At 56.3% G+C, this 57,671-nt stretch carries 43 protein-coding genes and 2 pseudogenes (2 of these 45 cut by a window edge); 26 read left to right on the top strand and 19 right to left on the bottom strand.

Annotated features, from left to right (window positions below; translation table 11 throughout):
• From INF86_RS14010 to INF86_RS14025, 4 genes are all read right to left on the bottom strand, one after another.
• A protein-coding gene (locus INF86_RS14010) for a MurR/RpiR family transcriptional regulator (RefSeq protein WP_023306706.1) crosses the window boundary here: on the bottom strand, positions 1–666 show its 5' portion. The gene continues 105 nt to the left of window position 1, outside the view; the window shows 666 of its 771 coding nt (coding positions 1–666); it begins with the start codon at positions 664–666; its stop codon lies off the left edge, out of view.
• Complete coding sequence (sseA, locus tag INF86_RS14015) at positions 666–1,511, bottom strand: 3-mercaptopyruvate sulfurtransferase (RefSeq protein ID WP_023300716.1); 846 nt, start codon at positions 1,509–1,511, stop codon at positions 666–668. The genes INF86_RS14010 and sseA overlap by 1 nt, the downstream gene beginning before the upstream one ends.
• A gap of 89 nt (positions 1,512–1,600) precedes the next feature.
• The gene (locus INF86_RS14020; RefSeq protein WP_022649011.1) at positions 1,601–2,968 is read right to left on the bottom strand and encodes a 6-phospho-alpha-glucosidase; all 1,368 of its coding nucleotides are present in this window, start codon (positions 2,966–2,968) and stop codon (positions 1,601–1,603) included.
• A gap of 12 nt (positions 2,969–2,980) precedes the next feature.
• The gene (locus INF86_RS14025; protein WP_193543625.1) at positions 2,981–4,525 is read right to left on the bottom strand and encodes a PTS transporter subunit EIIC; all 1,545 of its coding nucleotides are present in this window, start codon (positions 4,523–4,525) and stop codon (positions 2,981–2,983) included.
• Positions 4,526–4,811: 286 nt separating this feature from the next.
• Between INF86_RS14025 and INF86_RS14030 the strand changes: the two genes are divergently transcribed.
• The 16 genes and pseudogenes from INF86_RS14030 to INF86_RS14105 all read left to right on the top strand — a co-directional run bounded on the left by INF86_RS14030 (position 4,812) and on the right by INF86_RS14105 (position 28,034).
• On the top strand, positions 4,812–9,764 hold the full coding sequence (locus INF86_RS14030) for an alpha-2-macroglobulin (RefSeq protein ID WP_193543626.1): 4,953 nt from the start codon (positions 4,812–4,814) through the stop codon (positions 9,762–9,764).
• 1 nt (position 9,765) lies between these two features.
• On the top strand, positions 9,766–12,093 hold the full coding sequence (gene pbpC / locus INF86_RS14035) for a peptidoglycan glycosyltransferase PbpC (RefSeq protein WP_193543627.1): 2,328 nt from the start codon (positions 9,766–9,768) through the stop codon (positions 12,091–12,093).
• An 88-nt stretch (positions 12,094–12,181) separates the two neighbouring features.
• Positions 12,182–14,560, top strand: a pseudogene (locus tag INF86_RS14040) (DMSO/selenate family reductase complex A subunit).
• Positions 14,557–15,186, top strand: a complete 630-nt coding sequence (locus INF86_RS14045) for a DMSO/selenate family reductase complex B subunit (protein ID WP_022649006.1) — start codon at positions 14,557–14,559, stop codon at positions 15,184–15,186. The pseudogene INF86_RS14040 and the gene INF86_RS14045 overlap by 4 nt, the downstream one beginning before the upstream one ends.
• Complete coding sequence (locus INF86_RS14050; RefSeq protein ID WP_193543628.1) at positions 15,179–15,958, top strand: DmsC/YnfH family molybdoenzyme membrane anchor subunit; 780 nt, start codon at positions 15,179–15,181, stop codon at positions 15,956–15,958. The genes INF86_RS14045 and INF86_RS14050 overlap by 8 nt, the downstream gene beginning before the upstream one ends.
• Positions 15,958–16,833, top strand: coding sequence for a 4Fe-4S binding protein (locus INF86_RS14055; protein WP_193543629.1), 876 nt, complete (start codon positions 15,958–15,960; stop codon positions 16,831–16,833). Before INF86_RS14050 ends, INF86_RS14055 begins: the two co-directional genes overlap by 1 nt.
• A gap of 124 nt (positions 16,834–16,957) precedes the next feature.
• Positions 16,958–17,389: a nucleoside-diphosphate kinase gene (gene ndk, locus INF86_RS14060; RefSeq protein ID WP_003860625.1), complete on the top strand. Its 432-nt coding sequence runs from the start codon at positions 16,958–16,960 to the stop codon at positions 17,387–17,389.
• Positions 17,390–17,536: 147 nt separating this feature from the next.
• Positions 17,537–18,703, top strand: a complete 1,167-nt coding sequence (locus INF86_RS14065; RefSeq protein ID WP_003860623.1) for a bifunctional tRNA (adenosine(37)-C2)-methyltransferase TrmG/ribosomal RNA large subunit methyltransferase RlmN — start codon at positions 17,537–17,539, stop codon at positions 18,701–18,703.
• A 291-nt stretch (positions 18,704–18,994) separates the two neighbouring features.
• Entirely contained in the window at positions 18,995–20,005 is a 1,011-nt protein-coding gene (rodZ, locus tag INF86_RS14070; RefSeq protein WP_023306698.1) for a cytoskeleton protein RodZ, read from the top strand.
• A gap of 26 nt (positions 20,006–20,031) precedes the next feature.
• Complete coding sequence (ispG, locus tag INF86_RS14075; protein WP_193543630.1) at positions 20,032–21,150, top strand: flavodoxin-dependent (E)-4-hydroxy-3-methylbut-2-enyl-diphosphate synthase; 1,119 nt, start codon at positions 20,032–20,034, stop codon at positions 21,148–21,150.
• An 81-nt stretch (positions 21,151–21,231) separates the two neighbouring features.
• Positions 21,232–22,506 (top strand): histidine--tRNA ligase, encoded by a 1,275-nt coding sequence (gene hisS, locus INF86_RS14080; protein ID WP_022649001.1) that lies wholly within the window; start codon positions 21,232–21,234, stop codon positions 22,504–22,506.
• A gap of 13 nt (positions 22,507–22,519) precedes the next feature.
• Positions 22,520–23,140, top strand: a complete 621-nt coding sequence (locus INF86_RS14085; RefSeq protein ID WP_032622338.1) for a YfgM family protein — start codon at positions 22,520–22,522, stop codon at positions 23,138–23,140.
• Between the two features lie 10 nt (positions 23,141–23,150).
• The gene (gene bamB / locus INF86_RS14090; RefSeq protein ID WP_022648999.1) at positions 23,151–24,329 is read left to right on the top strand and encodes an outer membrane protein assembly factor BamB; all 1,179 of its coding nucleotides are present in this window, start codon (positions 23,151–23,153) and stop codon (positions 24,327–24,329) included.
• A gap of 112 nt (positions 24,330–24,441) precedes the next feature.
• Complete coding sequence (der, locus tag INF86_RS14095) at positions 24,442–25,914, top strand: ribosome biogenesis GTPase Der (RefSeq protein ID WP_022648998.1); 1,473 nt, start codon at positions 24,442–24,444, stop codon at positions 25,912–25,914.
• A gap of 298 nt (positions 25,915–26,212) precedes the next feature.
• Positions 26,213–27,754: a peptide MFS transporter gene (locus INF86_RS14100; protein ID WP_193543631.1), complete on the top strand. Its 1,542-nt coding sequence runs from the start codon at positions 26,213–26,215 to the stop codon at positions 27,752–27,754.
• Between the two features lie 58 nt (positions 27,755–27,812).
• Positions 27,813–28,034, top strand: coding sequence for a zinc ribbon domain-containing protein (locus tag INF86_RS14105; protein ID WP_023300707.1), 222 nt, complete (start codon positions 27,813–27,815; stop codon positions 28,032–28,034).
• On the opposite strand, the gene INF86_RS14110 is transcribed toward INF86_RS14105, so the two are convergent.
• The 3 genes from INF86_RS14110 to xseA are packed head-to-tail and all read right to left on the bottom strand — an operon-like array spanning position 28,031 to position 30,833.
• The gene (locus tag INF86_RS14110; RefSeq protein WP_023300706.1) at positions 28,031–28,381 is read right to left on the bottom strand and encodes a protealysin inhibitor emfourin; all 351 of its coding nucleotides are present in this window, start codon (positions 28,379–28,381) and stop codon (positions 28,031–28,033) included. The two genes, INF86_RS14105 and INF86_RS14110, sit on opposite strands and share 4 nt — an antisense overlap.
• Complete coding sequence (locus INF86_RS14115) at positions 28,382–29,401, bottom strand: M4 family metallopeptidase (RefSeq protein WP_193543632.1); 1,020 nt, start codon at positions 29,399–29,401, stop codon at positions 28,382–28,384. It abuts the gene before it with no gap.
• Positions 29,402–29,459: 58 nt separating this feature from the next.
• Positions 29,460–30,833: an exodeoxyribonuclease VII large subunit gene (gene xseA, locus INF86_RS14120; protein ID WP_045621484.1), complete on the bottom strand. Its 1,374-nt coding sequence runs from the start codon at positions 30,831–30,833 to the stop codon at positions 29,460–29,462.
• A gap of 159 nt (positions 30,834–30,992) precedes the next feature.
• Here xseA and guaB point away from each other — a divergent pair, with 159 nt between their 5' ends.
• On the top strand, positions 30,993–32,459 hold the full coding sequence (gene guaB / locus INF86_RS14125) for an IMP dehydrogenase (protein WP_003860601.1): 1,467 nt from the start codon (positions 30,993–30,995) through the stop codon (positions 32,457–32,459).
• 68 nt (positions 32,460–32,527) lie between these two features.
• Complete coding sequence (guaA, locus tag INF86_RS14130; protein ID WP_126490528.1) at positions 32,528–34,105, top strand: glutamine-hydrolyzing GMP synthase; 1,578 nt, start codon at positions 32,528–32,530, stop codon at positions 34,103–34,105.
• Positions 34,106–34,207: 102 nt separating this feature from the next.
• Here the strand turns inward: guaA and INF86_RS14135 are convergent, their stop codons facing one another.
• A complete protein-coding gene (locus INF86_RS14135) occupies positions 34,208–34,561 on the bottom strand; it encodes a helix-turn-helix domain-containing protein (RefSeq protein ID WP_063146749.1) in 354 nt (117 codons plus the stop codon).
• A 334-nt stretch (positions 34,562–34,895) separates the two neighbouring features.
• On the opposite strand from INF86_RS14135, the gene INF86_RS14140 reads away from it, so the two are divergent.
• Both INF86_RS14140 and oqxB read left to right on the top strand, forming a co-directional pair.
• Positions 34,896–36,071 (top strand): efflux RND transporter periplasmic adaptor subunit, encoded by a 1,176-nt coding sequence (locus tag INF86_RS14140; protein ID WP_045308556.1) that lies wholly within the window; start codon positions 34,896–34,898, stop codon positions 36,069–36,071.
• 23 nt (positions 36,072–36,094) lie between these two features.
• Positions 36,095–39,247 (top strand): multidrug efflux RND transporter permease subunit OqxB, encoded by a 3,153-nt coding sequence (gene oqxB, locus INF86_RS14145; protein ID WP_023300700.1) that lies wholly within the window; start codon positions 36,095–36,097, stop codon positions 39,245–39,247.
• A gap of 66 nt (positions 39,248–39,313) precedes the next feature.
• On the opposite strand, the gene INF86_RS14150 is transcribed toward oqxB, so the two are convergent.
• The 3 genes from INF86_RS14150 to INF86_RS14160 all read right to left on the bottom strand — a co-directional run bounded on the left by INF86_RS14150 (position 39,314) and on the right by INF86_RS14160 (position 42,026).
• On the bottom strand, positions 39,314–39,793 hold the full coding sequence (locus INF86_RS14150) for an Rrf2 family transcriptional regulator (RefSeq protein WP_003860591.1): 480 nt from the start codon (positions 39,791–39,793) through the stop codon (positions 39,314–39,316).
• Positions 39,794–39,960: 167 nt separating this feature from the next.
• Complete coding sequence (locus INF86_RS14155) at positions 39,961–41,349, bottom strand: HAMP domain-containing sensor histidine kinase (RefSeq protein ID WP_193543633.1); 1,389 nt, start codon at positions 41,347–41,349, stop codon at positions 39,961–39,963.
• Positions 41,349–42,026, bottom strand: coding sequence for a response regulator (locus INF86_RS14160; RefSeq protein ID WP_038416495.1), 678 nt, complete (start codon positions 42,024–42,026; stop codon positions 41,349–41,351). The genes INF86_RS14155 and INF86_RS14160 overlap by 1 nt, the downstream gene beginning before the upstream one ends.
• 205 nt (positions 42,027–42,231) lie before the next feature.
• Here INF86_RS14160 and INF86_RS14165 point away from each other — a divergent pair, with 205 nt between their 5' ends.
• Positions 42,232–43,068: a MipA/OmpV family protein gene (locus INF86_RS14165; RefSeq protein ID WP_193543634.1), complete on the top strand. Its 837-nt coding sequence runs from the start codon at positions 42,232–42,234 to the stop codon at positions 43,066–43,068.
• Between the two features lie 130 nt (positions 43,069–43,198).
• On the opposite strand, the pseudogene INF86_RS14170 reads toward INF86_RS14165, so the two are convergent.
• From INF86_RS14170 to INF86_RS14180, 3 genes and pseudogenes are all read right to left on the bottom strand, one after another.
• A pseudogene (locus INF86_RS14170) lies at positions 43,199–43,944 on the bottom strand (alpha/beta fold hydrolase).
• A 10-nt stretch (positions 43,945–43,954) separates the two neighbouring features.
• Positions 43,955–44,422, bottom strand: a complete 468-nt coding sequence (locus INF86_RS14175; protein ID WP_003860582.1) for a DUF6130 family protein — start codon at positions 44,420–44,422, stop codon at positions 43,955–43,957.
• 51 nt (positions 44,423–44,473) lie between these two features.
• The gene (locus tag INF86_RS14180) at positions 44,474–45,703 is read right to left on the bottom strand and encodes an MFS transporter (protein ID WP_193543635.1); all 1,230 of its coding nucleotides are present in this window, start codon (positions 45,701–45,703) and stop codon (positions 44,474–44,476) included.
• Between the two features lie 97 nt (positions 45,704–45,800).
• Here INF86_RS14180 and INF86_RS14185 point away from each other — a divergent pair, with 97 nt between their 5' ends.
• On the top strand, positions 45,801–46,691 hold the full coding sequence (locus INF86_RS14185; RefSeq protein WP_023300684.1) for a LysR family transcriptional regulator: 891 nt from the start codon (positions 45,801–45,803) through the stop codon (positions 46,689–46,691).
• Here INF86_RS14185 and INF86_RS14190 read toward each other — a convergent pair.
• Positions 46,688–46,858: a YfgG family protein gene (locus tag INF86_RS14190; protein ID WP_017383512.1), complete on the bottom strand. Its 171-nt coding sequence runs from the start codon at positions 46,856–46,858 to the stop codon at positions 46,688–46,690. The two genes, INF86_RS14185 and INF86_RS14190, sit on opposite strands and share 4 nt — an antisense overlap.
• A 368-nt stretch (positions 46,859–47,226) precedes the next feature.
• Between INF86_RS14190 and INF86_RS14195 the strand changes: the two genes are divergently transcribed.
• Complete coding sequence (locus tag INF86_RS14195) at positions 47,227–49,524, top strand: EAL domain-containing protein (RefSeq protein WP_155024718.1); 2,298 nt, start codon at positions 47,227–47,229, stop codon at positions 49,522–49,524.
• Here INF86_RS14195 and ppx read toward each other — a convergent pair.
• The 4 genes from ppx to purM form a co-directional block, all read right to left on the bottom strand.
• The gene (ppx, locus tag INF86_RS14200; protein WP_003860570.1) at positions 49,472–51,010 is read right to left on the bottom strand and encodes an exopolyphosphatase; all 1,539 of its coding nucleotides are present in this window, start codon (positions 51,008–51,010) and stop codon (positions 49,472–49,474) included. The genes INF86_RS14195 and ppx overlap by 53 nt on opposite strands.
• A gap of 3 nt (positions 51,011–51,013) precedes the next feature.
• A complete protein-coding gene (gene ppk1 / locus INF86_RS14205) occupies positions 51,014–53,074 on the bottom strand; it encodes a polyphosphate kinase 1 (protein ID WP_006811494.1) in 2,061 nt (686 codons plus the stop codon).
• A 204-nt stretch (positions 53,075–53,278) separates the two neighbouring features.
• Positions 53,279–53,920, bottom strand: coding sequence for a phosphoribosylglycinamide formyltransferase (purN, locus tag INF86_RS14210; RefSeq protein ID WP_023300681.1), 642 nt, complete (start codon positions 53,918–53,920; stop codon positions 53,279–53,281).
• Complete coding sequence (gene purM, locus INF86_RS14215) at positions 53,917–54,954, bottom strand: phosphoribosylformylglycinamidine cyclo-ligase (RefSeq protein ID WP_023300680.1); 1,038 nt, start codon at positions 54,952–54,954, stop codon at positions 53,917–53,919. The genes purN and purM overlap by 4 nt, the downstream gene beginning before the upstream one ends.
• A gap of 266 nt (positions 54,955–55,220) precedes the next feature.
• Between purM and INF86_RS14220 the strand changes: the two genes are divergently transcribed.
• From INF86_RS14220 to uraA, 3 genes are all read left to right on the top strand, one after another.
• Positions 55,221–56,651, top strand: a complete 1,431-nt coding sequence (locus tag INF86_RS14220; RefSeq protein ID WP_063152709.1) for a 6-phospho-beta-glucosidase — start codon at positions 55,221–55,223, stop codon at positions 56,649–56,651.
• Between the two features lie 217 nt (positions 56,652–56,868).
• A complete protein-coding gene (gene upp / locus INF86_RS14225; protein ID WP_022648979.1) occupies positions 56,869–57,495 on the top strand; it encodes a uracil phosphoribosyltransferase in 627 nt (208 codons plus the stop codon).
• A gap of 82 nt (positions 57,496–57,577) precedes the next feature.
• Positions 57,578–57,671, top strand: partial view of a uracil permease gene (gene uraA, locus INF86_RS14230; protein WP_022648978.1) — the beginning only. It continues 1,196 nt past the right edge of the window; only the first 94 of its 1,290 coding nucleotides appear in the window; its start codon is at positions 57,578–57,580; its stop codon lies off the right edge, out of view.

Raw genomic sequence — 57,671 nt, forward strand, 5'->3', positions numbered from 1 at the left:
GAGGGCAAAATGCACGTCGGCCATACCTGCCAGCGTATTGGCCGACGCGCGGGTAAACGCGACGATCGTCATGCCGACGTTTTTGGCGATCCGCGCTTTATCCAGCACCTGCTCCGTTTCGCCGCTGCGCGAAACGGCAATAAATACCTGATAGCGTGCGGCGTTGCTGAGAAAAATATTCCGGCTGTCCCCCGGTCCGGAGATGAACGCGGTTTTTCCCAGCACCTGCAACTTCTTGGTCAGGTACTCGGCAAAAAGATATGAAAACCCGGCGCCGTAGAGAAAGAAGCTCTCTTTCTGGCGCAGCAGGCTGGCAAACTGCTGGCGTTTGTCCTGGGTAACCCACTGGAAGGTCTGCTGATAGTTGGCAATAAACCGGGCAAAAAGCGCGGGCATTTCTGCATGTTGCGCAGACTGTACGGTGATATGCGGCGTGTCAGAAAGCAGCTGCTTGCAGTGCCAGATAAACTCGCTAAAGCCGCTGAAGCCCAGCTTCTGGCACAGCCGCATAATCGTCGCGGTGGAGACAAATGTCGCCAGCGCCAGCTCGCGCACCGTGATATTGCCCACCAGCAGCGGATGCTCAGTGAGGTGGGCGAGGACGCGATACTCCGCGCGGGTCAGTGACGACCCGCGTGTTAACAGCGTTGCCAGGCGGTTATCCATTATTTCGCCGGTTCTACCGGCAGATCGTCCCGTGCACCCCATTCACTCCAGGCGCCGTCATACAGCGTCACGTCATTCGCGCCAAGGGTTGCCAGCGCCAGGATCACCACGCAGGCCGTCACGCCGGAGCCGCAGCTGGCAATAACCGGACGATGCAAATCCACGCCCTGACGTTCAAAAATGGCACGCAATTCATCGGTGGTTTTCAGCTCGCCTTCAAACACCAGATCGCCCCACGGCACGTTCAGCGCCCCCGGGATATGTCCTCGTTTCAGTCCCGGACGCGGCTCATCCGCTTCAGCGTTGAAGCGTGGAGCGGGACGGGCATCGACGATTTGGGCCGTGTTTTCGTGGCTCACGACCAGAACGTCGGTCAGGCGCTTGACCACGTGTGCGTCAAACGTGGCATCAAATTCCCCTTCCGGCAGCGTGACGTCGCCCTGCTGAAGCGGCAGCTCGTCGCGCTTCCAGCCTGCAAGTCCGCCCGCCAGAATCGACACTTTTTCCACGCCGAAGTTTTTCAGCATCCACCACGCCCGCGGGGCGGAGAAGAGGTTACCCTCATCGTAAACAACGAGGTGTTTGTCTTTGCTGATGCCGAGCTCGCGCATCGCCACGGAAAACGCTTCCGGACGAGGCAGCATGTGCGGCAGGGGAGAGGTGTGATCGGAGAGGGCTTCGATATCGAAAAAAACCGCGCCAGGCAGGTGCCCTGCGCGATATTCAGCGGGAACGTCACGATGCTCCTGGCCCGGAGGGGCCATGCGCGCGTCGATAATCTGAACTTCCGGGTCGTCGCCGTGCTCAATCAGCCAGTCGGCGGCGACAAAATATGAGGTGGACATGGTTGCCTCCATTCTTTTCCGTAAAAAAGGATTGTCGGTGTTTTTTCTGACACCGACAAGTTAACCACGTTCAACTCGCGAGCAAGCCCCTATTTTTTCACCGCTTCACCGTCCTGCCATGCCTTTTGCAGCGCTGGCCAGTAGTCGCGGTTGGCTTCGATCATCTCATCCAGAATCGCTTTCGCGTGCTCCATGGTCGGCACGGTGCGGTTCAGGGTAAATGCCTGCAACGCTTTCTCGTAGCTGCCTTCGATGGTTGCCTCCACCAGCAGCTGTTCAGAAGCGAGCTGCTGTTGCAGGAGCGTCTGGTGGAACAACGGCACCTGACCCACGCGGACAGGCTCCGGCCCTTCGGAGGTGATATAGGCAGGTACTTCCACCACCGCATCGTACGGCAGATTGGTAATCGCCCCGCGGTTTTCCACCATCACCAGATGACGTTGGCGCAGGTTGAATGCCAGCGAGCAGGCGACATCGACGATAAATTCGCCGTGAACACCTACGTGGAAGGCGTCCGGTAAGATCCCGCTGCGCTGGTACTCTTCGGCGGCGGCAAACAGCTTTTTCTCACGTCCGTTCATCACTTCGTTGGCACGGGTATAGTCCGGGTTCTGATGCTCCACAATCTGGTTCGGCATCAGGTAGTACTGTAGATACGGGTTCGGCAGGTACTCCGGGAAGTTATCCATAATCGGCTTGATGTTGCGCCAGGTTTTCACCCATGACGGATCCGAGTGCTGCGGGTCGGTTTTGGCCGCGTCTTCCGTCAGCAGGCCAAACTTCGCGATATGTTTACGCAGCTCCGGCAGCTTGTCCTCGCCGTCCACCAGCACGCGGGTAAACCAGCCGAAGTGGTTGAGGCCAAAATAGTCCACCTCCAGTTTATGACGGTCCACGCCCAGAATGGCGCCCATATTGCGCATCGCGGCGACAGGCATATCGCAGATGTTCAGCACGCGTGCGTTGGGGCGCAGGCGACGCACGCCCTCAGCGACGATCGCCGCCGGGTTGGAGTAGTTCACGATCCACGCCTTTTCGTGCGCGTAGCGTTCCACCCTATCGATCAGCTCTACCATCGGCAGGATCGTACGCAGGCCATATGCCAGCCCGCCGGGTCCGCAGGTTTCCTGGCCGACCACTCCGTGGCGCAGCGGAATTTTTTCATCCTGCTCGCGCATTTTGTACTGTCCGACGCGCATCTGAGCAAAAACAAAATGCGCGCCGCTGAAGGCCACCTCCGGATCGCTGGTGACCGTGAATTTGATGCTCTGGCTGTGGTCGCGAATGACCTTTTCCACCACGGGCGCAATGGTGTTCTGGCGCGCCTCGTCGATGTCATACAGGCGAATCTCTGCCAGGGGGAAATCGTGCAGGCGTACCATCAGGCTTTTCACTATACCTGGCGTGTAGGTGCTGCCGCCGCCAGCAATCGACAGAATGAATGGGGGTGTTAACATCTTTAGCTCCTTTCAGAGAAACGTCTCAACGGCTTCTCGCATTTTTTTGACATGCAGCCCGTAGACCACCTGAACGTTGTTACCTTGTTTGATAATCCCTTTCGCGCCGGTCGCTTTCAGGCGCGGTTCGTCGATGATGGCGACGTCCTTCACCGTGACGCGTAAGCGGGTGTAGCAGTTATCAACCACCTGAATGTTTTCCCGACCGCCCAGACCGACGACGATCGATTCGCCCAGCCCGTCGTTATTTCCCTTCGCCTGGTATTCCTGTTTGCTGTAGAGGCGCGTCTCCCGATCGTCATCTTCACGACCGGGCGTTTTCATGTTGAAACGCAGGATCAGGAAGCGGAACACCACGAAATAAAGGGCGAACATGATCAGCCCGACCACGATGTACATGGGCCAGTTGGACTTTTCCGTGCCGAGCGGCAGGTTGTAGAGGATAAAATCGATAATTCCGTTGGCGCCGATGGCGTGAACGCCAAACAGGGTGAACAGCATCATGCCAATGCCGGTCAGCACCGCATGCGCCACGAACAACAGCGGGGCGACAAACAGGAAAGAGAACTCGATCGGCTCGGTTACGCCGACCAGCAGCGAGGTCAGCGCCGCCGGGATCAGAATGGCTTTCGCAATCGCTTTACGCTCTGGCTTCGCGGTCATGTACATCGCCAGCGCGGCGGCGGGAAGGCCGAACATCTTGCTGATGCCGCGAGCATCCCACACCACGGTGCTGCTGAGCTGCTTCACGTCCGGGCAGGCCATCTCGGCGAAATAGATATTGCGCGCGCCCTGGTAAGCCGTACCGCACACCTCCTGCGTACCGCCCAGTTCGGTATACAGGAACGGCGTATAGACCAGATGATGCAGGCCCGTCGGCACCAGAATGCGTTCAAGGAAACCGTAGATCGCCACCCCAAACGGACCGGACCCTTTGATCGCCAGCGCCAGGGCGCTTATTCCATGCTGTGCGTACGGCCAGAGTTCGCTCATGACCACGCCGAGCAGCATAGAGACTGGCAACATAACAATCGCGACAAAGCAGTGGCCGGAGTATATCGCCATCGCGCCGTTAAACTGGACACCGGAATATTTGTTGTACAGATAACCGGAGAGCGCCCCGGTCAGGATCCCGGCGAAAACGCCCATCTCCAGCACCTGGACGCCCAGAACCATGCTTTGTCCGGCGGCTTTCATCTGCTCTGCAGGGGCCAGTTCTCCCTGAAGCTGTAACGTCACGTTCATAGCATTGATAAACACGATAAAAGTCACCAGCCCAATCAGCGCCGCGTAGCCTTTGTCTCGGGTTGCCAGGCCAATGGGGATCCCGACGGCAAACACCAGCGCCAGGTTGACCAGCACCGACACGGCAGATTTGGCGATCAGCTGGCCGACACTCTGGATCAGCGGATGGCCGAGAAACGGCAGGTACTCGGCCAGATTGCCGTTACCCAGCACATTCCCAAAGGCGATAAACAGACCGACGATGGGTAAGATAAGTACAGGTCCGTAAAGTGATTTTCCGAAATTTTGTAGGGCGTTCACGGCTCGTTTCATGGCTTTCTCTCTTATTGAACCGCGCACTCGGGGTGCGTCATGGTCATAAAACTAGCAGGCATGATGCGAGCTTATCCAGCTATCTTCTTGTTTTAAAAACAAATGACGCGAAAGGTAACATGTTACGTTACGCTGTGTGATCGCGGTTCCACCCTCGCATGCGAGCGCGATGCCATTCTGCGAGGCGCTTTCCAGATTATAAAATTGGACTTTTTGTATTAACGAAACTTGCGGATAATACTTATCCGGACGACGACCAACAGGCCCCTCAGGCCAGGGACATAGGATGAAACCGTTTCGCTTAGCTGCGATCTCTCTCGCGCTGCTCACCACCTTTACGCTTGCCGGCTGTGATAACAGCGATGACAAACCTCAGGCCGCTGCCCCCGCAGCGTCTACTACATCAGAACAGAAAACCCCGGCAAAACCGGATCCTGAAAAGCTGGCTAAGCTGGCCGCGCAGAGTCAGGGTAAGGCGTTGACGCTGCTGGATGCCTCTGAAGTGCAACTCGACGGTGCTGCGACACTGGTTCTGACCTTCTCTGTACCGCTGGATCCCAGCCAGGATTTTGCGAAAACGGTGCATGTGGTGGATAAAAAAAGTGGCAAAGTGGACGGCGCCTGGGAACTGGCCCCCAATCTGAAAGAGCTGCGCCTGCGCCATCTGGAGCCGAATCGTAATCTGGTCGTCACCGTCGAGCGTAATTTGCTGGCGCTGAACAAAGCGACATTCGGCATTGACTATGAAAAAGCGATCACCACCCGGGATGTTGAACCGACGGTCGGATTCGCCAGCCGCGGATCGCTGCTGCCGGGTAAAGTGGTGGAAGGGTTGCCGGTGATGGCGCTCAACGTCAACAATGTGGACGTGAACTTCTACCGCGTTAAGCCGGAGTCGTTGGCCTCGTTTGTCAGCCAGTGGGAGTACCGTAACTCGCTGACCAACTGGGAATCTGACAACCTGCTGAAGATGGCGGAACTGGTCTACACCGGCCGTTTCGACCTCAACCCGGCGCGCAACACGCGTGAAAAACTACTCCTGCCGCTCAAAGATATTAAGCCGCTCCAGCAGTCTGGCGTCTATATCGCCGTGATGAATCAGGCTGGTCACTATAACTACAGTAACGCCGCGACGCTCTTTACCTTAACTGATATTGGGCTGTCCGCTCACCGTTATCATAACCGCCTGGACATCTTCACCCAGAGTCTTGAAAACGGTGCGGCGCAGTCAGGCGTGACCATTACCCTTCTGAACGATAAAGGACAGACCCTGGCCGAGGCGAACAGCGACGCCGATGGTCATGCGAAACTGGAAACCGATAAAGAAGCCGCGCTCATCCTGGCCAGTAAAGATGGCCAGACCACGCTTCTTGACCTCAAACTTCCGGCGCTGGATCTGGCGGAGTTTGATATCGCCGGTAACCCGGGTTACAGCAAACAGTTCTTTATGTTTGGCCCGCGCGATCTCTATCGTCCGGGTGAAACGGTGATCCTTAACGGCCTGCTTCGCGACAGCGATGGCAAACCGCTTCCCGAGCAGCCGGTAAAACTTGACGTGCTGCGTCCGGACGGCCAGGTAGCGCGTACGGTCGTTGTGCAACCTGAGAACGGCCTTTATCGCTTCAACTATTCGCTTGATAGCGGCGCCCAGACCGGCATGTGGCATATTCGCGCGAATACGGGGGATAACCAGCAGCGCATGTGGGATTTCCACGTCAAAGATTTTATGCCTGAGCGTATGGCGCTGAATCTGACCGGGCAAAAAACGCCGGTTTCCCCGCAGGAGGATGTGGACTTTAACGTTGTGGGCTATTACCTGTATGGCGCGCCGGCTAACGGTAATTCTCTGCAAGGCCAGCTTTTCCTGCGTCCGCTACGTGACGCGGTGCCTGCACTGCCTGGCTTCCAGTTCGGTGATATTGCCGAGGAGAACCTGAGCCGCAGCCTGGATGAAGTGCAGCTTACGCTGGACGAACAGGGGCGCGGACAGGTTACCACCGAAAGCCAGTGGAAAGAGGTGCACTCGCCGCTGCAACTGATTTTGCAGGCCAGCCTGCTGGAATCAGGCGGGCGTCCGGTAACGCGACGCGCCGAGCAGGCTATCTGGCCTGCGGCTGAACTTCCGGGGATCCGCCCACAGTTCGCCAGCAAGGCCGTGTACGACTACCGCACCGATACCACCGTCAACCAGCCGATTGTCGACGAGAACGGCAACGCCAGCTTTGACATCGTCTATGCCGATGCCAGCGGGGCGAAAAAAGCGGTATCTGGTCTGCAGGTGCGTCTGGTCCGTGAGCGTCGCGACTACTTCTGGAACTGGTCCGAGAGCGAGGGCTGGCAGTCTCAGTTTGATCAAAAAGATCTCGTTGAGGGCGAGCAGGAACTTAACCTCAAGGCCGATGAAACCGGTAAAGTCACCTTCCCGGTGGAGTGGGGCTCATACCGTCTGGAAGTGAAAGCCCCTGATAACATGGTCAGCAGCGTGCGCTTCTGGGCGGGGTACAGCTGGCAGGATAACAGCGATGGCACGGGTGCTGCTCGCCCGGATCGTGTGACGCTGAAACTGGACAAGCCATCCTATCAGCCAGGCGATACCATCAACCTGCATATTGCAGCGCCGGCCGCAGGCAAGGGCTATGCAATGATCGAATCCAGCGAAGGGCCACTGTGGTGGAAAGAGATCGACGTACCGGTTAACGGTCTGGATCTCGCCATTCCGGTGGATAAGGCCTGGAAACGTCACGATCTCTACCTCAGCACGCTGGTGGTTCGTCCTGGCGATAAATCTAAGTCCGCCACGCCAAAACGCGCGGTTGGTCTGCTGCATCTGCCAATGGGGGACGAAAATCGTCGCCTGAGCATCGCACTTGATAACCCACAAAAAATGCGTCCGAACCAGACGCTTTCTGTGAAAGTGAAAGCCAGCGTAAAAGAGGGGGCTGTGCCACAGAAGGTGAACGTGCTGGTCTCGGCTGTTGATAGCGGCGTGCTGAACATTACCGACTACGTCACGCCGGATCCGTGGGAAGCTTTCTTCGGTCAGAAGCGCTATGGCGCGGACATCTATGATGTTTACGGCCAGGTGATTGAAGGTCAGGGACGTCTTGCCGCACTGCGCTTTGGCGGAGACGGCGATGAACTGAAACGCGGCGGTAAGCCACCGGTGAACCATGTCACCATTATTGCTCAGCAGGCGCAGCCGGTTAGGCTTGATGCCAACGGTGAAGGCACCATCACGCTGCCGATTGGCGATTTTAACGGCGAACTGCGTCTGATGGCGCAGGCCTGGACGGAAGACGATTTCGGCAGCAGCGAAAGCAAAATCATTGTGGCGGCTCCGATTATCACCGAGCTTAACACGCCGCGATTCCTCGCAAGTGGCGATACCTCTCGCCTGACGCTGGACCTGACCAACCTTACTGACCAGCCGCAAACCCTGAACATTGCGTTAACCGCAACCGGTAAGGTGTCGCTCGAAGGTGCTCAGCCAGAGCCGGTTAAGCTGCCGCCTGGCGCACGTAGCACTCTGTTTATTCCGGTGCGCGCGCTGGAAGGCTATGGCGATGGTGAAGTAACTGCTCAGGTGACGGGGCTTCAGCTCCCTGGTGAGACGTTTGCGCCGCAGCAGAAGAGCTGGAAAATTGGTGTACGCCCCGCATTCCCGGCGCAAACGGTGAATACGGGCACGATGCTGAACCCTGGCGAATCCTGGAGCGCGCCAGCACAGCATATCGACGGTTTCTCGCCTGCCACGCTACAGGGACAGCTGTTGCTCAGCGGTAAACCACCTTTGAACCTGGCGCGCTACATTCGTGAACTTCAGGCCTATCCATACGGATGTCTTGAGCAGACCACCAGCGGCCTGTTCCCGTCCCTCTACACCAACGCGGCACAGCTTACGGCGTTGGGCATTAAAGGCGACACCGACGATAAACGCCGTGCGGCCATTGATATCGGCATCTCCCGTCTGCTGCAAATGCAGCGTGACGATGGCGGTTTTGCCTTGTGGGATAAAAACGGCCCGGAAGAGTACTGGCTGACCGCCTATGTTACGGACTTCCTGGTGCGGGCAGGGGAGCAGGGTTACAGCGTGCCTGCCGAGGCGGTGAATAACGCCAACAGCCGACTGCTGCGCTATTTACAGGATCCGGGGATGATGTCCATCCGCTACAGCGACGACACCCAGGCCAGCAAATTTGCTGTCCAGGCGTATGCTTCGCTGGTGCTGGCTCGTCAGCAAAAAGCGCCGCTCGGTGCATTGCGTGAAATCTGGGATCGCCACGCTCAGGCTGCTTCCGGGCTTCCGTTGATGCAGCTGGGCATGGCACTCAAACTGATGGGGGATACACCGCGCAGCCAGCAGGCGCTGGATCTGGCTCTCAAAACACCCCGTAACGACAGCCGAAACTGGATGGCGGATTACGGCAGCCAGCTGCGTGATAATGCCCTGATGCTCTCCCTGCTGGAAGAGTACAAGCTGCTGCCGGATGCGCAAAACAGGCTGTTGAACGCGTTATCTGAAGACGCGTTCAGCCAGCGCTGGCTGTCAACCCAGGAGAGCAATGCGCTGTTCCTGGCCGGACGTTCACTGCAAACCTTGTCAGGCGCGTGGCAGGCAACGACCACCCTCTCTGAACAGACCCAGAGCAGTGATAAAGCGCAGGTAGAAAACCTGAACGGCGACCAGCCTGGTGCCTTGCAGGTGACGAATACCGGCACGACGCCGCTGTGGGTACGACTGGACACTACTGGCTATCCGGAGTATGCGCCCCAGCCATCTTCTCACGTCTTGCAGATTGAACGTCATATCCTGGCGACAGACGGCAGCAGCAAGTCGCTCTCTTCACTTAAGAGCGGTGAGCTGGTTCTGGTGTGGCTGGAAGTGAAGGCAAGCCAGAACGTACCGGATGCGCTGGTGGTGGATCTGCTCCCGGCAGGTCTGGAGCTGGAAAACCAGAATCTGGCGAGCAGCAGCGCCAGCTTGCAGGACAGCGGCAGTGAAGTGCAAAATCTGCTGAATCAGATGCAACAGTCTGATATTCAGCACATGGAATTCCGCGACGATCGCTTTGTGGCCGCCGTGCCGGTCAATGAAGGTCAGCCGGTCACGCTGGTTTACCTGGCCCGTGCCGTTACGCCAGGAACCTATCAGGTGCCTGTTCCGATGGTCGAGTCCATGTACGTTCCGCAGTGGCGAGCAACGGGGTCGGCCAGTGGCCCGCTGATCGTTGTTCCGTAAGATGCAGATAGCACGCCTGATTCGCTCCCGCTGGCTGCGGCTTGCGGGAGCGCTTCTCTTTTTAGGGGGGCTGATTGTCGCCGCTGACCGCGTGTGGCCGTTGCCCCTGAAAGAGGTCAACCCTGCGCGAGTGGTGGTGGATGAGCAGGGTGTTCCGTTGTGGCGTTTTGCCGACAGCGAAGGCATCTGGCGCTATCCGGTTACCATTGAAGAGGTTTCCCCACGCTATCTTGAGGCGCTGATCCAGTATGAAGATCGCTGGTTCTGGGATCACCCTGGCGTCAATCCGCTTTCTGTACTGCGTGCCGCCTGGCAGGATCTCACCGCCGGGAGAGTGGTTTCTGGCGGGAGCACGCTTACCATGCAGGTGGCACGCCTGCTGGATCCGCATCCGCGTACCTTTGGCGGTAAAATTCGTCAGCTGTGGCGGGCGATGCAGCTGGAGTGGCATCTCTCCAAGCGTGAAATCCTGACGCTGTATCTCAACCGTGCCCCGTTTGGCGGCACGTTGCAGGGCGTGGGCGCGGCAAGCTGGACTTATCTTGGCAAACCGCCGTCTCAGCTGAGCTATTCCGACGCGGCGCTGCTGGCTGTACTGCCACAGGCACCCAGCCGTCTGCGCCCCGACCGCTGGCCGGAACGTGCCGAAGCGGCGCGGAACAAAGTGCTCGACCGCATGCTGACTCAGGGCGTCTGGTCTGAGAAGCAGGTGAAAGAGTCCCGTGAAGAGCCGGTCTGGCTGGCCCCCCGGCAGATGCCGCAGCTGGCGCCGCTCTTTTCCCGCATGATGTTGAGTAAAAGCCGCGACACAAAAATAGTCACCACGCTGGATGCAGCTTTGCAACGACAGCTTGAAGAGCTGGCAATGAACTGGAAATCGCGCCTGCCTGCCCGCAGTTCACTGGCGATGATCGTCGTGGATCATACATCCATGAAAGTGCGTGGCTGGGTAGGCTCGGTAGATATCAATGATGACAGTCGCTTTAGTCACGTGGATATGGTCAATGCGATCCGATCGCCGGGATCGGTCCTCAAGCCATTCATCTATGGCATGGCGCTGGACGATGGCCTGATCCATCCCGCTTCGTTATTACAGGATGTTCCAAGAAAAACGGGGGATTATCGCCCCGGCAACTTTGACAGCGGTTTTCATGGGCCGGTCAGCATGAGCGAAGCCCTGGTGCGTTCCCTCAACCTGCCTGCGGTGCAGGTGCTGGAAGCGTACGGCCCAAAACGTTTTGCAGGCATGCTGAGCAACGCGGGATTACCGCTCATACTCCCCGCGGGGGCGCAGCCCAACCTCTCCCTGATCCTGGGGGGCGCAGGCGCACGCCTGGCTGATATCGCTGCCGCCTACAGTGCCTTTGCGCGGCAGGGTCAGGCGGGCCGGTTGCGTTTACAGCCGGGCGATCCGCTGATCGAACGTCCGCTGCTGTCGCAGGGGGCGGCGTGGATCATTCGTCGCATTCTCGCCAGTGAAGCACAGCCCCTGCCGGACAGTGCGCTGCCCCAGGTTGCGCCGCTGGCGTGGAAAACGGGCACCAGTTACGGCTACCGGGATGCCTGGGCCATCGGGCTGAACGCCCGGTATGTCATTGGAATCTGGACCGGACGTCCGGACGGCACGCCCGTTGCCGGGCAGTTTGGTTTCGCCAGCGCAGTTCCGCTCCTGAATCAGGTCAATAACATGCTTCAGTCCCGCTCGATGGTGGATGAAGCCCGTCTGCCGCGCGATCCGCGTCCTGCAAGCGTAGGACGGGGCGTGATTTGCTGGCCGGGGGGCCAGTCCCTGCCTGAAGGGAGCGAAAACTGTCGGCGTCGGCTGTCAACCTGGCTGCTGGAAGGCAGTGAACCGCCTACGCTGCTGCTGCCGGAACAGGAAGGTATTCGCGGGATCCGTTTCCCGGTCTGGCTGGATAAAGAAGGCAAACGCGTCGCAGCGGATTGTCCTGATGCGACAGAAAAAGTGCTGGATGTCTGGCCGCTGCCGCTGGAGCCCTGGCTGCCTGCTGCCGAAAAACGGGCAGCTCGTCTCCCCGCCCGTTCAGCGGTTTGCCCTCCGCTGGATAACCATAATGCGGCGCCGCTGATGTTGTCAGGCGTCAGAGAAGGGGCGGTAATTAAACGTCTTCCGGGTGAGAAAAACATGACCCTGTTCGTTTCAACCAGCGGCGGGGAGGGGCAACGATGGTGGTTTTTGAATGGCGAACCGCTGGACGGACATCAGAAGAATTATTCACTGCAATTATATTTGCCGGGTAAATATCAGTTAGTTGTATTAGATGAAACAGGACAAACGGCGACGGTCAATTTTGAGTTAGATCGCTAAGTGTTACTCCTCAAGAGTTAGCTTGATAATTATCAATATCCGTTCCTGAAAAAAAACGAGAATGCGTTTTTATTTTAAGGAACGAGCAATGGAAAAAAATAAACATCAGGGAGAGGGGACTATTCCCGCCATATCCCGGCGTCAGTTTATTCAGGCAGGATCGGCGCTCGCCGCTCTGCCTTTTGTCGTCAAAACCGGCAAAGTACAGGCACAGGGCGCGGCGGTTTCAGACACTACGCCTGAAGAAAAAGTGGTGCAAACCTGTAGTACGTTTGACTGCGGCGGCAAGTGTGATATTCGTGCTCACGTCAGTGAGGGCGTTGTGACCCGAATTTCTACGCGTCCGGATAACGCGTTGGATCCGCAAATGCCCGTAATGCGCGCCTGCGTGCGAGGCCGGGCTTATCGGAAATTTGTTTACCATCCCGATCGACTGAAATACCCAATGAAACGTGTAGGGAAACGTGGCGAAGGAAAATTCGAGCGTATTACCTGGGATGAAGCCACCACCCTTATTGCGAATCAATTAAAAACTATTACGCAAAAATACGGTGCGGCTTCACGCTATGTTCATGTGGGCACCGCTGTGTCCGGCGGGACTTTTTCCGGCGATAAAATGGTTCGTCGTCTGCTCAACTTAACCGGCGGCTATCTCGAAAGCTATCACTCGGTCAGTATGGGTAACACGGCGGCAGCAACGCCGTATACCTATGGCACCGCTGCCAGCGGCAGCTCTCTTGACACGCTGCTGGACACCAAACTGGTCATCCTCTGGGGACATAACCCGACGGAAACGATCTTTGGTCACAGCAACCACTTCTACCAGAAGATGAAGCAAAACGGCACTCGCTTTATTGTTGTCGACCCTCGCTATTCCGATACGGTTTCCTCCCTGGCCGATCAGTGGATCCCGCTGCTTCCCACCACGGACAACGCCCTGATGGACGCGATGATGTATGTGATCGTCACGGAGAACCTGCACGATCGCGACTTTATTCAGCGCTACACCCTGGGCTTTGACGAAGACACTATGCCAGAAGGCGTTCCGGCCAATGAATCCCTGATGGCTTACCTGAGCGGCGCAAAAGATGGCGTGGCGAAAACGCCCGAGTGGGCAGAGAAAATCACTCACGTGCCTGCATAAACAATTCGGCAACTGGCGCGCGACTACGCAACCACCAAACCCGCTGCGCTGATCCAGGGCTGGGGACCGCAGCGTCATAACTGCGGCGAGCGCACCGCGCGCGGCTCGACGTTGCTGGCTACGCTCACGGGTAACGTCGGGGTGAAAGGCGGTTGGGCAGCAGGCTATGGCGGCTGCGCAAACCGGAAATTTGCCGCCGGGCCAGAGATGCCGGACAACCCGGTCAAAGCCAAAATATCGGTGATGAACTGGGTGCAGGCCGCCGACGATGCCTCTCAGGTCACCGCGGACGTCGGCCTGAAGGATGCCGAAAAGCTGGACAGCAATATCCGCATCCTGTTCTCGCTGGCGGGAAATTATCTGGCTAACCAGAACCCGGATCTTCATCAGGCAACCCGTGTCCTGGAAGACGAGTCGAAAATCGAGTTTATCGTCGCAAGCGATCTGTTTATGACGCCGAGCGCCCGATACGCCGACCTTCTTTTGCCGGAAACCAGCTTTATGGAACGCTGGAATATCGGCGAAACCTGGGGCACGGCAAGCTATCTGATCCTGTCAGAAAAGCTCATTGAACCTGAATTTGAACGCCGTTCAGACTACGACTGGCTGCGGGAGGTCGCTGCTAAGCTTGGCGTCGAACCCGCGTTCAGCGAAGGGCGTGACGAAAAAGCGTGGATTGAGCACATCTGGGAGCAGACGCGTCTTTCCATGCCTGACGAAAACCTGCCGGACTTCGCGACGCTACAGAAGACGCGTCAGCACCTTTTCAAAAGCGCGCCGTTCGTCGCCTTTGAAGACAACATTCGCGATCCGCAGAATCATCCGTTCCCGACGCCGTCCGGAAAAATTGAGATCTTCTCGAAGCGTCTGTACGACATGCATCACCCGGAAATTCCGGCGCTGTCGCACTACGTGCCTGCCCATGAAGGGCCGGAAGACGCGCTGGCGAAACGCTTCCCGCTCCAGCTGATTACCTGGAAAGGAAAAAACCGCGCTAACTCCACCCAGTACGCCAACCCGTGGTTAATTGAGGCGCAGCAGCAAAAGCTGTGGATCAACCCGCAGGATGCGCAAAAACGCGGCATTGCGCAGGGAGATACCGTGCGTATTCATAACGCGCGCGGCATTTGCGAGATCCCGGCGGAGGTCACGCCGCGCATCATTCCAGGCGTTGTGGCCATGCAGGCGGGTGCCTGGTGGCAGCCGGACGAGCAGGGTATTGATAAGGGCGGCTGCGCGAACGTGCTCAGTTCCGCACGTATTACCGCGCTTGCGAAAGGGAATTCCCATCAAACCATGCTGGTGGAGGTAGCTAAAGCATGAGTCAGTTTAAACATTACGCACCGGTAAGCGACAAACAGCTGGGTTTTTATATCGACTCTTCTCGCTGCTCGGGCTGCAAAGCATGTCAGGTGGCGTGCAAAGATAAAAACAACCTTGAGGTCGGACGTCGTTTCCGTCGCGTATACGAAGTTAATGGCGGGAGCTTTATCCCGACCGGGCAGGGCGGCGTCAGCAATAACGTTTTTGCCTACACGCTCTCTATCTCCTGTAACCACTGTGCCGACCCAATCTGCACCAAAAACTGTCCGACCACCGCGATGCATAAGCGTCCGGGGGACGGTATTGTGCGCGTAGATACTGATAAGTGCGTCGGCTGCGGCTACTGCGCGTGGTCATGCCCTTACGGCGCGCCACAGCTCAACGAGCAGACCGGGCAGATGTCCAAATGTGATTTCTGCGTGGATCTACAGGCGAAGGGGGAACAGCCTGTCTGTGTGGCAACCTGTCCACTCGAAGCGATTAAATTCGGGCCGATTGATGAACTGCGGGCGAAGTATGGTGCGGTCTGTGATGTGAAAGGCTTGCCTGATTCCTCCATCACCAAACCGAACCTGGTGATCAAAGCGCATCAGGGCGCAGAGAAAGAGGGGAAACGTCATGCATGAGTTACCGCTGCTGATTTTTACGCTGTTCCTGCAAGGATCGGTTGGCGTTACGCTGTGGCTGGCCTTCGGAAGCACGCAACGCAGCGCGCTGCTGCCGGCTGCCGGAGCGTTTGTGCTGGCCAGCCTCGGTCTGCTCGCCTCTGCGTTGCACATGGGCTATCCACTTAATGCGTTCAATGCGCTGCGTCACGTATCCAGCTCCTGGCTGAGCCGTGAGATTATCTTTGCCAGTCTTTATCTTGCGGCACTTGGCCTCGCAACGCTGCTGATGTTTGTCAAAAAACCAGGCTGGAAGCCGCTGTTGGTTGTGGCAGGTCTTGTCGGGCTGGTGGATGTGTTCTGCATGGCGCAGATCTACATGCATGCATCCGTGATGACGTGGCATCACATTAATACCCTGGTGCTGTTTATCGGTTCGGTGGGAATTATCGGTTCAGCCTGCATGGCCGTTGGGGCACGTTCCCAGACCCGCGTGCGAACGGCGATTGTCATTATTACGCTGCTGGTGATTGCACGTCTGGTGATGCAGCCCGTCTGGCTGGCAGATATTACGGCTATGGACAACACCGTTGTGACGTTCCCACACGCACCGTTACAAATGCTGGAGCAACTGCGAACCGTGCATCTGCTGAGCTGGTGCGTTTCCGTTGCGGGTATGCTGTGCTTTGCTGCGGGCGGCTTAAAAGCGGCGCGAGGCACAATGCTGTTGGGCAGCGCCTTGCTGATTGTGGGTGAGCTAATGCTGCGCTTTGTTTTCTTCAGTATTGGCTGATGGGCGGATTAACCTTTGCCCCGGCGATGGACGTGACGCATGCGTGCGTCCGTCGCCGTTTTCGCCACTCTTCCTGCTGCGCCTGCGCGGACGTCTGTCCCGTACAGGCTTTTTCTTTTACCGACACCGGCGTCTCGGTTGATGACAGCCGCTGTATTGAATGCGGTGACTGCCTGTTTGTCTGCCCCGCTGAAGCCATCACCGGCATCACGCCGCGAAAACGTTTTCTGTGTGGCGATACGCTTGTTGGGCCTTTTACTGACCGTGCGCCAGGGGTGAATGAGCTTCTGCTGTGGCACGCGCAGCACCACGTTCGTTTTATCAGTATCGACGCGGAGCAGAATCCTGACTGGTTGCTGGCGATTGCCCGGCTGAATCTGGCGCTTCGTCGACGTGGTGAAGCATCGTGGGCGTTTAAACATATACCCGTCAACGAGGTAAATACCGCCCGGCGTGCGCTGATGCACGTTCCCCGTGAGGATGTCCGGGCCTGTTGCGTCGTGCCCGGTCAGCGTGAGCTGCGCAGGGCGTTTTCTGCATTTAGCGAGGCAGAGATAACTCTCGATACCGAATCCTGCGTACTCTGCGGCGCGTGCTGGCGGAGTTGTACGGAAAACGCGATTCGGTTTGAGAACGCTGAACTGGTCGTGGAAACCGGACGTTGTACGGGGTGTGGCGGCTGCGAAGCGGTATGCCAGCATGCGGCGATAAACGTGACGCAAACAGACGGGACAGCGAAAAGCGTGACCATACCGGCATATGAAGCCGTTTGTTTGACGTGCCACCGTCATTTCTGGTCATTTAGTTCTGATGAAAAGCAGTGTCCGCTCTGTTTTCACCATCAGTACGGCATGCGAAATACGAGCTGTTGCTAATCTTCGTCTCATTTTAAAAAAATGTTATGCATAACCATAGGCAATGGCGCTATTGCTCTTTATAATCCGCGCCACACCATACTCAGGTATGCAAAAACAACAGAACATTTTACAGAGGTTATCAATGGCTATTGAACGTACTTTTTCCATCATCAAACCAAACGCGGTGGCAAAAAACGTTATTGGCAGCATCTTCGCTCGCTTTGAATCAGCAGGGTTTAAGATCGTTGGCACCAAAATGCTGCACCTGACCGTTGAACAGGCTCGCGGTTTCTACGCTGAGCACGAAGGTCGCCCATTCTTTGACGGTCTGGTCGAGTTCATGACTTCTGGCCCAATCGTGGTATCCGTACTGGAAGGCGAAAACGCGGTACAGCGTCACCGCGATCTGCTGGGTGCAACCAACCCGGACAACGCGCTGGCAGGTACTCTGCGCGCTGACTACGCAGACAGCTTCACCGAGAACGGCACTCACGGTTCCGACTCTGTTGAATCTGCTGCGCGCGAAATCGCGTTCTTCTTTGCAGAAGGCGAAGTGTGCCCGCGCACTCGCTAATAATTTCGTAAATGCCGCGTGCAAACGTGGCATCCCTGCGCCAGACTTTGTACAATGCAACGCCCCGGACGAGCAGACTGCTTACCGGGGCGTTTCTTTTCAACCCACCAAGGGCCACAACGTGTAACAACGAGGCCGGAAAAAATTATGTCTGAATTAGTGAATACCTCTGAAGTCGCCATTCCTGCGGTTCCCAATAAAAATGGAAAAATTAACCTGCTGGACCTGAACCGTCAGCAGATGCGCGAGTTCTTTAAAGAGATGGGCGAGAAGCCGTTTCGTGCCGATCAGGTCATGAAATGGATGTACCACTATTGCAGCGACAACTTTGATGACATGACGGACATCAACAAAGTGCTGCGCAATAAGCTTAAAGAAGTGGCGGAAATCCGCGCACCGGAAGTGGTGGAAGAGCAGCGATCTTCAGATGGCACTATCAAGTGGGCCATTGCCGTTGGCGATCAGCGTGTTGAAACCGTGTATATCCCGGAAGACGATCGCGCCACGCTGTGCGTCTCTTCTCAGGTGGGCTGTGCGCTGGAGTGCAAATTCTGCTCTACGGCGCAGCAGGGCTTTAACCGTAACCTGCGCGTATCGGAAATTATCGGCCAGGTCTGGCGTGCCGCGAAAATCGTGGGTGCAGCGAAAGTCACCGGTACACGTCCAATCACCAACGTGGTGATGATGGGGATGGGTGAACCTCTGCTCAACCTGACCAACGTCGTTCCGGCGATGGAAATCATGCTCGACGATTTCGGTTTTGGTCTGTCCAAGCGCCGCGTTACGCTCTCTACTTCCGGCGTTGTGCCTGCGCTGGACAAACTGGGTGACATGATTGACGTTGCGCTGGCCATCTCCCTTCACGCGCCAAACGACGCCATCCGTGACGAAATCGTGCCGATCAACAAAAAGTACAATATCGAAACTTTCCTGGCTGGCGTGCGCCGTTACCTGGAGAAATCCAATGCTAACCAGGGCCGCGTGACCATTGAATACGTGATGCTGGATCATGTTAACGACGGTACCGAGCATGCACATGAGCTGGCTGAACTGCTGAAAGATACGCCATGTAAGATCAACCTGATCCCATGGAACCCGTTCCCGGGCGCGCCGTATGGCCGTAGCTCGAACAGCCGTATCGATCGCTTCTCAAAAGTGCTGATGGAGTATGGTTTCACCACCATCGTACGTAAAACGCGTGGCGACGATATCGACGCAGCCTGTGGTCAGCTGGCGGGTGACGTTATTGACCGTACCAAACGTACGCTGCGTAAGCGTATGCAGGGTGAGTCAATCGCGGTTAAAACCGTTTGATTATTATGCAGACACGGCGCATTTTTTGCGCCGTGAAGCATTAATTTACTGAATAACCAGCCACAATCATCACGACTGATTAATAATTACGGTGCGTTTCATACGACTTTCGGGCAGTATGTAACGACGTAACAACAGTTTAGCGTGAAGGCCTGCCAGCGCTGTCATCTGCGGCCCGACAGTCTTATACTGTTTGTTCCAGGTTAACTGACCTAAAGTTTCGCGGTGCGGGTGGCATTGTGACTCACCGGCACCTGAACCCTTATTTTCACGTACCAGTAGTTGTAGCGAATGAATACTGAAGCCACTCACGATCAAAATGCAGCACTCTCCACTGGCGTTCGTCTTCGCAACGCCCGTGAACAACTCGGACTCAGCCAGCAAGCCGTTGCAGAACGCCTGTGCCTGAAGGTTTCCACCGTTCGCGACATTGAAGAAGATAAGGCACCCGCCGATCTGGCTTCAACGTTTCTGCGCGGTTATATCCGTTCTTACGCCAAACTGGTTCATATTCCTGAAGACGAATTACTGCCGATGATGGAGAAGCAGGCGCCTGTGCGTGCGGCAAAAGTTGCGCCGATGCAGAGCTTCTCTCTGGGCAAACGTCGTAAAAAACGCGATGGCTGGCTGATGAGCTTTACCTGGCTGGTCCTGTTCGTGGTTGTCGGCCTGACGGGCGCATGGTGGTGGCAAAACCACAAAGCGCAACAGGAAGAGATCACCACCATGGCCGATCAGTCCTCCGCTGAGCTTAATCAGTCTGGTACTAACGGCGCGCAAAGCGTGCCGCTGAGCACCGAAGGGGCTGCGACCTCCAGCGAACCTCAGGCGACAGCAACCAGCACGCCTGCAACCGATCCAGCGGCGACGCCAGAATCGACGGCGAATACCGCACCGGCTACCCAGGCCCAGGATCAGAACGCGGTCGTATCACCTTCTCAGGCCAATGTTGATACCGCCCCTGCGGCAACGGCACCGGCAGATAACACCGCGGCGTCACTGCCAACTGACCCGGCGGGTACGGCGGCACCTGCCGTTGACCCGAATGCGCTGGTGATGAATTTCACGGCTGATTGCTGGCTGGAAGTGACTGACGCGACAGGTAAAAAGCTGTTCAGCGGCCTGCAACGTAAAGATGGCACGTTAAATCTAACGGGCCAGGCACCATACAAGCTTAAAATCGGCGCACCGGCAGCGGTACAGATCCAGTATCAAGGAAAACCTGTCGATCTGAGCCGCTTTATCAGAACTAACCAGGTTGCGCGTCTTACCGTTAATGCCGAACAATCAGCAGCACAGTAACAGACGGGCAATGCGGGAGATTTTACATGCATAACCAGGCTCCTATTCAACGTAGAAAATCGAAACGGATTTACGTTGGGAACGTGCCAATCGGCGATGGGGCGCCTATCGCCGTCCAGTCGATGACCAATACGCGTACTACAGATGTAGAAGCGACGGTTAATCAAATCAAAGCATTAGAACGCGTCGGCGCGGACATTGTTCGCGTCTCAGTGCCGACCATGGACGCCGCTGAGGCGTTCAAACTGATCAAGCAGCAGGTGAGCGTTCCGCTGGTTGCCGATATTCACTTCGATTACCGTATCGCGCTGAAAGTCGCTGAATACGGTGTCGATTGTCTGCGTATTAACCCAGGCAACATCGGCAACGAAGAGCGCATTCGCATGGTGGTTGACTGCGCCCGCGACAAAAACATTCCAATCCGTATCGGCGTAAACGCTGGCTCTCTGGAAAAAGATCTCCAGGAAAAGTACGGTGAGCCGACGCCGCAGGCGCTGCTCGAATCCGCCATGCGTCACGTCGATCATCTGGATCGCCTTAACTTCGATCAGTTCAAAGTGAGCGTGAAAGCGTCTGACGTTTTCCTGGCCGTTGAATCGTATCGTCTGCTGGCAAAACAGATCGATCAGCCGCTGCACCTTGGCATCACCGAGGCGGGCGGTCTGCGCAGCGGTTCGGTAAAATCGGCAATTGGTCTCGGCCTGCTGCTCTCTGAAGGCATCGGTGACACGTTACGCGTCTCCCTGGCCGCCGATCCGGTGGAAGAGATCAAAATCGGTTTCGACATCCTGAAATCACTGCGTATCCGCGCGCGTGGGATCAACTTCATCGCCTGCCCAACCTGTTCACGTCAGGAGTTTGACGTGATCGGCACCGTCAATGCCCTGGAGCAGAGACTGGAAGACATTATCACCCCGATGGACGTTTCCATCATCGGCTGCGTGGTGAACGGTCCGGGTGAAGCGCTGGTGTCCACGCTGGGCGTTACCGGCGGTAACAAGAAAAGTGGTCTCTATGAAGATGGCGTTCGTAAAGATCGTCTGGATAATAGTGATATGATCGACCAGCTTGAAGCCCGCATTCGCGCAAAAGCGACGATGATGGACGAAGCGCAGCGCATCAGCGTTCAGCAGGTTGAAAAATAACGTGATGGGAAGCAGGCTGCTTCCCATGTATGATTGAACCCATTCTTTGGGTTCTTTTTTGTATATAGAAAGAGAATAAACGTGGCAAAAAACATTCAAGCCATCCGCGGCATGAACGATTATCTGCCTGGCGAAACCGCCATCTGGCAGCGCATTGAAGGCACACTGAAGCAGGTGCTCGGCAGCTACGGTTACAGCGAAATTCGTTTGCCGATTGTAGAGCAGACCCCGTTATTCAAACGCGCGATCGGCGAAGTGACCGACGTGGTTGAAAAAGAGATGTATACCTTTGAGGACCGCAACGGCGACAGCCTGACCCTGCGTCCTGAGGGGACGGCGGGTTGCGTACGCGCCGGCATCGAACATGGTCTCCTGTACAATCAGGAGCAACGCCTGTGGTATATCGGCCCGATGTTCCGCCACGAACGTCCGCAAAAAGGCCGCTACCGTCAGTTCAACCAGCTTGGCGTGGAAGTGTTTGGTCTGCAAGGACCAGATATCGATGCCGAACTGATTATGCTGACTGCCCGCTGGTGGCGTGCGCTCGGTATTTCTGAGCACGTATCCCTGGAGCTGAACTCTATCGGTTCTCTGGAAGCGCGTGCGAACTATCGCGATGCGCTGGTGGCGTTCCTGGAACAACACAAAGAGAAGCTCGACGAAGACTGTAAACGTCGTATGTACAGCAACCCGCTGCGCGTACTCGATTCCAAAAATCCTGACGTACAGGCGCTGCTGAACGATGCGCCAGCGCTGGGTGACTACCTGGATGAGGATTCCCGCGAACACTTTGCTGGCCTGTGCAAGCTGCTTGAAGCGGCGGGCATTGCTTATACCGTTAACCAGCGTCTGGTGCGCGGTCTGGACTACTACAACCGCACCGTATTTGAGTGGGTCACCACCAGCCTCGGTTCGCAGGGCACCGTCTGTGCTGGCGGTCGTTATGACGGACTGGTCGAGCAACTGGGTGGTCGCGCAGCACCGGCTGTAGGCTTCGCGATGGGCCTTGAGCGACTTGTTTTGCTGGTTCAGGCAGTTAATCCGGAATTTAAAGCCGATCCTGTTGTCGATATATACCTGGTGGCCTCAGGTGCGGATACGCAGTCTGCGGCGATGCAGCTTGCCGAACGCGTGCGCGATGCGCTGCCGGACGTAAAGCTGATGACCAACCACGGCGGCGGCAACTTTAAAAAACAGTTTGCTCGTGCCGATAAGTGGGGCGCAAGTATTGCACTGGTGCTGGGTGAGTCCGAAGTGGCCAACGGCGAAGTGGTGGTTAAAGACCTGCGCTCTGGTGAGCAAACTACGGTAACGCAGGATGGCGTTGCGGCGCACTTGCGCACTCTATTGGGCTAAGGAGAAGGACTGCGTGGAAATGTACGAGAACGAACACGACCAGGTTGATGCGGTTAAACGCTTCTTTGCTGAAAACGGCAAGGCACTGGTTGTAGGGGTTATTTTAGGTGTTGGTGCGCTGGTTGGCTGGCGTTACTGGAACAATCATCAGGCTGACTCTGCTCGCGGTTCATCCCTGAACTACGAAAACACCGTTAGCGCAATCCGTGCCGATCAGCCGCAAACGCTGACGGCTGCGGAGAAATTTGCCGCTGACAACAAAAACACCTACGGTGCGCTGGCTGCGCTGGAAGTGGCTCAGCAGTATGTTGATAAAAACGAACTGGATAAAGCCGCTGCGCAACTGTCTCAGGGGCTTGCTGCTGCCAGTGACGAAAATCTGAAAGCGGTGATCAATCTGCGCCTGGCACGTATTCAGGTTCAGCAGAAAAAAGCCGACGACGCGCTGAAAACGCTTGATACCATCAAAGGTGATGGCTTTGCCGCTATTGTCGCCGATCTTCGCGGTGAAGCACTGCTGAGTAAGGGTGATAAAGCGGGCGCGCGTAAAGCGTGGCAAGCTGGCGTGGATAGTAAAGCTTCACCTGCGCTGAGCGAAATGATGCAGATGAAAATAAATAATTTGTCCGTCTGAGAGGGACCCAATGCAATTGCGTAAATTACTTCTGCCAGGACTGCTTTCTGTTACGTTATTGAGTGGTTGTTCACTGTTCAGTGGCGAAGAAGACGTTGTCAAAATGTCCCCGCTGCCGACGGTTGAAAACCAGTTCACTCCGTCCACCGCCTGGGACACCTCCGTGGGTGATGGTATTGGCGATTTTTATTCCAACCTGCACCCGGCATTTGCTGACGGCGTGGTCTATGCGGCCGATCGCAAAGGCACCGTTAAAGCGCTGAACGCTGATGACGGAAAGGAAGTGTGGTCCATTAACCTGGCGGAAAAAGACGGCTGGTTCTCCCGTAAACCTGCGCTGCTTTCTGGCGGCCTGACCGTTGCTGGCGGTCACGTGTATGTGGGCAGCGAAAAAGCGCAGGTTTACGCGCTGAATGCCAGCGACGGTTCGGTTGCATGGCAGACCAGCGTTGCCGGTGAATCCTTGTCACGTCCGGTTGTCAGCGACGGCCTGGTGTTGATCCATACCAGCAACGGCCAGTTGCAGGCGCTGAACGAAGCCGATGGTCTGGTAAAATGGACGGTTAACCTGGATATGCCAGCGCTGTCTCTGCGTGGTGAATCTGCTCCGGCGACTGCATTTGGCGCCGCCATTGTGGGTGGTGACAACGGTCGTGTCAGCGCAGTACTGATGCAGCAGGGTCAGATGATCTGGCAGCAGCGTATTTCCCAGGCGACCGGTTCAACTGAAATCGACCGTCTGAGTGACGTGGACACCACGCCGGTCATCGTTGACGGTGTGGTTTACGCGCTGGCGTATAACGGCAACCTGACGGCGCTGGACCTGCGTAGCGGTCAGATCATGTGGAAACGTGAGCTGGGTTCCGTGAACGATTTCATTGTCGACGGCAACCGTATTTATATGGTGGATCAGAACGACCGTCTGCTGGCGCTGAGCACCGAAGGTGGCGTGACGCTGTGGACGCAGAGCGATCTGCTTCACCGTCTGCTGACCGCACCGGCACTGTATAACGGCAGCCTGGTGGTGGGCGACAGCGAAGGCTATATGCACTGGATCGATCCAGAGAATGGCCGCTTCGTGGCGCAGCAGAAAGTGGACGGCTCAGGCTTCCTGACCGACCCGGTTGTGGCTGACGGTAAACTGCTGATTCAGGCAAAAGACGGCACGCTGTACGCGATCACGCGTTAATTACACGGCGGTTGTAGTATACTAAACGGCTCCTGTTCACTCAGGAGCCGTTTTGACATTTTTAAAAACGCTGCGAAAGCGACGTTATTTTGAATTTTATGAGGCTTCAAACATGGTACCTGTGGTCGCGCTTGTCGGGCGCCCTAACGTTGGAAAATCCACTCTTTTTAACCGTTTAACACGCACCCGTGATGCGCTGGTTGCGGATTTCCCGGGGCTGACGCGTGACCGTAAGTACGGTCGTGCAGAGGTGGAAGGACGCGAGTTCATCTGTATCGATACCGGGGGTATTGACGGTACGGAAGACGGCGTAGAAACCCGCATGGCAGAGCAATCTCTGCTGGCTATCGAAGAAGCGGATGTGGTTCTGTTTATGGTGGATGCGCGCGCTGGCCTGATGCCCGCGGACTCCGCTATCGCTAAACATCTGCGTTCACGCGAAAAGCCAACCTTCCTGGTGGCGAACAAAACTGACGGTATCGATGCCGATCAGGCCGTTGCGGATTTCTGGTCTTTAGGTCTGGGTGATATTTATCCTATCGCGGCCTCGCATGGCCGTGGCGTCACCAGCCTGCTGGAAACCGTTCTGCTGCCGTGGGTTGATGAAGTAAACCCGCCGGAAGAGGTGGACGAAGACGCCGAATACTGGGCACAGTTTGAAGCCGGAGAGGAAGGCGAGGAAGAGCCGGAAGATGACTTCAACCCGCAGGATCTGCCGATTAAGCTGGCTATCGTTGGTCGCCCAAACGTAGGTAAGTCTACGCTTACTAACCGTATTCTGGGCGAAGAGCGCGTGGTGGTTTACGACATGCCAGGCACAACGCGTGACAGCATTTACATTCCAATGCAGCGCGATGAACGTGAGTACGTACTTATCGACACTGCAGGGGTGCGTAAGCGCGGGAAAATCACCGATGTAGTGGAAAAATTCTCGGTGATCAAAACCCTTCAGGCGATTGAAGACGCCAACGTGGTGCTGCTGGTTATTGACGCACGTGAAGGTATCTCCGATCAGGATCTCTCTCTGCTCGGCTTTATCCTTAATAGTGGGCGCTCACTGGTTATCGTCGTCAACAAGTGGGATGGCCTGAGCAATGAAGTACGCGAACAGGTGAAAGAGACGCTGGACTTCCGTCTGGGCTTTATCGACTTTGCCCGCGTTCACTTCATCTCTGCCCTGCACGGCAGCGGCGTAGGCAACCTGTTCGAATCCGTTCGTGAAGCCTATGACAGCTCTACCCGCCGCCAGAGCACGGCGATGCTGACCCGTATCATGAACATGGCAGCAGAAGATCACCAGCCGCCGCTGGTGCGTGGCCGTCGCGTGAAGCTGAAATATGCCCACGCCGGGGGGTATAACCCGCCTATCGTGGTGATCCACGGTAACCAGGTGAAAGACCTGCCGGACTCCTACAAACGCTACCTGATGAACTACTTCCGCAAGTCGCTGGACGTGATGGGTACGCCTATCCGTATTCAGTTCAAGGAAGGGGAAAACCCGTTTGCGAATAAACGTAATACCCTGACGCCGAACCAGATGCGTAAGCGTAAGCGTTTGATTAAGCACATTAAGAAAAGCAAATAATTCTTACCGAACTCACTAAAACCCGCGCCTGTCGCGGGTTTTTTTCGCTCATTCAAAAGGCCTGCCTTCCCTTTGTGATGTCAATCACTATTCGCTTTTAACCATGTTTATATCTAAGAAAGTAGACAATCGTCGAATTTTCATCTTAAAGTCCAGGGTTCGGTACTAGACAAAACTAGCGCCTGGTTATCAAATGGTTAACCAATATTTCGCCGCATGTAAAAAATCGATCGGATACGTAACCGTTCGGCGTACATGCTGGTGTTTACAAACACGACACATACCTTTCGGGAGAATTATGCAATCCTCTGTTAATCAAAAAGAGAGCCGAACCTTCTTCGGCCATCCTTATCCGCTCGGTTCGCTGTTCTTCACCGAGATGTGGGAGCGTTTCTCGTTTTACGGTATTCGCCCGCTATTGATCCTGTTTATGGCCGCCACCGTGTACGACGGGGGGATGGGCCTGGCGCGTGAAAACGCCTCGGCGATTGTCGGCATCTTCGCGGGCACCATGTACCTCGCCGCACTGCCGGGCGGCTGGCTGGCGGATAACTGGCTCGGCCAGCAGCGGGCCGTCTGGTACGGTTCGATTTTGATTGCGCTTGGGCACCTGTCGATTGCCCTGTCGGCCATTCTGGGCGACAACCTGTTCTTCATCGGCCTGATGTTCATCGTGCTCGGCTCCGGCCTGTTCAAGACCTGTATCTCGGTCATGGTCGGTACCCTCTACAAAAAGGGCGATGCGCGTCGTGACGGCGGTTTCTCGCTGTTCTATATGGGCATCAACATGGGCTCGTTCATTGCCCCTCTGATTTCCGGCTGGCTGATTAAAACCCACGGCTGGCACTGGGGCTTTGGTATCGGCGGTATCGGGATGCTGGTCGCCCTGATTATCTTCCGCGTGTTTGCCGTTCCGGCCATGAAGCGCTACGACAGCGAAGTCGGTCTGGACTCCACCTGGAACAGTCCAGTAGTGAAACGTAACGGCGTGGGTGCCTGGCTGCTGGCGCTGGCTGTGGGTGTTGCAATCATCGTCACGTTGATTGCCCAGGGCGTGATTGTGTTTAATCCGGTCGCGGTGGCCAGCGTGCTGGTATATGTGATTGCCGCCTCCGTCGCGCTCTACTTCATCTACCTGTTCATCTTCGCCGGGCTGAATCGCAAAGAGCGCGCAAGGCTGCTGGTATGCTTTATTCTGCTGGTCTCCGCCGCGTTCTTCTGGTCCGCGTTCGAGCAGAAGCCAACCTCCTTCAACCTGTTCGCCAACGACTACACTAACCGCATGATCGGTGATTTTGAGATCCCGGCGGTGTGGTTCCAGTCGATTAATGCCCTGTTCATCATTCTGCTGGCACCGGTATTTAGCTGGGCATGGCCGAAGCTGGCGAGCAATAATATTCGCCCGAGCAGTATCACCAAGTTCGTGATCGGTATTTTGTGCGCGGCGGCGGGCTTCGGCCTGATGATGCTGGCGGCACAGAACGTGCTGAGCAATGGTGGAGCAGGGGTTTCTCCGTTCTGGCTGGTGGGCAGTATCCTGATGCTGACGCTCGGGGAACTGTGCCTGAGTCCGATTGGTCTGGCAACCATGACCCTGCTGGCGCCGGAAAGAATGCGCGGTCAGATGATGGGCCTGTGGTTCTGCGCCAGTGCGCTGGGTAACCTGGCTGCGGGCCTGATTGGTGGTCACGTGAAGGCCGACCAGCTGGATATGCTGCCAGACCTCTTTGCCCGTTGCTCCATCGCGCTGTTGATTTGTGCTGCGGTGCTGATCGTCCTCATTGTTCCGGTGCGTCGCATGCTGGAAAATGTGCAGACAAAACCGGCTACCGAAGCCTGATACTATTCAGCCTGCCGGGGCAGTTATCCAGCCCCGGCCCACCTCAACAGGAGAGAGCATGTCGATAACCTGTCCGGATTGCCACGCAGCGCTCGAGCCGCAAAACGGTATCGCGCACTGCGACAGCTGCAATAACGATATTCCCCTCGAAGCGCGCTGCCCTGATTGCCATCAACCGCTTCAGGTACTCAAGGCCTGCGGTGCGGTGGATTACTTTTGCCAGAACGGCCACGGTCTTATCTCTAAAAAACGCGTGGAGTTTGTTCGGGCTGAAGGTTAATCGCACACGCAGCCTTCACCTTTCTGCCACAGTTCCACCAGCGACTCGGGTGCTTCCTGCTCGGGTACCAGCACGATGATATCGGCGTAGTGCGCCTGATTTTGGCCGGTCCAGATAATCTGGATGCGGAAATAGCGCTGGTCACCTCTGCCGGGGGAAGAGGCTTGCCCGGGCGGCTGGCCGCGCGGGAAAGCCTGCTCCAGAATGCTCACCAGGCGCTGGCGCTGGGCCTCATTAAGCGAGGAGAGCGCAATGGTGCGCTGGCCGCTCAGCTTAGGGATAAAAGCGACACCGCCTTCCCGGGCCAGCTCAACCACGGCGTCATCCGTCAGTTCCGGAACCTGCATTTACAGCACTCCTACCTGTTCCCAGGCTTGTTTTATAGCCGCCCCAACGTCGCTACCAGAGCGTTTCTCGCCGTGCGCTATCGTCAGTTTTGCAAAGGCATCAAAATCCGCATCCTGCGCCAGGTTGCGATCGCAAACCGTGTCGTACCAGGCATAACCCGCTTTTTCCCAGGCGTAGCCACCGATCGCCGTTGCGGCCAGGTAAAACGCGCGGTTGGGGATACCGGAGTTAAGGTGTACGCCGCCGTTATCCTCGCGCGTTTTGATGAAATCTTTCATATGCCCGGGCTGCGGATCTTTACCGAGCAGCGGATCGTTATAGGCCGTGCCGGGTTCAGACATGGAGCGAAGCCCTTTCCCGTTCATGCCCTCCGCCAGCAGCCCTTCACCAATCAGCCAGTCTGCCCGTTCGGCGGTTTGCTTAAGATGGTATTGCTTCACCAGCGAACCGAACACGTCGGATAACGACTCATTCAGCGCGCCCGATTGTTCAAAGTAGATGAGTCCGGCTTCGGTCTCCGTCACGCCGTGGCTAAGCTCATGCGCTACCACGTCGATGGCAATGGTAAAGCGGTTGAAGATTTCCCCGTCGCCATCGCCAAAGACCATCTGCTGGCCGTTCCAGAAGGCGTTTTGATACTCACGGCCATAGTGCACGGTGCCGGTGAGGATCAGCCCTTTGTTATCGAGCGAATCGCGCTGATATTCTTTCCAGAAGAAATCATGGGTAATACCCAGATAATCGTACGCTTCATCCACCGCCACATCTCCGTTGGAGGGCTGGCCTTCATAGCGTACCTGGGTACCCGGCAGCTCCTGGGTCTGTTTCGCATCGTAGATGTCACGCTCAAGCTGACCGGCTTTATTCACATGCGGCGCGGCGGGTTTGCCCGGCATATGGGCCATCAGCGTTTGGACGTGGGTTAAGGTCTGACGGGCGCAGCGCTGCTGCGGCTCAGAACCGCTTTCGATAATACGGCGAAGAATATACGGAGGGATGACGCTATGTAGATGGGGCATGCTGCTCTCCTTATTAAAAAAGGCAATAGCAGCAGTATAGTTTGTAACCGGCGAAGATTTATCCGCTTTTACGCTGACGCGTTTTTTTCACCGGTTTGATCTCTTTCACTTCACTCTCGACCCAGCCGTCAGAAAGCCGGGTGGTGAGCACATCCCCTGCTTTAACCTGCTTCGTCTGCTTCAGCACTTTGCCGTCCGTCGCGGTGGTCACGCTATAGCCGCGGGCCAGCGTGGAGAGTGGGCTGACGGCTTCCAGATGGGTGACCGCATTGCCAAAACGCTCGCGGGTGGCGCTCAGGCGTGAGCGGATATTTTCCGCGAGGCGGAACTCAAGCTGCTGGATCCGCGTTTGTGCGCGATAAATCTTTGGCTGCGGATTCTGCTGGTTCAGACGCTGAGTCGTGCGCTGCTGGCGCGATATCGCTTTCTTAAGCTGGTTATCCAGCGCGAAGTTCATCCGCTGACGCAGACGCTCCAGTACGGTTTGCTGACGCGCCAGACGCAATTGCGGATGCTGCTGTTGCAGACGATGATGAAGCTGGGTAAAGCGGCGGGTACGGTTGGCGAGGAAGTAGTCCATCGCCATCTCCAGGCGCTGCTGCCCGTTCTGGATCTGGCGCAGCAGCTCCTGCTGATTACGGCTGACCACCTCTGCCGCCGCGGACGGCGTGGGCGCGCGTAAATCCGCGACAAAATCGGCTATCGTCACATCCGTTTCATGGCCGACGGCGCTCACCACAGGGATAAGGCTGGCAAAGATTGCCCGCGCCACGCGCTCGTCGTTAAAGCTCCACAGGTCTTCCAGCGAGCCGCCGCCGCGCCCGACGATCAGGACATCGCACTCCTGACGCGCATTCGCCAGCTCAATCGCGCGCACGATCTGCCCCGGCGCATCGTCACCCTGAACGGCAGTTGGGTAGATAATGACGGGCAGGGAAGGGTCACGGCGCTTCAGGACGTGCAAAATATCGTGCAGCGCCGCGCCGGTTTTCGAGGTGATAACTCCAACACAGTGGGCAGGTGAGGGCAGGGGCTTTTTAAACTGCTGGTCAAACAATCCCTCAGCCGAAAGCATGGCTTTTAACTGCTCGTACTTCTGCTGCAACAAGCCTTCACCAGCGGGCTGCATGCTCTCGACGATAATCTGATAATCGCCGCGCGGCTCATACAGGGTAATGTTGGCGCGAACCAGAACCTGCTGGCCATGCTGAGGGCGGAACGTCACGCGACGATTGCTGTTGCGGAACATCGCGCAGCGCACCTGAGCGGTGTCGTCTTTTAGCGTAAAGTACCAGTGACCGGAAGCAGGCTGCGTGAAGTTAGAGATTTCACCGCTGATCCAGACCTGTCCCATTTCCTGCTCAAGCAGCAAACGCACCGTCTGATTAAGGCGGCTGACAGTATAAATTGAGGGGGATTGAGAGGATAACATGTGAGCGGGATCAAATTCTAAATCAGCAAGTTATTCAGTCGATAGTAACCTGCTGAGAGGCGATCGCAAGCATTTTTTTCAAAAAAGTGTAGATGCAATCGGTTACGCTCTGTATAATGCCACGGCAATATTTAACCACCCAGGTCAGAGATATTGCCCATGCTACGTATCGCTAAAGAAGCACTGACGTTTGACGACGTCCTCCTCGTTCCCGCTCATTCCACCGTTCTGCCGAATACTGCCGACCTCAGCACGCAGTTGACGAAAACCATTCGTCTGAACATTCCTATGCTCTCCGCAGCAATGGACACCGTGACTGAAGCGCGTCTGGCTATCGCTTTGGCACAGGAAGGCGGCATTGGCTTTATCCACAAAAACATGTCTATCGAGCGTCAGGCGGAAGAAGTTCGCCGCGTGAAGAAACATGAATCCGGTATCGTGTCCGATCCTCAGACCGTTCTGCCAACCACCACCCTGCACGAAGTGAAAGCGCTAACCGAGCGTAACGGCTTTGCAGGTTACCCGGTTGTGACCGAAGACAACGAGCTGGTGGGCATCATCACCGGTCGTGATGTGCGTTTCGTGACTGACCTGAACCAGCCTGTCAGCGTCTATATGACACCAAAAGAGCGCCTGGTGACCGTTCGCGAAGGCGAAACCCGCGACGTGGTGCTGGCGAAAATGCACGAAAAACGCGTTGAGAAAGCGCTGGTTGTGGATGCGAACTTCCACCTGCGTGGCATGATCACCGTTAAAGATTTCCAGAAAGCAGAACGTAAACCGAACGCCTGTAAAGACGAGCATGGCCGTCTGCGCGTCGGCGCTGCGGTTGGCGCGGGCGCAGGTAACGAAGAGCGCGTTGACGCGCTGGTTGCCGCGGGCGTTGACGTGCTGCTGATTGACTCCTCACACGGCCACTCCGAAGGCGTTCTGCAACGTATTCGTGAAACCCGTGCTAAATACCCGGATCTCCAGATCATCGGCGGTAACGTGGCTACGGGCGCAGGTGCTCGCGCACTGGCGGAAGCCGGTTGCAGCGCGGTGAAAGTGGGTATCGGCCCTGGCTCTATCTGTACTACCCGTATCGTCACCGGCGTGGGCGTTCCGCAGATCACCGCGGTGTCTGACGCGGTTGAAGCGCTGGAAGGCACCGGTATTCCGGTTATCGCGGACGGCGGTATCCGCTTCTCTGGCGACATCGCCAAAGCGATCGCCGCAGGTGCCGCAGCCGTGATGGTGGGCTCCATGCTGGCCGGTACCGAAGAATCCCCGGGCGAAATCGAACTCTACCAGGGCCGCTCTTACAAATCCTACCGCGGTATGGGCTCCCTGGGCGCGATGTCCAAAGGTTCCTCCGACCGTTACTTCCAGACCGATAACGCCGCTGACAAACTGGTACCGGAAGGCATCGAAGGCCGCGTGGCCTATAAAGGCCGTCTGAAAGAGATCATCCACCAGCAGATGGGCGGCCTGCGTTCCTGTATGGGGCTGACCGGCTGTGGTACCATTGACCTGCTGCGTACCAAAGCGGAATTCGTACGCATCAGCGGTGCGGGTATCCAGGAGAGCCACGTGCACGACGTGACGATCACCAAAGAGTCCCCGAACTACCGTCTGGGATCATGATTTTCTTCGCCCGACCTCGTGTCGGGCGATTTATTTAATCTGTTTCACTTGCCTCGGAATTAGCGTCAATGACGGAAAACATTCATAAACATCGCATCCTCATCCTCGATTTTGGTTCTCAGTACACTCAACTGGTGGCGCGTCGCGTGCGTGAGCTGGGCGTATACTGTGAGCTGTGGGCGTGGGATGTCACGGAAGCACAGATTCGCGAGTTCAATCCAAGCGGCATCATCCTGTCCGGCGGCCCGGAGAGCACCACCGAAGAGAACAGCCCGCGCGCGCCGCAGTACGTATTCGAAGCGGGCGTACCGGTGTTCGGCGTGTGCTACGGCATGCAGACTATGGCGATGCAGCTGGGCGGCCACGTAGAAGGCTCTAACGAGCGTGAGTTCGGCTACGCGCAGGTAGAAGTCGTCACCGACAGCGCGCTGGTGCGCGGTATCGAAGACTCCCTGACCGCAGACGGCAAACCGCTGCTGGACGTGTGGATGAGCCACGGCGACAAAGTCACCGCTATCCCGTCGGACTTCGTGACCGTAGCCAGCACCGAAAGCTGCCCGTTCGCGATTATGGCGAACGAAGAAAAACGCTTCTACGGCGTGCAGTTCCACCCGGAAGTGACTCACACCCGTCAGGGTATGCGCATGCTGGAGCGCTTCGTGCGTGATATCTGCCAGTGTGAAGCCCTGTGGACCCCGGCAAAAATCATCGACGACGCCGTGGAGCGTATCCGCCAGCAGGTTGGTGATGACAAAGTGATCCTCGGCCTCTCCGGCGGCGTGGACTCCTCCGTGACCGCGATGCTGCTGCACCGCGCCATCGGCAATAACCTGACCTGCGTCTTCGTGGACAACGGCCTGCTGCGTCTGAACGAAGCCCAGCAGGTCATGGACATGTTCGGCGACCACTTCGGTCTGAACATCGTTCACGTGGAAGGCGAACAGCGCTTCCTGGACGCGCTGAAAGGCGAGAACGATCCGGAAGCGAAACGTAAAATCATCGGCCGCGTATTCGTGGAAGTGTTCGACGAAGAAGCGCTGAAGCTGGAAGACGTGAAATGGCTGGCGCAGGGCACTATCTACCCTGACGTGATCGAATCCGCCGCCTCCGCAACCGGTAAAGCACACGTCATCAAATCTCACCACAACGTGGGCGGCCTGCCGAAAGAGATGAAGATGGGCCTGGTTGAGCCGCTGCGCGAGCTGTTCAAAGACGAAGTGCGCAAGATTGGTCTGGAACTGGGTCTGCCGTACGACATGCTCTACCGTCACCCGTTCCCGGGCCCGGGCCTCGGCGTACGCGTGCTGGGCGAAGTGAAGAAAGAGTACTGCGACCTGCTGCGTCGCGCGGACGCGATCTTCATTGAAGAGCTGCACAAGGCTGACCTGTACAACAAGGTTAGCCAGGCGTTCACCGTGTTCCTGCCGGTTCGCTCCGTCGGCGTGATGGGCGATGGCCGCAAGTACGACTGGGTTGTCTCCCTGCGTGCTGTGGAAACCATCGACTTCATGACCGCGCACTGGGCGCACCTGCCGTATGACTTCTTAGGCCGCGTGTCTAACCGCATCATCAACGAAGTGAACGGCATTTCCCGCGTGGTGTATGACATCAGCGGCAAGCCACCGGCGACGATCGAGTGGGAGTAAGCCCATAACCTTTCCTGCGAAGTTATAAGCAGGTAAGACTGATAAAACCCTCTGTTTACAGAGGGTTTTTCTTTTGTAACTGATATCCGAACGGGACGTGAATTACTGGCTCATCTGCCGGGATCCACGGCAGCCGATACTGCGTCGCCATGCCCCTGGCGCCTGACCATACTGACGCTTAAAGCTGCGGTTGAATGACTGCTGAGAGTCAAAGCCCAGCGCGATCGCCACGTTCAGAATCGGTTCATCGCTTTGGGCTAAGCGCTCAACTGATTTTTGCAGCTTTTGCGCGCGAATATATTCGGCGAGAGGGGAGCCGGTATGTTCTTTGAAGATCCGCTGGAGATGCCATTTCGAATAGCCGGCTCGCCTGGAGACGGTTTCAATGTCCAGGCGGCTATCAAGGTTGTTGTCGATCCAGTCGAGCAAATCGTGAATGAATGCACTCGTGTTCATCTTGCTTCCCCCTACGCCACGCATTAAAAGCATCTTTGTTTGTTGCACTTAAAGGTGGCCCGTTTTGATATTAATTGCAAGTTTTATTGTTACATTTAAATCCCTTCTCAAAACCCGTGATTTACCTTCGCCGCAAATAGCACATAAAGTGCAACAATTATTCTTGCACTTAATTAAGCGCCTTCCTACAATCGCCGCGATAGTGTATTCGCAACTGTTACAGTTTTGTGGCGATGAACGACACAAATGGCCTTAAGCCAGACCGGACAAAGGAAGTGGCGCGGCGCCTCCCGCTGCGTCTTGCCCGGCGGCTACAATAACCGGAATAAAAATAATGAGCCTGCAAAAAACCTGGGGTTACTTTCATCTGAGCGCGACGGGGGTGGTTTTACTCTCCGCGCTTCTCGTCGGGTGCGATGACAGCGTCGCGCAAAATGCCGCACCGCAAGCGCCCGTCGTCAGCGCAGCTGACGTGGTGGTGAAATCCATTAGCCAGTGGGACAGCTTTAACGGTCGCATTGAAGCGGTGGAAAGCGTTCAGCTGCGCCCACGCGTCTCCGGCTACATTGATAAAGTGAATTACACCGATGGCCAGGAGGTGAAAAAGGGCGAGGTGTTGTTCACGATTGATGACCGAACCTATCGCGCGGCGCTGGAACAGGCGCAGGCGAACCTGGCGAGAGCCAAAACGCAGGCCAGCCTGGCGCGAAGCGAGGCTAACCGTACCGATAAATTAGTCAATACCAACGTGGTATCCCGTGAAGAGTGGGAGCAGCGCCGTTCCGCTGCTACCCAGGCACAGGCCGATATTCGCGCGGCGCAGGCGGCGGTTGATGCCGCGCAGCTCAACCTCGACTTCACCAAAGTGACCGCGCCTATCGACGGTCGCGCCAGCCGGGCGCTGATCACTAGCGGTAACCTGGTGACTGCGGGTGACAGCGCCAGCGTGCTCACCACCCTGGTCTCACAGAAGACGGTTTACGTCTACTTCGATGTGGACGAGTCCACCTATCTTCACTATCAGAACCTGGCCCGCAGCGGGCAGGGGGCGTCCAGTCACCACACGGCGCTGCCGGTGGAGATTGGTCTGACGGGTGAGGAGGGCTATCCCCATCAGGGCAAAGTGGATTTCCTGGATAACCAGCTCACGCCGAGTACCGGTACAATCCGCATGCGTGCGCTGCTGGACAACTCACAGCGTCAGTTCACGCCGGGACTCTTCGCACGCGTGCGCCTGCCGGGCAGTGCGGAATTTAAAGCCACGCTTGTTGACGATAAGGCGGTGCTGACCGATCAGGATCGTAAGTATGTTTATGTCGTTGATAAAGACGGGAAAGCGCAGCGCCGCGATATTACGCCGGGGCGTCTGGCCGACGGTTTACGTATCGTACAGCAGGGGCTGAAACCCGGGGATAAAGTCATCGTCGATGGTTTACAAAAAGTGTTTATGCCGGGTATGCCGGTTAACGCGAAAACCGTTGCCATGACCGCCAGCGCCGCCCTCAACTGATCCCTTACCTGAGAATCCAATCCATGGACTTTTCCCGTTTTTTCATCGACAGGCCGATTTTTGCCGCCGTACTGTCGATTCTGATTTTTATCACAGGATTAATCGCCATCCCGCTGCTGCCGGTGAGCGAATATCCTGATGTCGTGCCGCCAAGCGTGCAGGTGCGCGCCGAGTACCCGGGCGCCAACCCGAAAGTGATTGCCGAAACCGTGGCGACGCCGCTGGAAGAGGCGATCAACGGCGTTGAAAACATGATGTACATGAAATCCGTCGCGGGCTCCGATGGCGTGCTGGTGACTACCGTCACCTTCCGTCCGGGTACCGACCCGGATCAGGCGCAGGTACAGGTGCAAAACCGCGTTGCACAGGCCGAGGCGCGTCTGCCGGAAGACGTTCGGCGTCTGGGCATCACGACTCAGAAACAGTCGCCAACGCTGACGCTGGTGGTGCATCTCTTTTCGCCTGGCGGTAAGTACGATTCACTGTATATGCGTAACTACGCCACGCTGAAGGTGAAGGACGAGCTGGCGCGTCTGCCCGGCGTGGGTCAGATCCAGATTTTCGGCTCGGGTGAATACGCGATGCGCGTCTGGCTGGATCCAAACAAGGTGGCGGCGCGCGGACTGACGGCCTCGGACGTGGTGACGGCGATGCAGGAGCAAAACGTACAGGTATCCGCCGGGCAGCTTGGCGCCGAGCCGCTGCCGAAAGAGAGCGATTTCCTGATCTCCATTAACGCCCAGGGCCGTCTGCATACCGAAGAAGAGTTTGGCAATATTGTCCTGAAAACAACGCAGGACGGTACGGTCGTCCGCCTGCGCGACGTGGCGCGTATCGAGATGGGTTCCGGCAGCTATGCGCTGCGCTCCCAGCTGAACAATAAAGACGCGGTCGGGATTGGTATCTTCCAGTCGCCGGGGGCAAACGCCATCGATCTGTCTAACGCGGTGCGCGCCAAAATGGACGAACTGTCCACGCGATTCCCGGACGATATGAAGTGGGCGGCACCTTACGACCCAACGGTATTTGTGCGCGACTCGATCCGTGCGGTTGTACAAACGCTGCTGGAAGCGGTGGTGCTGGTCGTGCTGGTGGTGATCCTGTTCCTGCAAACCTGGCGCGCGTCGATCATCCCGCTGATCGCGGTGCCGGTATCGGTCGTGGGTACCTTCAGCATTCTTTACCTGCTGGGCTTCTCGCTGAATACCCTGAGCCTGTTCGGGCTGGTGCTGGCCATCGGTATCGTGGTGGATGATGCCATCGTGGTGGTGGAGAACGTCGAGCGAAATATCGAAGAGGGGCTCGCCCCCCTTGCGGCGGCGCATCAGGCGATGCGTGAAGTGTCCGGGCCGATTATCGCCATTGCGCTGGTGCTGTGTGCAGTGTTTGTGCCGATGGCGTTCCTCTCTGGCGTGACCGGCCAGTTCTACAAACAGTTTGCGGTAACGATAGCTATTTCCACGGTGATCTCCGCGATCAACTCGCTGACGCTTTCTCCGGCGCTGGCCGCGCTGCTGTTGAAGCCGCATGGTGCCCCGAAAGATTTCCCGACCCGGCTTATCGATCGTCTGTTCGGCTGGATTTTCCGTCCGTTTAACCGCTTTTTCCATCGCAGCTCGACCGGCTATCAGGGACTGGTAGGGAAAACGCTTGGCCGACGCGGTGCAGTGTTTGCGGTTTATTTGCTGCTGCTTTGTGCCGCGGGTGTGATGTTTAAAGTCGTACCCGGCGGGTTTATTCCGACGCAGGATAAGCTGTACCTGATCGGCGGCGTGAAAATGCCGGAAGGCTCGTCGCTGGCGCGTACCGATGCGGTGATCCGCAAAATGAGCGAAATCGGGATGAATACCGAAGGCGTGGATTACGCGGTCGCGTTTCCTGGCCTGAACGCGCTCCAGTTCACCAATACGCCGAACACCGGGACGGTCTTCTTTGGCCTGAAGCCGTTCGACCAGCGTAAACATACTGCGGCGGAAATTAACGCGGAGATCAATGCGAAAATCGCGCAAATCCAGCAGGGCTTTGGCTTCTCGATTCTGCCGCCGCCGATTTTAGGGCTGGGTCAAGGGTCCGGTTATTCCCTGTATATTCAGGATCGTGCTGGTCTGGGCTATGGCGCGCTGCAAAACGCGGTGAACACCATGTCCGGGGCGATTATGCAGACGCCGGGTATGCATTTCCCCATCTCAACCTACCAGGCTAACGTTCCGCAGCTGGATGTGCAGGTTGACCGTGATAAAGCGAAAGCGCAGGGCGTATCGCTTACCGATCTTTTCGGCACGCTGCAAACCTATCTGGGCTCGTCATATGTAAACGACTTTAACCAGTTTGGACGGACCTGGCGCGTAATGGCACAGGCCGACGGGCAGTTCCGCGACAGCGTGGAAGATATCGCGAATTTACGCACACGCAATGACCAGGGCGAAATGGTGCCGATTGGCAGTATGGTGAAAATCACGACCACCTACGGGCCGGACCCGGTGATCCGCTACAATGGTTACCCGGCGGCGGATCTTATTGGTGATGCTGACCCGCGCGTGCTCTCTTCCGCGCAGGCGATGACGCAGCTGGACGCCATGTCTAAGCAGATCCTGCCGAACGGGATGAATATTGAATGGACGGACCTGAGTTTCCAGCAGGCCACCCAGGGCAATACGGCGCTGATCGTCTTCCCGGTCGCGGTGCTGCTGGCGTTCCTGGTGCTGGCGGCGCTGTATGAAAGCTGGACGCTGCCGCTGGCGGTGATCCTTATCGTGCCGATGACGATGCTCTCCGCGCTGTTCGGCGTCTGGCTGACCGGGGGCGATAACAACGTCTTCGTGCAGGTGGGGCTGGTCGTGCTGATGGGGCTGGCCTGTAAAAACGCGATACTTATCGTGGAGTTTGCCCGCGAGCTGGAAATTCAGGGCAAAGGCATCATGGAGGCTGCGCTGGAGGCGTGCCGCCTGCGTTTACGCCCGATTGTAATGACCTCTATCGCCTTTATTGCCGGGACCATTCCACTGATCCTAGGTCACGGGGCAGGGGCAGAAGTCCGCGGCGTCACCGGGATCACCGTCTTCTCCGGGATGCTGGGCGTGACGCTGTTTGGTCTGTTCCTGACGCCGGTCTTTTACGTGACGCTGCGTAAATTCGTGACGCGCGGCAAAGCGGAAAGAGAGGTGTTGCCTGCGTAGGACGTAGCAGATAACAAAAAGCCGCCTTCATTGTGAAGGCGGCTTTTTTTTCGCAATCCGTCAGGATTAAGGCGCTTTTTTATGCTGCGTACAGAGTTCCGGCACCGGATCGCACCCGCTGGTATCGGCTTTTTTCACCTCTTCCAGCGCGCTGGCGACGGTATGGCGCGCTAAAACCGCTAACGAAGCCTGCTCCGCTTCATCAGCGATTGATTTGAAGTACCAGCAGGCGTTGGCGCTGACCACACAGCGGGCCGGGACGTCAGGACGGGACGCCCACAGCTTTTTATCTTCAGTGACGGAAAGGTAGATATCACGCAGGGTGATCTCTTCAGCCGGGCGGCCAAGGTGAATAGAGCCGTTGCGGCCAAGCGTGGAGACGATAATGCCGTCGCGGGCGAGAGGAACCATTAATTTGCGGATAAAGCTCGGATTCGCTTCCAGGCCGTAAGCCAGGATTGCACTCGTCGAACGTTCACCCGATTGCTCCGCCATCGCTACGCTGAGAACCATCTGCAAAGCTGTCGGGAAGCGGTAATCTAACATTTTTCTGTCCTGGGTTGCGGTGAATCTTGTTCTTTTTGGCACCGCAGAGGTGAATAATTAGTAAGTAACAATATAACAAATACGGTAATTTTATTGAAGCAATCTGCGGCATACGTGAAGTAACGCTGCGCTGACACATGTCAGGACGTGTAGCGCCGGGTTTACGTTCATGCGAGCGACGGATTCGGGAAATCAACGGTCACCATAAGACCACCTTCGGCTGACGTACTCAGATTGACCCTGCCGTTGTGTTGCTGCGTAACGGCTTTGACGATGGCAAGCCCCAGTCCACTCCCGCTTTGGGTCTGATTAGGATCGCGGAAAAATCTGTCGAACACGCGCTCCCGCAGTTCAACCGGGATACCGGGGCCCGCGTCTGAGACGCGCAGCTGAGCGGACGTATCACGCGATTGCAGTTGTACCTCAATGCGTCCACCCTCAGGGCTGTACTTCACGGCATTCTCAATTAAATTGTCGATCAGCGACACCAGACGTTCCCGAATGCCTGCGACATGGATTTCATCGTCGGCGAAGAATTCAAACTCAATCCCGCGTGCCGATGCCAGCGGCTCCAGTGCGGCCATTCGCTCCTGAATAAGCGTTGTCAGCGGCACAGGCTCCATTACCGTGTCGATGTGCGCTTCGCTGTGCTTCATCAGCAGAAGCTGATTGACGAGACGAGCAGCACGGCTATTGCTGCGAACAATGCCTGCAAGCAGCTCCTGCTGGCTTTCGCTGATGACCGAGGACTGAAGCGCCTCGACGTTGATTCGCATCGCGGCCAGCGGCGTACGCAGCTCGTGCGCGGCATCGGCAATAAACACCCTTTCCCTTTCGGCGCTTTCCCGCACCCTGGCGAGAAAGTCATTAATCGCGTCCACCGTCTGGCGCAGCTCCCTGTGCCTGGGAACGGCTTTTAAGGGAGAGAGAGCGTCTGGCGTGCGCAATGAAATTTCATTCACTACCCTGTTCCAGGGGCGCATCGCGATGCGGATTGACAGCCACGCGGGAAACAGAAGAAAAGGGATGCATACCAGCAGCGGCATGACGTAATAGCCGCGCGAGTTCAGGTAGATAAAGAAATTCCAGCTGCCGGCCGGGGTGAAAAGGGTGACCTCCACGTCGGAGCGCGCAGATTTGAGCGTGCGGCTCGTCCAGGTGTGGTCTCCAGTCCGGACGCGCTGCATTTCCCCCAGGCGGCTATTTTTCACCTCCGTTGGCGCGCCACGCGAAGAAAAAATAATCTCATTATGCTTGCGAACGATCAGGTTGATAGCGAGCTCCGGATCTTCACCGCCGCCATAACCCTCCCGCAGCGCCTTGCTGAACGCGGCCAGCACCTCATTACGCGCCTGCGGCCTATCCTCCATGCTCTCAACAAGGGAAAAAAGGGTTTCGTAAGTCTCACTGCCCGTGAGTATTGGAGGGCTGCGCAGGTCCTCCAGCAAAATGAAGGTTAAAAAGAAACACCAGAGCAACGTAAGCAGCAGCATCTGGGCGACCAGCATTCGCCTGACCAGCGTAGGGAGCCTGAGGCGGTACCAAAAATTACGCATCAACCTGCCGCCTTCTGAACCGGTACGGTATCAATGACGTACCCTACGCCCCGCACCGTTCGCACAAAGCCATCGCCAATTTTTCGCCGCAGGTTACCCATATGCACGTCGAGCGCGTTGCTGAGATTTTCTTTCGTGCCGAATATCCTCTCTTCCAGATACCGCCGCGTAAGCACGCGATCGGCGCGCAGCATTAACGTTTCAAGCAGCGCATATTCGCTTGCCGTCAGCTCAACGTGGCGTGCGCTCACCGTTACGCGACGCGTCGGAATATGAAGCGACAAACCGCGAATTTCTATTGCCTCATTTTCAAAACCGTAACTGCGTCGCGCAAGGGCTCTCACGCGTGCCAGCAGCTCGGCGAGAACAAAAGGTTTGACCAGATAGTCGTCCGCGCCCGCGTCCAGCCCGCACAGGCGGTCCTGCAGCGTGCCTCGCGCCGTCAGGATAATGACGGGGATCCCCCGGAGCTGCTGACGCAGACGCGTCATCAGGCTCATGCCATCGCCATCGGGCAGCCCCAGGTCGAGCAGGATAAGCTCCGGCACGCAGAGCTCAAGCTGATGCAGCGCATCCTCTTTCCGGCGTACCCATATGACATCAAATCCTTGATCTGCAAGGGCGAAACGTACGCCGTTGCCGAGATCCAGGTCGTCTTCAATTAGTAGAATTTTCACAAAGGTAACGGTATCAGCAGTGGATGAAGAACAGCTTAAGAAAAAAACGGTATCAGGAAATCATTCAGCTTTACATAACCAGCACGTGCTTCAGCGTTTCTTCATTTTCGGCTCATAAGAACCTTAGGGAGGGTATTCAGAATGAGCGCGCTGGCGTTTAACACCGCCTGAATCGTAACCATCTGAATCCAAAAGGGCTTCTTTAATGAGAAACTGCAAACTGCGTCACAGGTTCCCCCGTTCACTCATCGGTCGCAGCGTGAAAAGCATCCTGTCGGGGGCCGTCCTGGCGTTACTGGCTACCCCAGCGCTGGCGGCCGGGCAGCGCCAGGGCAACGTGTTAACCCTGGGGGGCGGCGTGGATGTTGCGCCACGCTATTCCGGTTCGGATAAGAGCCGCGTTACTGCGGCTCAGGTGGTTGATTACGCGATGGCAAATGGACTCTTTATCAGTACCACCCGCGGGCTCGGCTACGGCAACCGCGTTGGCAACCTGGATTACAGCGCTGCGCTGAGCTATCGCGCAGGACGTAAGGATCGCGACGTAAGCAGCGATTCAATCGCCTCCGGCAGCGACTACCTGCGGGGGATGGGTGACATCAAAGGCTCGGCCGTCGTTGTGCCGGGGCTGGGGTACAGGATAACTGACTGGCTTAACGTGCAGCTGCAGGCTGAGGTCCCGGTTTCGGAAAGAGACAACGGTGAGGCTGTGCACTTCGGCATTGCCAGCCCGCTCTACATCTCTCCTGAAAACTCGGTGACGCTGGCGCTGACCGGCAGCTGGGGATCCAGCAAGTACATGCAAACGTACTACGGGGTCAGCGCCGCCCAGTCGGCCGCATCGGGATTTGCCCGACATGATGCCGGATCGGGCATATACGCCTATTCACTGAACCTGGACTGGACCCATAAGCTCACCTCCCGCTGGAGCCTGCTTGCCGCAGCTGGCGTTACGCAGCTGACGGGAGAGGCGGGCGATAGCCCCATTGTTCAGCGAAAAACGTCTCCTGTGGGAAGTTTGAAGGTGACGTATAGCTTCTGATGGTTCAGTCAGGGCGAAGGCGCGTTTGTGACAAAACCGCACATAACCCCGTTACAGGAGCCGGAAGTACATAAAGCCCGTAGGATGGCGTGGCCCGAAGTCGGACCGTTCATCATGCGGGCTTTTTTTATCACTGTTGACCCGATAACGCCTGTTCAATCGTACGGGTAACAACGTCCGGCTGGCTGACCATCGATACATGGCTTGCCGCAACCTCCGTGGTGTTGGCGTTGATTTTCTTCGCCATTGCGCGCTCAAGCTCAGGATTGATCATCCGGTCATTTTTGCTGACCACATACCAGCTCGGTTTGTCATGCCAGGCGGCATGCGCGACTTTCTCCCCAAACGCATTGGCCTTAATGGGGCTCTGCGTCGCGGCAATCACGCTGCGCTCAACGTCCTTCACGTCAGGGGCAAAATTCTCGCTGACCGCTTTTGTCGGCAGATATAAATACCCCTCTGCCGTTTTAGCGAGGCTGGCGCTCCCTGGCGGAGCAGGGAAGCTATTTGCCAGTTCTGCCGTCGACTGGCCGGAATCCGGCGCAAAAGCGGCAACGTAAACCAGTGACTTCAGCGGGCATTGTTTCCCGCCTCGCTGATTACCGTCCCGCCCCAGGAGTGACCGACCAGCACCACATCCCCATGAGCCCGGGCAATAGCACGCTGCGTGGCGGCGACATCATCTTTCAGAGACGTGAGCGGAAGTTGTACCGCAATGACCTCGGTATGGTGTTTTTGCAGCCGGGTGATCACCTTATTCCAGCTGCTCCCGTCGGCAAACGCCCCGTGCACCAGCACCACGCTGGCTTTCGTCTCTGCCAGCGCGCTGGTGGAAACCGCCAGCAGCGCCGCTGTTAATACAGACAATGCTTTCATAACAGGCTCCTTAAAAGTGATGAACCGCCGCGTGGGGCGGTACGGTGAATTCAACGGTTTTATGGTCGATGGGCTTATGCGTCGGGTCGGCAACGATGATGGTTACCTTGTGTTTCCCGGCGGGCAGCCCGACCAGGATCACCGGCTCGCCGCTGGTATCAGCCCAGTGCCAGGGCGCGTCATCCACCACTACGTGAATATGGCCGATACGCGGAGTGACTTTCAGCGCGTCGGGTCCAAATACAGGTTCAATGCGCAGGTTTTCGACGCGGTACTGAATAAAGACCGCACCTTTACTCAGCGGTCCCGCCAGCGGTGGGTCGACGATCAGTTTTGCTGGCGGCTGGGGTTTTTCCTGCGGCGCTACGGCGGCCGGGCCATTAACATCAGCGGCGCTCAGGCCATCCAACGGTGCGGCCAGTGCGCCAGCAAAGGACGTCAGCGCAAATACAGGAAGCAGGAAATATCGACGAATCATCTGTGGCTCTCCTCATCAGTTTATTATGGCGAGGGACACAGAAGACCATTTTTATGTATCGGGGATGTTTGCTTTTGCGGGCGTTTTGTACCGGTTTGTCAGCGTAGCGCTCGGGATACAGTGCGATACAGTTTGTTTGCCTGGGCTGCGCACGAGCGCCACTGCGAACCCCGCAATGACCAGCGTCAGTCCTGCGGAAACCCACATTCCGCCTGTTATACCCAGCGACTTATTCAGCCACGCATACGCAAACGGAGAGGCGGCTGCCATCAGTTGGCCTGGAATAAGCAGCAGCCCGGTGCGGCTGGCATAGCGCTCTGTACTAAACAGTTCCAGGGGTAGCGTCGCTTTGACGATAGTCACCAGCCCGTTAATGGCACCAAAGCCGAACACAAATCCGGCGGCACACCAGGCCAGCATGTCGCTGCTCAGTCCGATGAGAAAACAAAGCGGCATGGCGAGCGCAGTGAAAAGCGTCAGTTTTAGCGGAGTGATGCGCGCCCCTGCCAGCACCTCCATAAGGCGCGCACCGGTCTGCCCCATTCCCCACAGCATGCCGACGGCGACCGGCAGGCCGAAGCTGGCGATAAATTCGGGAAGGTGGGTAGAGGTGCCGTTAGAGACGAAGGTGATGAGAGCAATGAAGGTTGCATAAAGCCAGCCGTTACGCCTGTCATGAGGGGAGACCTGCGTACATGCTTTGGGCTTGACCGTAAAGCGCTGGCGCGGGAAGCGCCGAAGAAGCAGGGCACTGAGCAGACCGAACAGGGCGTAGATCTTCAGCGCATCCTGCCAACCCATCACGTTCAGTAAGGCGTCTCCCAGCGGCCAAAAGACAGCGGACGCCAGCCCGCCCGCCAGGGTGACACGAGAGATTGTCCTGCGTGCCTGCGGTCCGTATAGGTTCACAAGAGCAGAGAAAAGCGCATCATACAGCGACAGGCGCATCCCGATGCCGGTCAGCAACCAGGCGCCATACCAGCCTGAAAGTGTGGGCGTAAAGGCCATTGACAGACAGCTTACGGCGATCAGCAAGGTCCCGCTCATTACCACCCTTTGTCCACCAAAACGCGCCAGCAGAGGAGCGACAAACGGCGAGACAATAGCCATAACCAGCATGGCCAGCGTCAGGCCGAGATAGATTTCGAGGGACGACCAGCTTCGGTCTGCTGTAATGGCATGAGCAAAGGTTCCCGGCATGTAAAAGGATATCCCCCAGTTAATGAGCTGATTACATCCCGCAGTGAGCGCAAGACGGCGAGGGAGTGCAGGTGTTTCCATTATTTTTCATTCCGTTAGGCAGTTGTCCCGAGCATACAGGGCGCGGTATTGTGCTGGCAGAGCCGTATCCTTATTCACCGTATAAGAGAAACTTTGCATGACGACGCTCAATCTGGGACACCTCGCCACTTTTCGTCTGGTCGTTCAACGCGGCAGCTTTTCTGCGGCAGCAGATGTAATGGGTATTTCCCAGCCCGCCGTCAGCCTGCAAATACGCCAGCTAGAGCAGTTTCTTCAGACGCGGCTGATCGAACGTACGGGGCGTGGAATCAAAGCCACTGCTGCCGGTGAGGCGCTACGGGTGCACGGTGAACGTCTTGAACTGGCGGTTGAGGAGACAATTCGTTCGGTTAGCGCGTTCAATCAGGAAGTGAGCGGCACCATCACGCTCGGCACGGGCGCGACGGCCTGTATTCATCTGCTTCCAGCGCTGTTGCAGCAGCTTCGTGAGGAGTATCCCCTGTTACGGATCGGAGTGACGACGGGAAATACGCCGGATATCGTCAGGGCGATTGAGGAGAATCGGCTGGATATGGGGCTGGTCACGCTACCGGCGAGCGGTCGTACGTTGGCGATTATGCACGCGATGGAGGAAGAGTTTGTCTGGATTAGCGCGCAGGTTCAGCTGGAAGAAGGGGAGCAGTTTACGCCAGACTCTTTATACGCTCAGCCGCTCATTGCGTTTGAGTCGGGCAGCGGTACGCGAACGTTGATTGACGGCTGGTTTGAAGCCCGCGGACTAGCCGTCTCACCGGTTATGCAGCTTGGCAGTATTGAGGCCATCAAACGCATGGTACGTGCAGGGCTGGGCTACAGTATTGTGCCGCGAATGGCGGTGGAGCATGCCGACGACCGGGAGGGATTACGCGTTCAATCGTTAACGCCCGTTCTGCGCCGGCAACTGGCGATAGTGATGCGTCAGGATAAGATCCTCAGCAAAGGGATGACGGTGATTATTCGGCTGTTACAGCGTGAACATGGACGTTAGCGCTCGGGCGAATCCACTACAAGACCTGATTGCTGCGACTGAATTTTGTCCTGATGGTGATACCAGGCGCCAATGGAGGAATAAACAAAGCGGCCAAAGAAAAACAGGAAACTGATGAGCAGTATGATGCGGGTCATCCGGGTGTTAAATCGATGTCGTTTTCGCATACGCGTAGCCTGACTCACTTTCTTTTCCTGAGTATACCCTTTTGGGCGATACGGCTATTAAGGCACAGCCGCAAGTCGGGGTCAATTCAGCGAAATGTAAAATACCGTCAATGCTTACATTAATTTATGTTATTAAAAACAACGCTTTTATTTATCGCATTGATAATTACAGGAAAAATATTCAAATAAAACGTAAGAAATGTTTATTCAGATAAATTAATTTGATTTAGGTCAACGGCATCTCGTCGTTGATATTTAAAATCCCACCTCCACTGTGCTTGCCAGGAATTTTCCGGGCATCGTGTACGTCAGGTTGGATGCCTGTCTTCATTTACCCTCTGGAGCGCAAGGGTTGTAAACGAGCATCTATGAATATTCACCACATCCTGAAGCAAAATAAAGACCGCTGGTGGGCACTTCCTCTTATATTACCCGTCGTGTTACTCCCGGTGCTTAGTGTGGCTAATACCTTAACGCAGCTGGGCGACGGTATCGTTGCGCTCTATTATCTCCCGCTCTCCTTTCTGCTGACGCTGATGTTGTTCTTTGGCCTGGAAGCCCTTCCCGGAGTGGTGGTGTCGCTGTTTTTACGTTATTACCCGTCCGTTGGGCTGTTTGAAACCGTGACCGGCATTCTACATTTTATCGTCCCCCTGGTGCTCAGCTGGGGCGGTTACCGCGTGTTTGCGCCCCGACGCAATATGACCGCTTACGGTGACATACGCCTGATGGGGCAACGTATCTTCTGGCAGGTGTTTTGCCCGGCAACGCTTTTTCTGGTGCTATTTCAGTTTGCGGTTTATCTCGGGGTCTATGAGAGCCGCCAGAGCCTTGCAGGATTGAATCCCCTCAATATTCGGACCCTTATTAACTATCAGGGGCTGCTGGTGAGCGGGCTGACGGGTGTGCCGCTAAGCTACCTGCTGATCCGCCTGATACGTCATCCGCGCTATTTCAAGGGACTGATGTCCCAGCTCCGCACGCAAATAGACAAAAAGGTGACGGCCGTTGAGTTTGTGGTGTGGTTTTTAGCTCTTGGTGGGTTGCTGGCCATGCTGCTGCTGCCCATGAATGAAAACAGTTCCATTTTCAGCACCAACTACACTTTGTCACTGCTGATGCCCGTGATGCTCTGGGGGGCGATGCGCTTTGGCTACAAGCTAATGTCAATCATCTGGACGCCGGTCCTGCTGGTGTCGATTCACTTTTTTTATCACTACATTCCGGTGCAGGGGGGTTATGGCATTCAGCTGGCGATCACCTCATCCAGCTATCTGGTCTTTTCCTTCGTTGTGACGTACATGTCGATGCTGGCGACACGTCAGCGGACCATCAATATTCGCTCCCGCAGTCAGGCTTTTCTCGATCCGGTGGTGCATATGCCCAACCTGCGGGCGCTGTCGCGAGAGCTGGCCAGTAACCCCTGGTCGGCGCTCTGTTTACTGCGCGTGCCCGAGCTGGAAGTGCTGGGGCGTAATTACGGCGTACTGCTACGGATCCAGTATAAGCAGCAGCTGGCGCAATGGATAAATGGCACCCTTCAGCCAAAAGAGCAAGTCTATCACCTCACCGGATATGACATGGCGGTGCGACTGGAGGCGGAGTCGCATCAACAGCGCATTGAGACGCTGGACGAGCATATTAAGCAATTTGTTTTTATCTGGGATGGTATGCCGGTGCAGCCTCAGGTTGGCGTGAGCTACTGCTATGTACGCTCACCCGTCAATCACCTCTATCTGGTGCTGGGGGAACTGGGCATCGTGGCTGACCTCTCCCTCTCAACGAATCACCCGGAAAATCTTCAGCAGCGCGGGGCTGTTCACTTGCAGCGTAGCCTGAAAGATAAGGTGGCGATGATGAGCCGTTTGCAGACAGCGCTGGAGCAGAACGCTTTTAGCCTGTTAGTTCAGCCCGTTCGCGGCCTGCGCGGCGATCATTACCACGAAGTGCTGCTGCGAATGCGTGATGATAACGGGGCGCTGATCTTTCCCGAGCAGTTCCTGCCCATAGCACAGGAGTTTGGTTTATCGTCGCGTGTCGATTTATGGGTACTGGAGCGTACGTTGAGTTTCCTGGCACAGCACCGCCAGCGTTTGCCGGGCCAACGCTTTGCCATCAACCTCGCACCTTCTACCGTCTACCGGGCGCAGTTCCCGCTTGAAGTGAGCCGCCTGTTAGCCAGATATGCCGTTGAAGCATGGCAGCTGATCTTTGAAGTGACCGAAAGTAGCGCCTTTGGTCATGCGGATCTGGCGGCATCCACCCTCAGGCAATTGCAAAAAATGGGAATACGGATCGCCATTGATGATTTTGGCACCGGCTACGCCAGCTATGCGCGGTTAAAAAGCGTGGACGCCGACATTCTCAAAATCGACGGCGGCTTTATTCGCAATATTGTCAGCAACAGTCTGGATTACCAGATCGTGGCATCCATTTGCCATCTGGCCCGGATGAAGAAAATGCTGGTGGTGGCGGAATGTGTGGAAACAGAAGAGATACGTAGCGCGGTGCACGCGCTAGGTATCGATTATGTGCAGGGCTACTTGATTGGGTTGCCAGTTGAGCTTGATACGTTGCTCGAAACACAGCCTTCTCAGGAGAGCGCCTTAGCCGTTACGCTGCCGCCTCAGAACTCTCTTCTTCAATCTTCAACAGCCAGCCGGTGACCGCTTCCCAGTACTGCTGCTCTTTTTCCAGATCCAGCAGCACCAGCGCGTTCTGGCTAAACCAGTCGTGCGGGAAGCTCAGCGTCCAGTGATAGTCATCCGTTTTAAGCTTCAACGTCGGCGGCGTGGTGGTCGCCTGTCGCTGATTATTGAGCAGCACGCCCAGGCGCAGAAGCTGAATGAGTGGCAGGAATTGCTTTTTCTTAAATAGCGTAAAGCGCGGCAGATCGTCGAGCTTGATGGCTTTGCGGTGATAGCGCACCAGCGTCGCCATCATGGTTTGCTGCTCCTGGTTGAAGCCAGGCAGATCGCTATTTTGCAGAATATAGGCTGAATGGCGATGCATTCCGCTGTGGTTAATGTTCAGCCCCACCTCATGCAGCATCGCGGCCCATTTTAACAGCGCGGCCAGCTGCGGATGCGCCAGCTTTGGATTCTGCTCCTCCCACTGTTCGTACATCTGAACCGTGGTTTCCAGCACCCGTTTCGCCTGTTCGCGGTCGATATTGTACTGGTTGGCAAGGCTCTGCGCGGTGCGGCTGCGAATATCCTGATGACGGAAACGGCCTTCCATCTCATACAGCACACCTTCGCGCAGGGCGCCGTCAGAGAGGCGCAGCTCTTTGATCGCCAGCGCGTCAAACACGCCGCAGAGGATCGCCAGCCCCGGTACGAACACCGCTTTACGCTCGTCGGACAAGCCCGGCAGACTCAGGGCGTCGAAGCTCTTGTGCTTAAGCACCTCTTCGGTGAGTTTCACCAGGCGCTCAGGCGTAATAAACCCGTCCTTTTCACCCATCGCCAGCAGCACTTCATGGGCCGCTTTAATCGACCCCGATGCGCCCAGCGCCACGTTCCAGCCCTGAATACGATACTGCCAGGCCAGATTTTCCAGTTTTTGCACGGCGGCCATGCGCGCGCGCTGGAAGTTTTCGCGGGTGATGACGCCGCCCGGAAAATACATTTGCGCGAAGCTGACGCAGCCCATACGGCGGCTTTCAACCAGACGCGGCTCGAAATCTTCGCCAATCACCAGTTCGGTTGAGCCTCCGCCGATATCAATCACCAGCTTGCGGCCTTTTTCCGGCTGCGTATGCTCCACGCCCATAAAAATCAGGCGCGCTTCTTCGTTACCAGAGATGATCTCAATCGGGTAGGGGATAACCTTTTCCGCGCGCTTAAGAAATTCCGGCGCGTTCAGCGCCTGGCGTAGCGTATGCGTCCCGACGATGCAGACGCTGGACGGCGAAAAGCCTTGCAGACGTTCTGCGAACAGCGACAGGCAGTTAAGCCCGCGCTCCATTGCCTCTTCGCTCAGCATGTTACGCGCGTCGAGCCCATCGGCCAGATGCACGCGCTGCTTCAGACGACCGATGATCTGCATCGCGCCATCCACCTCGCGGGCGATGACCATATGGAAACTGTTTGAGCCAAGATCGACCGCAGCGAACTCCTGCGGGCGTGGGGTATTATCGTTTATTGGCATAGGTTAATCGGGTTGCTCAAGTGATTTGATGTAATCGTAAATCGCCAGCTGCGACCGCACTTTACGGCGATTGCCGCGCGGTACATAGCGATTACTGAGTTCTTTGTCGATATAACGTGCTTTCACCGTATCGCTGAACAGGATCTCGATAATGTCCAGGATACGCTGCTTCAGGCGAGGATCCAGCAGCGGTGCCGCCACTTCAATACGGTAATCAATGTTACGCGTCATCCAGTCGGCGGACGAGAGGTATACGCGCTTATCACCGGCGTTATCGAAAATATAGACGCGATCGTGTTCAAGATAGCGATCCACAATGCTGATCACGCGGATGTTGTCGCTGATGCCTTCCAGTTCCGGAATGAGCGAGCACATGCCGCGAATGAGCAGATTTACCGGAACGCCGGAGCTGGAGGCCGCATACAGGCGATCCACCAGGCCTTTGTCCACCAGATTGTTGAGCTTCAGCGTGATGCCGGACGACAAGCCGTTCTGCGCATTGGCAATTTCTTTGTCGATCATATCGTACAGCAGGCGCCGTGAGTTCTGCGGCGACACCAGCAGATAATCGAAGCTCACCGGGCGGTACGGGTTCTCAATGAAGTTGAACACCCGACGCACTTCGTTGGTGATGCGGGCATCCGCAGTCAGCAGTGAATAGTCGGTGTAAATACGCGCAGTTTTCTCGTTAAAGTTCCCGGTACCGATATGGGCGTAGCGCACCACATCGTCGCCCTCTTTACGGGAGATCAGGAACAACTTGGCGTGAATTTTCAGCCCCGGCGCGGAGAAGATGACGTGCACGCCCGCTTCCGTCAGTCGGCGCGCCCAGTGGATGTTGGCCTCTTCGTCGAAGCGAGCCTGGAGCTCAACCACCACGGTCACTTTCTTGCCGTTGTGCGCTGCGTGGATCATCGCATCGATGATACGGGAATCTTTCGCCACGCGATAAATGTTGATTTTAATCGCCAGCACGTTCGGATCGAACGAGGCCTGACGCAGCAATTCCAGCACGTGTTCAAAGGTGTGATACGGATAGTAGAGCAGCACATCCCGCTCGCGGATGGCATCGAACCCGTTGCGGAATTTATCGAACCAGATATGGCGCAGGCGCGGCAGCGGTTTGTTTACCAGATTGGCTTTGCCGACGTTCGGGAAGCCAATGAAATCTTTAAAGTTGTGGTAACGCCCACCGGGGATTATGGAGTCGTAGCGGGAGATGGTCAGCTTATCGCGCAGCATCTCCACCATCGCGTCCGGCATATCGCGCTGATAGACAAAACGCACCGGCTCTGCCGTCAGGCGCTGCTTGAGGCTGGAAGACATCAGCTCCATCAGGCTGGCCTCCATCTCATGCACCAGATCGTACTCGGCATCACGGGTCATCTTCATCGAGTAGGCGTTGAGCGCGTCGTAATCGAAGAAGCCTTTGAAGATATCGTCCAGACAGTAGCGCAGAATGTTATCCAGCAGGATCATCGGCTTACGTCGGCGCGGGGTTTCCGGCGGCAGATTTACAAAGCGCGGGACTTTATCAGACGGTATTTCCAGCAGCGCGTAGTTAATGGTCTCACCACGAATGATTTCTACCGCCAGATAGGTGTAATCATCTTTCAGGAACTGCACCAGATCGGTTTCACGGTTGATCAGAATCGGGGTGATATGCTGGCGCAGATAGTGTTTGAAATAGTGGCGCAGCCAGTTTTGCTGATTCGCGGAGAGCTGGCGTTCGTTGATCAGGAAGATTTGGTTGCGTGCCATTTCCAGCAGCAGCTCGTTATAGAGGCCATCAAATTCCTGATCGGCTTTCATGACGCGAGACTGGATTTTTCCAAGCAGATGCCGCGAGTGGGAGTTTAAGCCCTGTTCTTCGCTGATGATGATTCGGCGTTTCAGTTCGGCGAAGCGAACCTTGTAGAACTCATCCAGATTGTTGGAATAGATGCCTAAAAAACGCATACGCTCAATCAGCGGGTTGCTTTTATCGGCCGCTTCCTGAAGTACACGTTCGTTGAATGCTAACCAGCTTAGCTCTTTCTCGATATATAACTTTTCCTGACCCATTACAGCTCACACTCCAGTTCAATCACAGGACGTGGTAAATCCGTCTCGTCCTTATTATGGCGAGCATTTCCACGATATGTCCAACAGTGCCAGAAAAGTATGACAGTTATTTTTTTTGTTGGGGATTTTAGGGGGTTGGAGAAGGGAATATCGGGTAATGCAATATGTAGGTCGGGTAAGCGCAGCGCCACCCGACAGAACAAACTACTCTTCAGCCGCATGACCCTGCGGGGGCAACTTCACGCCGTCCAGCCAGGCGGCACCGTCGCGCATCTCAAGACGGCCGTCAACAAACCAGCTTACCACCAGCGGATAAATGGCATGTTCCTGAGCCTGTACACGTTCGGTCACGTCGTCTTCGTTGTCACCGTCAAAGACCGGTACTTTTGCCTGCAAAATGACCGGACCGCCGTCCAGCTCGTCGGTAACGAAATGCACGGAGGTACCATGCTCCTCATCGCCGTTCTCCAGCACCTGACGATGGGTATGCAGGCCAGGATATTTCGGCAGAAGAGAAGGGTGGATATTCAGCAAACGTCCGTTGTAATGCGCGACGAAGGCCGGGCTCAGGATACGCATGTAGCCCGCCAGCACCACCACGTCAGGCGCGTAGGCGTCAATCTCCTGCACCAGCTCACGGTCAAAGGCTTCACGCCCGGCGAACTGGCTGGCTTCCAGCGCGTGCGCAGGAATGTTCGCTTCCCGCGCGCGCTCAAGGCCGAACGCATCGGCCTTGTTGCTGAATACTGCCCGAATGGTGCCATTGATTTTCTTCTGTTTGCAGGCGTCTATGATTGCCTGCAAATTGCTTCCGTTGCCGGAAATGAGCACCACGATGTTTTTCATTCAATGACCACACGCTGTTCGGAATCGGAAGCTTTAATCGTACCGATTTTCCACGCGTTTTCACCTTTTTCTGTCAGCAGCTTAACCGCTTTATCCGCTTCGCTGGCGGGCAGGGCGATAACCATGCCCACGCCGCAGTTAAAGGTGCGGTACATTTCATGCTCGCTCACGTTGCCTGCGGTTTGCAGCCAGTTGAAGACGGACGGCCACTGCCATGAGGAGGCGTCGATCACCGCCTGGGTATTGTCCGGCAGCACGCGCGGAATGTTTTCCCAGAAGCCGCCGCCAGTAAGGTGAGCGATGGCGTGCACGTCAACGTTCTCAATCAGCTCCAGCACGTTTTTCACGTAGATGCGGGTCGGGGCCAGCAGGTGATCGGCCAGCGGTTTGCCGTCCAGCTCGGTGGTCAGCGGGTCGCAACCGCTCACTTCGAGGATCTTACGCACCAGAGAGTAGCCGTTGGAGTGCGGACCGCTGGAGGCCAGCGCAACCAGCACATCGCCGTCAGCCACTTTGCTGCCGTCGATAATTTCTGATTTTTCTACCACGCCGACGCAGAAGCCTGCGACGTCATAATCTTCACCGTGATACATGCCAGGCATTTCTGCGGTTTCACCGCCGACCAGCGCACAGCCGGATTGCAGACAGCCTTCGGCGATACCGTTAATGACGCTGGCTGCGGTATCCACATCCAGCTTGCCGGTCGCGTAGTAATCCAGGAAGAACAGCGGCTCAGCGCCCTGTACCACCAGGTCGTTGACGCACATCGCCACCAGATCAATACCAATCGTATCGTGACGCTTAAGATCCATCGCCAGGCGCAGTTTTGTACCGACACCATCCGTACCCGAGACCAGCACAGGTTCACGATATTTTTGCGGCAGCGCGCACAGTGCGCCGAATCCACCCAGGCCACCCATCACTTCCGGGCGGCGGGTTTTTTTCACCACACCTTTGATTCGGTCAACCAGCGCATTACCTGCGTCAATATCAACACCGGCATCTTTGTAGCTGAGAGAAGTTTTGTTGGTCACGGCTTAAATCCCCACGCGATTGCATAGCTAGTAAGAAAAATCGGCGCAATTCTAACAGTCCAGGCAAACGTTTGCGAGCCTATTCTCCGCGCGGGGATCTTTTTTTCTGTGCGGACTGTCCAGGGCAACAAACTTGACTCCGTTCACGAAAATGAAACCGGTTTCGGCGATCTGCTTGCAACGGCTATCCCCTTTGCACATCATCAAAATGAAACCGGTTTCTGTAACTGTTTTTGCAGAAAATAACGCAGAATGAGGGAAAGCGAATGTCAGGATTTAAAGCAGGTTTTCTGTGGGGTGGGGCCGTTGCGGCGCACCAGCTTGAAGGCGGCTGGAAAGAGGGCGGCAAGGGCGTGAGCGTTGCCGATGTCATGACGGCAGGCGCCCACGGGGTACCGCGTGAAATCACCAACGGCGTGCTGGAGGGGAAAAATTACCCAAACCACGAAGCCATCGACTTTTACCACCGCTATAAAGAAGACATCAAACTCTTTGCCGAGATGGGATTCAAATGCTTCCGCACCTCCATTGCCTGGACGCGTATTTTCCCGAAAGGCGACGAGCTGGAGCCGAACGAAGCGGGACTCAAATTCTATGACGATCTTTTCGACGAGTGCCTGAAGCACGGCATCGAGCCGGTGATCACGCTTTCCCACTTCGAGATGCCTTTCCACCTCGTAACGGAATACGGCGGCTGGCGTAACCGTAAGCTGATCGACTTCTTTGTCCGCTTCGCGAAGGTCGTTTTTGAGCGCTATCAGCACAAAGTGAAGTACTGGATGACCTTTAACGAGATCAATAACCAGGCCAACTTTCACGAAGACTTTGCGCCGTTTACCAACTCCGGGCTGAAATATGCCCCGGGAGAAGATCGCGAGCCGGTGATGTTCCAGGCGGCGCACTATGAGCTGGTGGCCAGCGCCCTGGCGGTGAAAGCGGGGCGTGAGATCAACCCGTCACTGCATATCGGCTGCATGATTGCCATGTGCCCCATCTATCCGCTGACCTGTGCCCCGGACGACATGATGATGGCGATGAACGCCATGCATCGCCGCTACTGGTTCACCGACGTTCACGTGCGCGGCAAGTATCCGCAGCATCTGCTCAACTACTTTGAACGTCGCGGCTTCGCGCTGGATATCACCGAAGAAGATAAAGTGGCGCTGACGCAGGGCTGCGTGGATTACATCGGGTTCAGCTACTACATGTCGTTCGCCACCAAAGCGACGGCGGATAATCCGACGCTGGATTATGACGAGAGCAAGAGCCTGGTTTCTAACCCGTACGTGCAGAAATCGGACTGGGGCTGGCAGATCGATCCTGTCGGGCTGCGCTACTCTCTGAACTGGTTCTGGGATCACTATCAGCTGCCGCTGTTTATTGTGGAAAACGGCTTTGGCGCGATCGACGTGCAGGAGAACGACGGCACGGTGAACGACCAGTACCGCATCGACTACCTTTCCGCCCACATCCGCGAGATGAAAAAAGCGGTGGTGGAAGACGGCGTAGATCTGATGGGCTATACCCCGTGGGGCTGTATCGACCTGGTCTCTGCCGGCACTGGCGAGATGAAGAAACGCTACGGCTTTATCTTTGTCGATAAAGATAACGAAGGTAACGGCACGCTGAACCGCAGCAAGAAGAAATCGTTCGACTGGTATAAGCAGGTGATTGCGAGCAACGGCGATAACCTGTAATTGTCGGGTGGCGCTAACGCTTACCCGACCTACACTACACGTAGGCCCGCGTAAGCGCAGCGCCACCGGGCAAGACCCCGCACCCAAACCGGAGCCCAGCCTCCGGCTTTTTTGTTTTTGATTGATGTACATCAAGCAACATGGGTATGGCGCAATCCGAAAAAAGCGGTATAATCCCGCGATTTTTTTGCGGATGCCACCTCAGAGGAGAAAGAGAATGAAGATTGTGGAAGTGAAACACCCACTCGTTAAACACAAGTTGGGCCTGATGCGTGAGCATGACATCAGCACGAAGCGTTTTCGCGAACTGGCTTCTGAAGTGGGTAGCCTGCTGACCTACGAAGCGACCTCTGATCTGGAAACGGAAAAAGTGACCATCGAAGGCTGGAACGGCCCGGTACAGGTTGAGCAGATCAAAGGTAAAAAAATTACCGTGGTGCCAATCCTGCGTGCGGGTCTGGGCATGATGGAAGGCGTGCTGGAGCACGTCCCAAGCGCGCGTATCAGCGTGGTAGGTATCTACCGTAACGAAGAGACGCTTGAGCCGGTCCCATACTTCCAGAAGCTGGTCTCTAACATTGATGAGCGTATGGCGCTGGTAGTTGACCCGATGTTGGCGACCGGTGGTTCGATGATCGCCACCATTGACCTGCTGAAACAAGCAGGTTGCAGCAGCATCAAAGTGCTGGTACTGGTCGCGGCGCCGGAAGGTATCGCGGCGCTGGAAAAAGCGCACCCGGACGTTGAACTCTATACCGCGTCTGTCGACCAGGGACTGAACGAGCACGGGTACATCATCCCGGGGCTCGGCGATGCCGGCGATAAGATTTTTGGGACTAAATAATCGAATAACGATAAAGAAGCCGACTTTGATAGTCGGCTTTTTTTTGAATAAAAACCAACAATGACACTCAGAGGAAAACACTATGACGCGCCGTGCTATCGGGGTGAGTGAAAGACCGCCGCTTTTACAGACAATCCCGCTTAGTTTGCAGCACCTGTTCGCCATGTTTGGCGCAA

Source organism: Enterobacter cloacae complex sp. I1M (genome assembly GCF_014982425.1).
Classification (GTDB): domain Bacteria; phylum Pseudomonadota; class Gammaproteobacteria; order Enterobacterales; family Enterobacteriaceae; genus Enterobacter; species Enterobacter intestinihominis.

Bases quoted from the DNA above. Each gene is read 5' to 3' on its own strand.
- guaB (WP_003860601.1), top strand. From the start codon at position 30,993: ATGCTACGTATCGCTAAAGAAGCACTGACGTTTGACGACGTCCTCCTC.
- pbpC (WP_193543627.1), top strand. From the start codon at position 9,766: ATGCAGATAGCACGCCTGATTCGCTCCCGCTGGCTGCGGCTTGCGGGA.
- INF86_RS14190 (WP_017383512.1), bottom strand. From the start codon at position 46,858: ATGCGAAAACGACATCGATTTAACACCCGGATGACCCGCATCATACTG.
- INF86_RS14220 (WP_063152709.1), top strand. From the start codon at position 55,221: ATGTCAGGATTTAAAGCAGGTTTTCTGTGGGGTGGGGCCGTTGCGGCG.
- INF86_RS14175 (WP_003860582.1), bottom strand. From the start codon at position 44,422: ATGATTCGTCGATATTTCCTGCTTCCTGTATTTGCGCTGACGTCCTTT.
- rodZ (WP_023306698.1), top strand. From the start codon at position 18,995: ATGAATACTGAAGCCACTCACGATCAAAATGCAGCACTCTCCACTGGC.
- guaA (WP_126490528.1), top strand. From the start codon at position 32,528: ATGACGGAAAACATTCATAAACATCGCATCCTCATCCTCGATTTTGGT.
- ppk1 (WP_006811494.1), bottom strand. From the start codon at position 53,074: ATGGGTCAGGAAAAGTTATATATCGAGAAAGAGCTAAGCTGGTTAGCA.
- INF86_RS14055 (WP_193543629.1), top strand. From the start codon at position 15,958: ATGGGCGGATTAACCTTTGCCCCGGCGATGGACGTGACGCATGCGTGC.
- bamB (WP_022648999.1), top strand. From the start codon at position 23,151: ATGCAATTGCGTAAATTACTTCTGCCAGGACTGCTTTCTGTTACGTTA.
- INF86_RS14155 (WP_193543633.1), bottom strand. From the start codon at position 41,349: ATGCGTAATTTTTGGTACCGCCTCAGGCTCCCTACGCTGGTCAGGCGA.
- INF86_RS14115 (WP_193543632.1), bottom strand. From the start codon at position 29,401: ATGCCCCATCTACATAGCGTCATCCCTCCGTATATTCTTCGCCGTATT.
- purN (WP_023300681.1), bottom strand. From the start codon at position 53,920: ATGAAAAACATCGTGGTGCTCATTTCCGGCAACGGAAGCAATTTGCAG.
- ppx (WP_003860570.1), bottom strand. From the start codon at position 51,010: ATGCCAATAAACGATAATACCCCACGCCCGCAGGAGTTCGCTGCGGTC.
- INF86_RS14140 (WP_045308556.1), top strand. From the start codon at position 34,896: ATGAGCCTGCAAAAAACCTGGGGTTACTTTCATCTGAGCGCGACGGGG.
- INF86_RS14185 (WP_023300684.1), top strand. From the start codon at position 45,801: ATGACGACGCTCAATCTGGGACACCTCGCCACTTTTCGTCTGGTCGTT.
- oqxB (WP_023300700.1), top strand. From the start codon at position 36,095: ATGGACTTTTCCCGTTTTTTCATCGACAGGCCGATTTTTGCCGCCGTA.
- INF86_RS14195 (WP_155024718.1), top strand. From the start codon at position 47,227: ATGAATATTCACCACATCCTGAAGCAAAATAAAGACCGCTGGTGGGCA.
- INF86_RS14065 (WP_003860623.1), top strand. From the start codon at position 17,537: ATGTCTGAATTAGTGAATACCTCTGAAGTCGCCATTCCTGCGGTTCCC.
- INF86_RS14100 (WP_193543631.1), top strand. From the start codon at position 26,213: ATGCAATCCTCTGTTAATCAAAAAGAGAGCCGAACCTTCTTCGGCCAT.
- der (WP_022648998.1), top strand. From the start codon at position 24,442: ATGGTACCTGTGGTCGCGCTTGTCGGGCGCCCTAACGTTGGAAAATCC.
- sseA (WP_023300716.1), bottom strand. From the start codon at position 1,511: ATGTCCACCTCATATTTTGTCGCCGCCGACTGGCTGATTGAGCACGGC.
- INF86_RS14030 (WP_193543626.1), top strand. From the start codon at position 4,812: ATGAAACCGTTTCGCTTAGCTGCGATCTCTCTCGCGCTGCTCACCACC.
- INF86_RS14105 (WP_023300707.1), top strand. From the start codon at position 27,813: ATGTCGATAACCTGTCCGGATTGCCACGCAGCGCTCGAGCCGCAAAAC.
- xseA (WP_045621484.1), bottom strand. From the start codon at position 30,833: ATGTTATCCTCTCAATCCCCCTCAATTTATACTGTCAGCCGCCTTAAT.
- INF86_RS14165 (WP_193543634.1), top strand. From the start codon at position 42,232: ATGAGAAACTGCAAACTGCGTCACAGGTTCCCCCGTTCACTCATCGGT.
- INF86_RS14025 (WP_193543625.1), bottom strand. From the start codon at position 4,525: ATGAAACGAGCCGTGAACGCCCTACAAAATTTCGGAAAATCACTTTAC.
- upp (WP_022648979.1), top strand. From the start codon at position 56,869: ATGAAGATTGTGGAAGTGAAACACCCACTCGTTAAACACAAGTTGGGC.
- INF86_RS14050 (WP_193543628.1), top strand. From the start codon at position 15,179: ATGCATGAGTTACCGCTGCTGATTTTTACGCTGTTCCTGCAAGGATCG.
- INF86_RS14045 (WP_022649006.1), top strand. From the start codon at position 14,557: ATGAGTCAGTTTAAACATTACGCACCGGTAAGCGACAAACAGCTGGGT.
- ispG (WP_193543630.1), top strand. From the start codon at position 20,032: ATGCATAACCAGGCTCCTATTCAACGTAGAAAATCGAAACGGATTTAC.
- INF86_RS14150 (WP_003860591.1), bottom strand. From the start codon at position 39,793: ATGTTAGATTACCGCTTCCCGACAGCTTTGCAGATGGTTCTCAGCGTA.
- INF86_RS14135 (WP_063146749.1), bottom strand. From the start codon at position 34,561: ATGAACACGAGTGCATTCATTCACGATTTGCTCGACTGGATCGACAAC.
- INF86_RS14020 (WP_022649011.1), bottom strand. From the start codon at position 2,968: ATGTTAACACCCCCATTCATTCTGTCGATTGCTGGCGGCGGCAGCACC.
- INF86_RS14180 (WP_193543635.1), bottom strand. From the start codon at position 45,703: ATGGAAACACCTGCACTCCCTCGCCGTCTTGCGCTCACTGCGGGATGT.
- INF86_RS14110 (WP_023300706.1), bottom strand. From the start codon at position 28,381: ATGCAGGTTCCGGAACTGACGGATGACGCCGTGGTTGAGCTGGCCCGG.
- ndk (WP_003860625.1), top strand. From the start codon at position 16,958: ATGGCTATTGAACGTACTTTTTCCATCATCAAACCAAACGCGGTGGCA.